Annotated in this window: 49 protein-coding genes and 1 pseudogene (2 of these 50 only partly in view); 20 read left to right on the top strand and 30 right to left on the bottom strand. The window is 73.9% G+C overall.

The genetic code is table 11. The features are described from left to right. The 4 genes from GA0070213_RS19210 to GA0070213_RS19195 all read right to left on the bottom strand — a co-directional run. Positions 1-446, bottom strand: partial view of an ABC transporter permease gene (locus GA0070213_RS19210; RefSeq protein WP_091066079.1) — the 5' portion only. It extends 481 nt beyond the left edge of the window; the window shows 446 of its 927 coding nt (coding positions 1-446); it begins with the start codon at positions 444-446; its stop codon lies off the left edge, out of view. Positions 447-590: 144 nt separating this feature from the next. Further along, positions 591-2,234 (bottom strand): peptide ABC transporter substrate-binding protein, encoded by a 1,644-nt coding sequence (locus tag GA0070213_RS19205; RefSeq protein ID WP_091066076.1) that lies wholly within the window; start codon positions 2,232-2,234, stop codon positions 591-593. A 576-nt stretch (positions 2,235-2,810) separates the two neighbouring features. Then, positions 2,811-3,488, bottom strand: coding sequence for a response regulator (locus GA0070213_RS19200; RefSeq protein WP_091066167.1), 678 nt, complete (start codon positions 3,486-3,488; stop codon positions 2,811-2,813). 2 nt (positions 3,489-3,490) lie between these two features. Beyond that, a complete protein-coding gene (locus GA0070213_RS19195) occupies positions 3,491-4,741 on the bottom strand; it encodes an ATP-binding protein (protein ID WP_091066072.1) in 1,251 nt (416 codons plus the stop codon). Between the two features lie 178 nt (positions 4,742-4,919). Here GA0070213_RS19195 and GA0070213_RS19190 point away from each other — a divergent pair, with 178 nt between their 5' ends. From GA0070213_RS19190 to GA0070213_RS19180, 3 genes are all read left to right on the top strand, one after another. Next, positions 4,920-6,740, top strand: a complete 1,821-nt coding sequence (locus GA0070213_RS19190) for a PspC domain-containing protein (RefSeq protein ID WP_091066069.1) — start codon at positions 4,920-4,922, stop codon at positions 6,738-6,740. Then, a complete protein-coding gene (locus GA0070213_RS19185) occupies positions 6,737-7,315 on the top strand; it encodes a hypothetical protein (RefSeq protein WP_091066066.1) in 579 nt (192 codons plus the stop codon). Before GA0070213_RS19190 ends, GA0070213_RS19185 begins: the two co-directional genes overlap by 4 nt. Positions 7,316-7,497: 182 nt before the next feature. Next, positions 7,498-8,745 (top strand): phosphatidylserine decarboxylase, encoded by a 1,248-nt coding sequence (locus GA0070213_RS19180; RefSeq protein ID WP_091066062.1) that lies wholly within the window; start codon positions 7,498-7,500, stop codon positions 8,743-8,745. A gap of 67 nt (positions 8,746-8,812) precedes the next feature. On the opposite strand, the gene GA0070213_RS19175 is transcribed toward GA0070213_RS19180, so the two are convergent. The 3 genes from GA0070213_RS19175 to GA0070213_RS19165 form a co-directional block, all read right to left on the bottom strand. Then, a complete protein-coding gene (locus GA0070213_RS19175; RefSeq protein WP_091066057.1) occupies positions 8,813-9,724 on the bottom strand; it encodes a CDP-alcohol phosphatidyltransferase family protein in 912 nt (303 codons plus the stop codon). Positions 9,725-10,070: 346 nt separating this feature from the next. After that, complete coding sequence (locus GA0070213_RS19170) at positions 10,071-11,015, bottom strand: NUDIX hydrolase (RefSeq protein ID WP_425412843.1); 945 nt, start codon at positions 11,013-11,015, stop codon at positions 10,071-10,073. Positions 11,016-11,088: 73 nt separating this feature from the next. Continuing rightward, positions 11,089-12,036, bottom strand: a complete 948-nt coding sequence (locus GA0070213_RS19165) for an NUDIX hydrolase (RefSeq protein WP_091066054.1) — start codon at positions 12,034-12,036, stop codon at positions 11,089-11,091. Positions 12,037-12,180: 144 nt separating this feature from the next. On the opposite strand from GA0070213_RS19165, the gene GA0070213_RS19160 reads away from it, so the two are divergent. Then, positions 12,181-12,498 (top strand): PspC domain-containing protein, encoded by a 318-nt coding sequence (locus GA0070213_RS19160; RefSeq protein WP_091066049.1) that lies wholly within the window; start codon positions 12,181-12,183, stop codon positions 12,496-12,498. Positions 12,499-12,505: 7 nt separating this feature from the next. Here GA0070213_RS19160 and guaA read toward each other — a convergent pair whose 3' ends face one another. Together guaA and GA0070213_RS19150 are read right to left on the bottom strand one after the other, a co-directional pair. Continuing rightward, positions 12,506-14,062: a glutamine-hydrolyzing GMP synthase gene (gene guaA / locus GA0070213_RS19155; RefSeq protein WP_091066045.1), complete on the bottom strand. Its 1,557-nt coding sequence runs from the start codon at positions 14,060-14,062 to the stop codon at positions 12,506-12,508. 119 nt (positions 14,063-14,181) lie between these two features. Then, entirely contained in the window at positions 14,182-15,864 is a 1,683-nt protein-coding gene (locus GA0070213_RS19150) for an FAD-dependent oxidoreductase (RefSeq protein WP_091066041.1), read from the bottom strand. Between the two features lie 132 nt (positions 15,865-15,996). On the opposite strand from GA0070213_RS19150, the gene GA0070213_RS19145 reads away from it, so the two are divergent. Further along, positions 15,997-17,097 carry an LCP family protein gene (locus GA0070213_RS19145; RefSeq protein ID WP_091066038.1) on the top strand — a complete coding sequence of 367 codons (1,101 nt, stop codon included), beginning with the start codon at positions 15,997-15,999 and terminating at the stop codon, positions 17,095-17,097. Positions 17,098-17,117: 20 nt separating this feature from the next. On the opposite strand, the gene GA0070213_RS19140 is transcribed toward GA0070213_RS19145, so the two are convergent. From GA0070213_RS19140 to guaB, 4 genes are all read right to left on the bottom strand, one after another. Further along, complete coding sequence (locus GA0070213_RS19140; protein WP_091066034.1) at positions 17,118-18,578, bottom strand: M1 family metallopeptidase; 1,461 nt, start codon at positions 18,576-18,578, stop codon at positions 17,118-17,120. 89 nt (positions 18,579-18,667) lie between these two features. After that, positions 18,668-20,065 (bottom strand): M1 family metallopeptidase, encoded by a 1,398-nt coding sequence (locus tag GA0070213_RS19135; RefSeq protein WP_091066030.1) that lies wholly within the window; start codon positions 20,063-20,065, stop codon positions 18,668-18,670. Positions 20,066-20,125: 60 nt separating this feature from the next. Beyond that, positions 20,126-21,247: a GuaB3 family IMP dehydrogenase-related protein gene (locus GA0070213_RS19130; RefSeq protein WP_091066027.1), complete on the bottom strand. Its 1,122-nt coding sequence runs from the start codon at positions 21,245-21,247 to the stop codon at positions 20,126-20,128. Between the two features lie 36 nt (positions 21,248-21,283). Beyond that, complete coding sequence (guaB, locus tag GA0070213_RS19125; RefSeq protein ID WP_091066024.1) at positions 21,284-22,846, bottom strand: IMP dehydrogenase; 1,563 nt, start codon at positions 22,844-22,846, stop codon at positions 21,284-21,286. Between the two features lie 197 nt (positions 22,847-23,043). Between guaB and GA0070213_RS19120 the strand changes: the two genes are divergently transcribed. Next, positions 23,044-23,448, top strand: coding sequence for a DUF5319 domain-containing protein (locus GA0070213_RS19120; RefSeq protein WP_091066020.1), 405 nt, complete (start codon positions 23,044-23,046; stop codon positions 23,446-23,448). A gap of 12 nt (positions 23,449-23,460) precedes the next feature. On the opposite strand, the gene GA0070213_RS19115 is transcribed toward GA0070213_RS19120, so the two are convergent. Next, a complete protein-coding gene (locus tag GA0070213_RS19115) occupies positions 23,461-24,276 on the bottom strand; it encodes a response regulator transcription factor (RefSeq protein ID WP_091066017.1) in 816 nt (271 codons plus the stop codon). Between the two features lie 252 nt (positions 24,277-24,528). Here GA0070213_RS19115 and GA0070213_RS19110 point away from each other — a divergent pair, with 252 nt between their 5' ends. Further along, on the top strand, positions 24,529-24,909 hold the full coding sequence (locus GA0070213_RS19110; protein WP_091066160.1) for a WhiB family transcriptional regulator: 381 nt from the start codon (positions 24,529-24,531) through the stop codon (positions 24,907-24,909). A gap of 235 nt (positions 24,910-25,144) precedes the next feature. On the opposite strand, the gene GA0070213_RS19105 is transcribed toward GA0070213_RS19110, so the two are convergent. The 3 genes from GA0070213_RS19105 to groES all read right to left on the bottom strand — a co-directional run bounded on the left by GA0070213_RS19105 (position 25,145) and on the right by groES (position 28,950). Next, complete coding sequence (locus tag GA0070213_RS19105; protein ID WP_175441404.1) at positions 25,145-26,794, bottom strand: sulfite oxidase; 1,650 nt, start codon at positions 26,792-26,794, stop codon at positions 25,145-25,147. Positions 26,795-26,918: 124 nt separating this feature from the next. Next, positions 26,919-28,565, bottom strand: coding sequence for a chaperonin GroEL (gene groL / locus GA0070213_RS19100; RefSeq protein ID WP_091066010.1), 1,647 nt, complete (start codon positions 28,563-28,565; stop codon positions 26,919-26,921). Between the two features lie 70 nt (positions 28,566-28,635). Further along, on the bottom strand, positions 28,636-28,950 hold the full coding sequence (gene groES, locus GA0070213_RS19095; protein ID WP_088998427.1) for a co-chaperone GroES: 315 nt from the start codon (positions 28,948-28,950) through the stop codon (positions 28,636-28,638). A 256-nt stretch (positions 28,951-29,206) separates the two neighbouring features. Here groES and GA0070213_RS19090 point away from each other — a divergent pair, with 256 nt between their 5' ends. The 7 genes from GA0070213_RS19090 (at position 29,207) to GA0070213_RS19060 (ending at position 36,507) form a co-directional block, all read left to right on the top strand. Then, complete coding sequence (locus GA0070213_RS19090; RefSeq protein ID WP_091066007.1) at positions 29,207-30,439, top strand: THUMP-like domain-containing protein; 1,233 nt, start codon at positions 29,207-29,209, stop codon at positions 30,437-30,439. Between the two features lie 72 nt (positions 30,440-30,511). Continuing rightward, on the top strand, positions 30,512-30,991 hold the full coding sequence (gene ybaK / locus GA0070213_RS19085; RefSeq protein WP_091066003.1) for a Cys-tRNA(Pro) deacylase: 480 nt from the start codon (positions 30,512-30,514) through the stop codon (positions 30,989-30,991). Positions 30,992-31,179: 188 nt separating this feature from the next. Further along, on the top strand, positions 31,180-32,283 hold the full coding sequence (locus GA0070213_RS19080; protein WP_091066000.1) for a sugar ABC transporter substrate-binding protein: 1,104 nt from the start codon (positions 31,180-31,182) through the stop codon (positions 32,281-32,283). 107 nt (positions 32,284-32,390) lie between these two features. Next, positions 32,391-33,209 carry an ATP-binding cassette domain-containing protein gene (locus GA0070213_RS19075; protein WP_091065994.1) on the top strand — a complete coding sequence of 273 codons (819 nt, stop codon included), beginning with the start codon at positions 32,391-32,393 and terminating at the stop codon, positions 33,207-33,209. Then, positions 33,206-34,465 carry a sugar ABC transporter permease gene (locus tag GA0070213_RS19070; RefSeq protein ID WP_091065990.1) on the top strand — a complete coding sequence of 420 codons (1,260 nt, stop codon included), beginning with the start codon at positions 33,206-33,208 and terminating at the stop codon, positions 34,463-34,465. The genes GA0070213_RS19075 and GA0070213_RS19070 overlap by 4 nt, the downstream gene beginning before the upstream one ends. A gap of 32 nt (positions 34,466-34,497) precedes the next feature. Next, positions 34,498-35,673: an ROK family protein gene (locus tag GA0070213_RS19065; protein ID WP_091065987.1), complete on the top strand. Its 1,176-nt coding sequence runs from the start codon at positions 34,498-34,500 to the stop codon at positions 35,671-35,673. 96 nt (positions 35,674-35,769) lie between these two features. Further along, positions 35,770-36,507 (top strand): DUF4142 domain-containing protein, encoded by a 738-nt coding sequence (locus GA0070213_RS19060; protein WP_091065984.1) that lies wholly within the window; start codon positions 35,770-35,772, stop codon positions 36,505-36,507. 62 nt (positions 36,508-36,569) lie between these two features. Here GA0070213_RS19060 and GA0070213_RS19055 read toward each other — a convergent pair whose 3' ends face one another. The 6 genes and pseudogenes from GA0070213_RS19055 to tsaB form a co-directional block, all read right to left on the bottom strand. Then, positions 36,570-38,318 (bottom strand): ABC transporter ATP-binding protein, encoded by a 1,749-nt coding sequence (locus tag GA0070213_RS19055; protein WP_091065980.1) that lies wholly within the window; start codon positions 38,316-38,318, stop codon positions 36,570-36,572. Continuing rightward, positions 38,315-40,024, bottom strand: coding sequence for an ABC transporter ATP-binding protein (locus tag GA0070213_RS19050; protein ID WP_091065977.1), 1,710 nt, complete (start codon positions 40,022-40,024; stop codon positions 38,315-38,317). Before GA0070213_RS19050 ends, GA0070213_RS19055 begins: the two co-directional genes overlap by 4 nt. A gap of 48 nt (positions 40,025-40,072) precedes the next feature. After that, positions 40,073-40,327 (bottom strand): hypothetical protein, encoded by a 255-nt coding sequence (locus tag GA0070213_RS19045; protein WP_091065973.1) that lies wholly within the window; start codon positions 40,325-40,327, stop codon positions 40,073-40,075. Continuing rightward, positions 40,328-41,391, bottom strand: a pseudogene (gene tsaD, locus GA0070213_RS19040) (tRNA (adenosine(37)-N6)-threonylcarbamoyltransferase complex transferase subunit TsaD); the annotation flags it as partial. It abuts the gene before it with no gap. A gap of 5 nt (positions 41,392-41,396) precedes the next feature. Further along, complete coding sequence (gene rimI, locus GA0070213_RS19035; RefSeq protein WP_091065966.1) at positions 41,397-41,840, bottom strand: ribosomal protein S18-alanine N-acetyltransferase; 444 nt, start codon at positions 41,838-41,840, stop codon at positions 41,397-41,399. Then, positions 41,837-42,673: a tRNA (adenosine(37)-N6)-threonylcarbamoyltransferase complex dimerization subunit type 1 TsaB gene (gene tsaB / locus GA0070213_RS19030; protein WP_425412842.1), complete on the bottom strand. Its 837-nt coding sequence runs from the start codon at positions 42,671-42,673 to the stop codon at positions 41,837-41,839. Before tsaB ends, rimI begins: the two co-directional genes overlap by 4 nt. Before the next feature lie 110 nt (positions 42,674-42,783). Here tsaB and GA0070213_RS19025 point away from each other — a divergent pair, with 110 nt between their 5' ends. Beyond that, on the top strand, positions 42,784-43,500 hold the full coding sequence (locus GA0070213_RS19025; RefSeq protein ID WP_091065959.1) for a helix-turn-helix domain-containing protein: 717 nt from the start codon (positions 42,784-42,786) through the stop codon (positions 43,498-43,500). Here GA0070213_RS19025 and ung read toward each other — a convergent pair. The 5 genes from ung to GA0070213_RS19000 all read right to left on the bottom strand — a co-directional run bounded on the left by ung (position 43,489) and on the right by GA0070213_RS19000 (position 48,460). Then, positions 43,489-44,190 (bottom strand): uracil-DNA glycosylase, encoded by a 702-nt coding sequence (ung, locus tag GA0070213_RS19020; protein WP_091065956.1) that lies wholly within the window; start codon positions 44,188-44,190, stop codon positions 43,489-43,491. The two genes, GA0070213_RS19025 and ung, sit on opposite strands and share 12 nt — an antisense overlap. A 53-nt stretch (positions 44,191-44,243) precedes the next feature. Beyond that, positions 44,244-44,726 (bottom strand): tRNA (adenosine(37)-N6)-threonylcarbamoyltransferase complex ATPase subunit type 1 TsaE, encoded by a 483-nt coding sequence (tsaE, locus tag GA0070213_RS19015; RefSeq protein ID WP_091065954.1) that lies wholly within the window; start codon positions 44,724-44,726, stop codon positions 44,244-44,246. Continuing rightward, positions 44,723-45,802, bottom strand: coding sequence for an alpha/beta fold hydrolase (locus GA0070213_RS19010; protein WP_091065951.1), 1,080 nt, complete (start codon positions 45,800-45,802; stop codon positions 44,723-44,725). Before GA0070213_RS19010 ends, tsaE begins: the two co-directional genes overlap by 4 nt. Continuing rightward, entirely contained in the window at positions 45,799-46,917 is a 1,119-nt protein-coding gene (alr, locus tag GA0070213_RS19005; protein WP_091065947.1) for an alanine racemase, read from the bottom strand. Before alr ends, GA0070213_RS19010 begins: the two co-directional genes overlap by 4 nt. A gap of 73 nt (positions 46,918-46,990) precedes the next feature. Continuing rightward, a complete protein-coding gene (locus GA0070213_RS19000; RefSeq protein ID WP_091065943.1) occupies positions 46,991-48,460 on the bottom strand; it encodes an NAD(P)H-hydrate dehydratase in 1,470 nt (489 codons plus the stop codon). A 207-nt stretch (positions 48,461-48,667) separates the two neighbouring features. Between GA0070213_RS19000 and GA0070213_RS18995 the strand changes: the two genes are divergently transcribed. Both GA0070213_RS18995 and GA0070213_RS32545 read left to right on the top strand, forming a co-directional pair. After that, on the top strand, positions 48,668-48,967 hold the full coding sequence (locus tag GA0070213_RS18995; protein WP_091065938.1) for a hypothetical protein: 300 nt from the start codon (positions 48,668-48,670) through the stop codon (positions 48,965-48,967). Next, entirely contained in the window at positions 48,964-50,766 is a 1,803-nt protein-coding gene (locus GA0070213_RS32545; RefSeq protein WP_281182306.1) for an alpha/beta hydrolase, read from the top strand. The genes GA0070213_RS18995 and GA0070213_RS32545 overlap by 4 nt, the downstream gene beginning before the upstream one ends. A 64-nt stretch (positions 50,767-50,830) precedes the next feature. Here GA0070213_RS32545 and glmS read toward each other — a convergent pair whose 3' ends face one another. Continuing rightward, on the bottom strand, positions 50,831-52,744 hold the full coding sequence (gene glmS, locus GA0070213_RS18985; protein WP_091065935.1) for a glutamine--fructose-6-phosphate transaminase (isomerizing): 1,914 nt from the start codon (positions 52,742-52,744) through the stop codon (positions 50,831-50,833). Positions 52,745-53,049: 305 nt separating this feature from the next. Here glmS and GA0070213_RS32540 point away from each other — a divergent pair, with 305 nt between their 5' ends. Genes GA0070213_RS32540 through GA0070213_RS18970 form a run of 3 tightly spaced genes read left to right on the top strand, consistent with a single transcriptional unit; the run spans position 53,050 to position 56,376 of the window. Then, positions 53,050-54,054, top strand: a complete 1,005-nt coding sequence (locus GA0070213_RS32540; protein WP_091065933.1) for an MmpS family transport accessory protein — start codon at positions 53,050-53,052, stop codon at positions 54,052-54,054. A gap of 31 nt (positions 54,055-54,085) precedes the next feature. Continuing rightward, positions 54,086-55,273, top strand: a complete 1,188-nt coding sequence (locus GA0070213_RS18975; RefSeq protein WP_091065930.1) for a pyridoxal phosphate-dependent aminotransferase — start codon at positions 54,086-54,088, stop codon at positions 55,271-55,273. Then, positions 55,270-56,376, top strand: coding sequence for a threonine aldolase family protein (locus GA0070213_RS18970; RefSeq protein ID WP_091065925.1), 1,107 nt, complete (start codon positions 55,270-55,272; stop codon positions 56,374-56,376). Before GA0070213_RS18975 ends, GA0070213_RS18970 begins: the two co-directional genes overlap by 4 nt. Before the next feature lie 33 nt (positions 56,377-56,409). Here GA0070213_RS18970 and glmM read toward each other — a convergent pair whose 3' ends face one another. Next, on the bottom strand, positions 56,410-56,539 hold the final stretch of the coding sequence (gene glmM / locus GA0070213_RS18965) for a phosphoglucosamine mutase (RefSeq protein WP_091065922.1). The gene runs 1,226 nt beyond the window's last position; the window shows 130 of its 1,356 coding nt (coding positions 1,227-1,356); its start codon lies beyond the right edge, outside the window; its stop codon occupies positions 56,410-56,412.

Below are 56,539 nucleotides of genomic sequence, written 5' to 3'. Positions count from 1 at the left end.
AAGCCGATGACGAAGACCGGCAGGGCGATCAGGAAGAGGGTGGAGACCAGGACCAGGTTGTCCAGGAAGCCGTTGCGTCGCAGACCGGTCAGGATGCCCGCGCCGAGACCGATCACGGCCTCGATGGCGAGGGCGACCACCGCCAGCTTCAGGGTGTTCGGGTACGACGTGGCGATGATGTCGCTGATCTCGCGACCGCCGAACGTGATACCGAAGTCACCCTGGAAAAGGTTCTTCATGTAGCTGGCGTACTGCACCCAGATCGAGTCGTCGAGATGATATTTCTCGGTCATCTGCGCCCGGAAGTTCGGCGGGCAGCCACGGTCGCCGCACTTGCCGGCGAAGGGGTCACCGGGCACCGACCAGACGAGCCAGTAGATCAGGAACGTCGTGCCGATGAACACCGGCACGAGTTGCAGCAGCCGTCTCAAGAGATAACGGCCCATGGGGTGGTCCTCCAGACAGGGAGCGCCGGGCACCCGACGCGGTGACGACAACGTGCGAGGGGTTTGTTGTACACCCCCTCGCGGAACGGCCCCGGGCCGGGCTCACCGGTGAGGCGAGCCCGACCCGGGGTCAGACCGTTCGGATCAGAGCTCGACCGAGGTGATGTCGAGCTCGCCGACGTTGGTCAGCTCCAGCTTCTTGATCTTCTCCGAGTGGCCGGACTGCTCGCCGCTGAAGTAGATCGGGATCGCCGGGACGTCCTGGTCGATCAGCTTGGTGGCCTCGGCGAACTTCTTGTGCGCCTCCTCGATGCTGGGGGCCGCGGAGGCCTCCTTGGCGAGGGCGTCCACCTGCGGGTTGCTGTACTTGCCGTCGTTCGAGGAACCACCGGTGACGTAGAGCGGGTTGATCCAGTTCTCGACGTCCGGGTAGTCCTGCTGCCAACCGGCGCGGTACATGCCGGTCATCTTGTAGTTGTTGATGTTGGCGCGGAAGACCGCGAAGGTCGGCACGCCGACCGCGACCGCGTCGATGCCCAGGTTGGTCTTGATCTGCTGCGCGACGGCCTCCATCCACTCCTTGTGGCTGGCGTCCGCGTTGTACGACAGGGTCAGCTTGCCCTGGAAGCCACCGGCCTCCTGGAGGAGCTGCTTGGCCTGGGCCGGGTCGAACTTGCAGGCGGTGCAGTCGCCCGGCGTGGCACCCGGGGTCAGCGGGTTGGCCCAGCTGTCGGCCGGCTTGCGGTTACCGAAGAAGATCTTGTCGGTGACGGCCTGCCGGTCGATGGAGAGCGAGATCGCCTTGCGCAGCTTCGCGTTGGTGAAGCGCTTGTCGTAGATCGGGAAGGCGATGATGCCGTTCGACGGGACGGTCGTCTGGATCGCCCGCTCGCCCAGGTCGGTCTTCCACTTGTCGCCGGCCAGCGACGAGACCGGGACCTGCTGCTGGAAGTCCAGGCTGCCGGAGAGCAGGTCGTTGTAGGCCGCCGTGTCGTCCTGGTAGATCTTGACGGTGACGTCCTTGATCTTCATCTTGTCGCGCAGGCTGTAGTCGTCGAAGCGGGTGAGCTTCAGCTCGACGTCGTCCTGCCAGGCGGTCAGCTTGGCCGGGCCGTTACCGATCGGCTTCTTGCCGAACTCCGCCGGGGTGGAGGAGAAGAACGCGTCCGGCAGCGGCATGAAGGCGCTGTAGCCGAGCTTGGTCGGGAACACGGCGGTCGGCGCGGCGAGGGTGACCTCGAAGTTCCAGTCGTCGACGACCTTGAGGCCGGACATCTCCTTGGCCTTCGGCTCCGGAGCCTTCTTCGGGCCGTCCGGGCCGTCCGGGTCCTCGGTGTAGACGTCGCCGAAGCCCTGGATGTCGGAGAAGAAGGAGGCGTTCTGCGCGCCGTTCGGCCCGTAGGCCGCCCAGTTCCAGGCCTTGACGAAGCTCTCGGCCTTGACGGTGGTGCCGTCGTGGAACTTGGTGTTCTGCTTGATCTTGATCTTGAAGACCTTCGAGTCGCTCGTGTCGATCGACTCGGCGAGCAGGTTCTGCGGCGCCCCACCGTTGTTGGGGTACTCGACCAGGCCGCTCCACACCCAGTCGATGATCTTTCCGCCACCGGTCTCGGTGGTGTTCGCCGGAATCAGGGGGTTCTCCGGCTGGGTGCCGTCGATGACGATGGCGCCGTCCGCGCTGGCGCCGGTGTCGCCACCGTCGTCGTTCCCGCTGGAGCAGCCGGATGCGATGAGCGCGAACGCCGCGCCCACCGCGAGCGCGCCGCTCGCCCGCTTCGAGACTCTCATTCCGAGGGGCCTCCTCTTTCTTAACCTGGTTCCGTCGTGGGTTTCACGCACGTGGGGGGTGACACCGCCGACGACCCGAACCACAGGACGCCGGTTTACCGCAGAGGAAATCGGGACACCCCAGGGGTACCGATCCGCCGGGCGCCACACCCTTCGACGAGGACACCGCGCAGGGTCGACGGCCACGAGGCGACGTGGGTAACGGCGTCACGTGATCGGCGGGCCCGACGAGATGCCTCACACCGGGGGGTGAGGTGCTGCCACTGTGACACCCACCGGCCCTTTCCGTGAAGGTGCCGTTATCAAGCCGTTAGTTGCTCGCCACGTTGCCGATACTTGAGAAAAGATCACAAACAGCGTGGATCGTACGGCTCTGAACAGGTAAGACGTGCCCACACCGATCGACACCGCCCAGCACCCCCGCCCCGGGGAGCGTGCCCAGGCCGGCGACGACACCGGCCGGGCGAGGACCCGACACGCATAGTTTTGTCCGTCCGGCCGATGGCACCTTCGGCTGTGCGGACATGGGTGCCGCCCGGGTGGACGAGGGGGTCGAGGACGCCGCGGCTCGTGGGCCTAGACCAGCCGGCGGTCGGCGGCCCACCGGGACAGCTCGTACCGGTTCGACATCTGGAGCTTGCGCAGCACGTTGGAGACGTGCGTCTCGACCGTCTTGATCGAGATGAACAGCTCCTTGGCGATCTCCTTGTACGCGTATCCCCGGGCGAGCAGCCGGAGCACCTCGCGCTCCCGGTTGGTGAGCTGGTCCAGCTCGGGGTCGGCGACCGGCGCATCGGGCCGGGACGCGAACGCGTCCAGCACGAACCCGGCCAGCCGCGGGCTGAACACGGCGTCGCCGTCGGCCACCCGCCGGATCGCGTCGGTCAGCTCCTCCGGCGAGATGGTCTTGGTGACGTAACCCCGGGCACCCGCCCGGATCAGACCGATCACGTCCTCGGCCGCGTCGGACACGCTCAGCGCCAGGAACTTCACCTGCGGGTGGGTCCGCCGCATCGCCTCCAGCACGGCGCGACCGCCACCGTCGGGCATGTGCACGTCGAGCAGCACCACGTCCGGCTGGACGGCGGCGATCCGGGTCACCGCCTCGGCCACCGAGCTCGCCTCGCCCACGACCTCGACCCGGGTGCCCAGCTCGGCGCGGACGCCGGCCCGGAACATGGCGTGGTCGTCGACGAGGAACACCCGCAGCGGCCCGCGCGGCGCCGCGCCCTCGACCGGTTCCTGCTCGGACATGGTCATCTGTCCCTTTCCGCCGTGGAGCCGGAGCCGCTGATCGGCAGGATCAGCCGGACCTCGGTCCCCTCTCCCGGCTCGGACCGGATCTCCGCCCGGCCGCCGTGTCGTTTCATCCGTCCGATGATCGAGCCCCGGACGCCGTGCCGGTGATTCTCCACCGTATCGGGGTCGAAGCCCTTGCCCCGGTCCCGGACGAAGACGCTGACCTGCTCCGGTTCCACCTCCGCGTAGAGCGACACGGTCCGCACCCCGGCGTGCCGGGCCGCGTTGACCAGCGCCTCGCGAGCGGCGGCGACCAGCGCGCCGACCCGCTCGTCGGTCTCCCGGTCGCCGACCACCACCGCCTCGACGGTGATCGCGAACGTGTCCTCCACCTCGGCGGCGGCCTGTTCGAGGGCGGCCGCGAAGCGCTCGGTCGGCGAGGCGGTCGGCTTGTAGAGCCAGTTGCGCAGCGAGCGCTCCTGGCCCCGGGCCAGCCGCTGCACCGTCTTGACGTCGCTGGCGTTGCGCTGGATCAGGGCGAGCGTGTGCAGCACCTGGTCGTGCACCATGGCGGCCAGCTCGGCCCGCTCCTGCTCGCGGATCCGCCCCTCCCGTTCCGAGCGGAGCTGATTCCAGGTGCGCCAGAGCACCGGGCCGGTCACCACGCCCACGCCGGCCAGCCCGACCAGCGCGAAGATGACGCCGTTGAGCACCGCGTCGAAGTTCTGCGCCGGCGAGTAGACAGCGGCCACGCCGATGATGCCGACCGCGACCAGCACCCCGCCGCCGATGAACCGGAGCACGAACGCCCGCCGGTCGCTCTCCTCCACCACCGCGCCCAACCAGGGCACCGCGGAGTCGCCCCACTGCCGGCGGCGCTCCGGCCCGGACTGGTGCCAGATCACGCCGGCGCCCACCGCGATGATCGCCACCAGCCACCCGGCGGTGCCGGCCGCGCCGACCGAGTCGAACGCGACCACCTGGAGCAGCAGCACGCCCAGCCCGATCGCCACGAACGGCAGCAGCTGGCTGAGGTCGCGGCGCGGCGGGGCGGCGGTGTCGCCGGGCCGGGGCGGGACCACCGCCCAGAAGGCGGCGTAGAGCAGCAGGCCGAGACCACTCAACCCGAGCAGCACCATGAACGCCACCCGGACCCGGAGCACCGGGATGCCCAGGTGCTCGGCGATGCCGGCGGCCACCCCGGCGCCCAACCGGTGCCCGGTGGCGCGGTAGAGACGCGGGGGATGCGGCGTGACGGTGCTGGTGATTTTCGGGCTCCCGGGTCGGCGCGGAGGTGCCGGCGACGGCCGACGACCCGATCGTCACACGGCGGGAGCGCCCCGGACCACGGGGACGCCCCGGACATTCACCATCGGCGGATCTCAGGGTGGGGTCAGGGTCGGTTCCTGAGGCCGTCCGGGCGGCCGGGGCAGCAGTATCGGAGGCATGACCGACGACGCTGCCCGTCCGCCCCGCCCCTGGGCGGCAGCACCTGACGACCCGCCACCGCCCCCGCCGGGGTCGGCATCCGCCGCCGACGAGAGGCCTCCGCCGCCTGGCGGCGCGCCGTTCGCCGATCCACCGCCCGGTGGGTACGCCCCACCGCCCGGCGCCGCCGGTTTCACCACCCGCTACGGGCTGGTCCGCCCGCGGGAGGGCCGCTACCTGGCCGGGGTGTGCGCGGCGGTCGGCCGGGCCACGAACACCGACCCGGTGCTCTGGCGCGTCCTGCTGGCCGTGCTCGGCTTCTTCGGCGGCATCGGGCTGCTGGTCTACCTCGCCGCGTGGCTGATCATCCCGGGCGAGGGGGACACCGCCTCGCCGGTGGAGTCGATGCTCGGGCGGGGCCGCTCCAGCATGTCCCCGATCACCGTCATCGTGCTCGGCATCGTGGTCGCGGTCGGTTTCGCGTACGTCGTCACCGACGGCTTCCGGGCCATCCTGCTGGGCGCGGTGATCCTGATCGGCGGCGCGCTGATGCTCAACCGCGAGCAGCGCGGCCTCGCGTCCCGGGCCGGGGCGGCACCGGGTCCGGTGCCGCCGGCCGCGCCCTGGGGCGGGCCGGCCGGCGCGTCCTGGCCCGGCGGGTACGCGACGGCGCCCGGAGCCGCCGCCTCCCCCCGTCCCGGCGAACCGGTCGAGGTCACACCGCCGGTGTGGCCCGCCGCCGCGCCCGGGGCGGGTTCACCGACCGACGTCCGGGGCGAGCCCGGCTACCCACCCGCGGCACCCACCCCGCACGAGCCCGGCTACCCGCCCATGCCACCCGGCACGACCGAGCCCGGCTACCCGCCCATGCCGTCCACCCTGCACGAGCCCGGCTATCCGGCGACGCCGCTGCCGGCCCCCGGCTGGCCCGCCGCAGCCGGTATCCGGCCGGTCCGGTCCGAGTCGGCGACCGGCGCGATGCCCGGGGTGACGTCGCCGGCCCGTGACACCGCCGCGTGGCCGACCTCCGGTCCCGCACCGGCCTGGCCCGCCGCGCCGACCACCGGCGCCCCGGTCGGCGAGCCGGCCGCCGTGCCGCCGCCCGCGCCGGTCGGCGCCCCGCTACCACCGGGCGGTTACCGTCCGCCGTTCGCCCCGCACGGCCCGTACGCCGGCCCGCCCCCGGCCCCGGCGCCCGCCCGGCCACCCCGTCCGCCGAAGCGACCGAAGGAGCGCTCCCCGCTCGGTGCGATCACCTTCTCGCTGATCTTCCTGGCGCTGGGCCTGGTGGCGATGCTCGACCTGCTGGACGTGTTCCCGGTCGGCGCCGCCGGCTACTTCGCCGCGGCGCTGGCCACCATCGGCCTCGGGCTGCTCGTGGGCACCTGGTTCGGCCGGGCGCGTTGGCTGATCGCTCTCGGTCTGGTGACCGCGGCGGCGCTCGGCGTCGCCACCGTCGCCGAGTCCTACGACCGGGTCCGGGGCATCGACGGCAACGTCACCTGGGCCCCGACCGACCGCCGCGACCTGGCCGACCGGTACGAGAACAACTTCGGTGACGCGGTGCTCGACCTACGCGGCATCGACTTCGACAAACAGGACATCCAGGTGACCGTCGACGTGAACCTCGGCAACGCGACAGTGGTCGTGCCGCCGAACGTGGACGTGACCACGGTGGCCGACGTCAACGCCGGCGAGGCGTCCGTCTTCGGCCGGCGCACCGGCGGGCTCAACGGCCGCCACTGGGAGAGCACCGATGCCGGCGCGGACGGCCCCGGCGGGGGCAGCCTGCGCCTCTACGTCCACCTGAACGCCGGAAATCTGGAGGTGACCCGGTGAAGGCCCACCGGACGGACATCGTGTCGTTCGCCTTCGGTCTCGTCTTCCTGGGGCTCGCGCTCTGGTGGCTGCTGGCCCGGATCCTCGGGCTGGCCGTGCCCCCGGTGGGCTGGTTCCTGGCCGGCGGGCTGGTCGTGATCGGCCTGCTCGGCCTGGTCGGCGCGCTGCGCTCGGTGCGCGGCCCGAACCAGCCCGCCCAGCCGGACGGGCCAGGCGAGCCGGGCCAGCCGGACCAGCCGGAGGCGACCGTGGCAGCGCCCTGGCGCGACGGCAGCCCGGCCGAGACCGCGACCCCCGTCGGGCCGGACGAGCCCCGGCGCGACGGCAGCCCTACCGGTGCCGCCACCCCCGTCGGGGCCGACGAGTGGCCCACCGACGCCATGGGCGACGTGTCCGTCCAGGCGCGCGAGGACGGGCCCGTCGACGGGCAACCGCGCTGGTCGCCGGCCGAGGAGCGACCGGTCCTCGAACCCGAGGACCGATCCGACCCGGTCACCCGCGAGCTGCCGCCGGTCGACGCGGAGACCGACGAACCACCCACCGGGCGGCGTACCTCCGGGGAGCCGCCGGTCTGACCGCGCCGGTGCGGCGGCTCAGCGACGCGGCCTATGCTGGTCGCGGGAGATCTCGCCGCTGCCGTCCGGTCCGTGCCACCCCGACCGGGCCCGGAGCTCCCGGTCCCGCCCTTTCCGGCCGGTCGGTCGCGACAGGCGGAGCGGTCCCCGTCCGTCTCTACCTCGTCAGGAGTTCATCCGACATGACCCAGTCCCCCGCCGTGCGCGTCACCGGTCCGTCCGGTGCGGTCCGCCTCGGCGAGCGCGCCGCCCGTACGCTCGTCGCCGAGTTCGCCCGGCGTAACGACTCGAAGGCCGGCCTGCTGGTCGGCGCGACGCCGGAGTCCGCGGTGCTGGCCGCCGCGATCGAGGCACTGCTCCCGGGCGACCGGCTGATCGTCGTGCCGGCGGAGGGAGCCGCCGCGGCGGCGCTACGCGAGCACGTGACCGCCCAGGGGCGCTGGGTCGCCGACCGGGTCCAGGTGATCGACACGCTCGCCGAGGCGGACGCCGCCGCGGTGGTGGTCGTCGCCGAGCCGTTCACCGGCACCGCCGACGAGGCCCGCGCCGCGGTGGAGGGGCTGTCCAAGTACCTCGCCGAGGGCGCGGTGCTGAGCGTCGCCGCGCCGCTGTTCCGCACCGAGGGGGCCGGCGCCGAGCTGGACCGGCAGGGCGTGCTGCACGGCGTCCGCACCGACGTGGTGCTGCGCAACTCCCCGCCGGTACGCGTGCACCACCTGCGCTTCACCCCGGCGCCCGCCGCGCTGGCCGCCTCGCTCTCGCCGGCGTACCGGCCGTCGAGCGTGCCGCTCAGCCGGCGGATGCACATCGACTCCAACGGGGTGGCCGCCGCCGGCATCACGCTCGGCCTGGCCGCGCTGGCCCGGGCCGCCCGGCCGAAGTCCAAGCTGTGGCTGCTGCCGGCGGTGGCGGCCGGCCCGGTGGCCGCGTTCTTCCGGGACCCGGAGCGGGACGTCCCGGAGGACCCGTCGGCAGTGGTCGCCTCGGCGGACGGCCAGGTGCTGTCCGTCCAGCGGCTGACCGACGAGCGCTTCGGCGACGGCGAGTGGCTGCGGATCGCGGTCTTCCTGTCGGTGCTGGACGTGCACGTCAACCGTGCGCCGGTGGCCGGCAAGGTGGTCGACTACTTCGTCGCCGACGGCGGGTTCGTCAACGCCATGAAGCCGGACGCCGAGCACAACGTGGCGGCGTACACGGTGCTGGACACCGACCGGGGCACGGTGGTCGTGGCCCAGCGCACCGGGCTGATCGCCCGCCGGATCGTGCAGCGCGCGCCGGTCGGCTCGCTGCTGGCGAAGGGCGAGCGGTTCGGTCTGATCCGGTTCGGCTCGCGCACCGACGTCTACCTGCCGGCCGACACCGCGGATCCGCTGGTCGGCCCCGGCGACAAGGTGGTCGGCGGGTCCACCGTCATCGCCCGCTGGCGCTGACGCCGGAGGCACACGACGAAGGGCGCCGCTCGCGAGCGGCGCCCTTCGTGTCGTACGTGTCGTCGGCTCAGGCGGCGCGACGCTGGTGCAGCCAGAGCAGCGGGCCGCTGACCAGGTAGCCCACCACCACGAGGGCGAAGGTGAGCCGGATGTCGACGAGCGCGCCGACCACCGGGACGAACCAGAGCCACGGCGGCAGCTTCAGCAGCCGGGCGAGCTTGGCGTAGGGGAAGCTCGACACCATGGCGAAGGCGAGCAGCGCCACGCCGGCGACCATGACCAGGCCGGGGACCGGCACGCCGATCGCCACGGTCAGGGCGAGCACCATGGCCGCCATGGTGGTGGGCACGCCGCAGAAGAAGCGGCCGTCCTTCGGCGAGACGTTGAACCGGGCGAGCCGGATGGCCGCGCACGCCGCGACCAGCGCGCAGGCGACCGCGGCGGCCGCCGGCGGCACCGAACCGGCCAGGGAGGCGTAGACCACCACCGGCGCGGCGAGGCCGAACGAGCACATGTCGGCGAGCGAGTCCATCTGCGCGCCGAACGGGCTGGCCACGCCGAGCTTGCGGGCAAGCGCGCCGTCGAGGCCGTCGAACGCGACGCACGCGATCAGGCAGACCGCGGCCAGCCGCACCTCGCCCTGCATGGCCAGGAAGATGGCCAGCATGCCGAGCATGAGGCTGCTCAGGGTGCACGCGTTGACCAGCGCGAACTTGGCGCGCCGGGCGGCGGTGCGCTCACCCGGCAGGAGCGGGATCGACATCGCCGGGGACTCGTCGACCGGCGCGGTCATGGGGAGCGCCGGGCTGATCGGGCGCACGGCTTCCACGTCGGCGTCGAAGCGGCCGTAGCGGATGCGCTGGCGGTCGGCGTAGCCCTGGCCGGGGGTGACCAGGTCGGACCCGGAACCGGCCAGGCCGTCGCGGCGGCCCACCCGGACCAGAAGCACCTGGCGGGCGAACGTGCTGCTGCGGCGCAACCGGCCCGCCCAGCGACGCCCTGCGGGGCGCGGACTGTCAGTCGTACGACGCCGGCGCCATGGGGCTCTCGGCACGTTTCCTCCATCACCGGATCGACTGGCCGCCCACGTCGGGGCGGGTGTCCGGCTGTCTCGTGCCGGACCTTTCGGGCCCGGCAGCCCATTTGCGGAGTACACCATTGCACAGGGGACAAGGGCTTGGGTATAGCTGCCGGCGGTACTTATAACTCCCTTAACCGCGCGAACCGCTCAATCATTCCCATCTCGGGCCTGAACGCCCACTTTCATCGGCCTGTCCCAACTCCTGACTGTACCGGAGGTGGCCCAGGGCGGCTCGGCGAGCGGTTCAGCTCACCCGCCGCCGGGTGGCCCGGACGGCCACGTCGGTCATCGACAGGCCGGCCACCTGGTCCCGGGTGAACCAGCCGGCCCGGGCGGTGGAGCCACCGGCCAGCTCGGTCACCACCGCCTCGGTCGGCACGTCCACCCGCACCCGGTAGATCACCCGGATGCCGTGCCAGTCCAGCGGTCGACCCTCCGGACCGAGCGCGGCCGGCGTGTGTCGGCTGTCCACGGCCAGCAGATCCACCACCCGACCCAGTTGACCGGCCTCCTCGACCAGCTCGCGGAGCAGCCCGGCGGCCGGCTGCTCGCCGTGGTCGGTCCCGCCTCCCGGCAGGTGCCAGCGGCCCGCGCCCGGATAGCCGTCGGCGATCATCGTGAGCAGCACCCGGTCGTCCGGATCGGTGACCAGCCCGTACGCGGCGAAGCGCACGCGGCGGTCGGCGGGCGGGCCGGCCGGGGCCGAGGGCAGGGGCCGGGGCAGGTCGGCCGGCAGCGGCGACACCGGCAGGCCGAGCAGTTCGGCGGTGAACGGCATCAGCGGGCGGGCCGCGGCCTCCTCGGCGCTGAACCAGCCGACCTCGTCGCTGCCGCCGGCCTCCTCGGGCCGCAGCCGCCCGCCCCGGGCCTCGACCTCGAAGATCAGCCGGTCGGTGTGCACCGCCACGCCGTCGGGCGGATGGACGGACACGTCGGCGACCGCGTCGGCGAGCCTGCCGACCGCCACCGTCAGCCCGGTCTCCTCGGCGAACTCGCGTACCACCGCGTCGGCCGGGTGCTCGGCGTGCTCGACCCCGCCCCCCGGAAGCTGCCACACCCCCGGATAGGGGCACCTAGGCCCGCCCCGCGCCAGCAGCACCCGCCCCTGCCCGTCGCGCAGAACCCCGAACGCCCCCACCCGCCGCCACTGCTCCACCCGCGCCTCCCCGCCCGTCGCTGCGTCGATCATGAGGTTAGCGGCCCCGGGGCGGACATCTCGTCCCGTCAACCTCATGATCACCGGGGAAGGGCCGGGCGGACGGTCAGAGCAGGTGGGCGGCCTGGACGGCCTCGGCGGTCACCTCGGTGAGGCGGTCGGTGGGGAGGGCGCCGAGTTCCTCGCGGCGGAACCAGCGGGCCTCGCAGGTGGAGCCGCCGACGTCCGCCACCGTGCACGGGGCGGGCTGGTCGACGACCACCCGGTAGAAGGCGCGCACGCCGTGCCAGTCGATCGGGTAGCCCTCCGGGCCGAGCGAGGCGGCGTCGCGGTGGCTCGCCACCCCGAGCAGCTCGACCAGACGGCCGGTCTGCCCGGTCTCCTCGACCAGTTCCCGGATCAGCGCCGCGGCGGGCTGCTCACCGTAGTCGGTGCCGCCGCCGGGCAGGTGCCAGCAACCGGCGCCCGGGTAGCCGTCGGAGACGCGGGTCAGCAGCACCCGCTCCTCCGGGTCGGTCACCACCGCGTAGGCGGCGAAGCGCTGCGCCCGGTGCAGCCCGTCCGGGCCGGGGACCGCGTAGAACGACGGGAACTCGGGGACCTCTTCCGGCACGACGTCGTCGGTCGAGGTGGGCAGGCCCAGGGCACGTGCGGTGAACGACCGCAGCGGCAGCTCCCGGGCCTCGTCGAGGGTGAACCAGCGGGCCAGGTCGGTGGGGCGGTCGACCCGTTCGGTGAGCGTCCCACCGCGCACCGACACGGTGTAGAGCAGGCGATCGGTGTGGATCGTGATGCGTCGCTCGGGCAGCGCCCGCATGTCGGCGAGCACGTCCTGCAGGCCGGCGACGGCGACCGAGAGCCCGGTCTCGGCCGCGGTCTCCCGGACGACGGTGTGCTTGGGGTCCTCACCATGGTCGACCGCCCCTCCCGGGAGGGACCAGGTGCCGGGGGTGCCGGAGCGCTCCGATGCGCGGACCAGCAACACTCGGCCGTTTGAATCAGCACAAACTGCGTATGCCGCGATCCTGCGCAGCGGCTCCAGCGAGGTGGTCACGGGAGCAAATTCTCCCCGGGCCGGGTTACCTCCATCGAAAAGAGTCAGATTCCTGACTCTTCGCTGGCGCCTCAGGGATGGATCAGGGTAGGCGTCCGGGCGGTCACCGAGGTCGCCCGGCGGACGGCGCGGGACCGTGGACACATGACCTCCACGAACCCCTCCCAGGCCCCGTACAAGCAGCTCCGCCGCCCGGTCAGCGACCGCATGATCGCCGGGGTGGCCAGCGGGCTCGGACGCTACTTCGCCCTCGACCCCACGCTGGTCCGGGTGGTCTTCGCGACCGCCACCGTGCTCACCGGCGGGCTGGCCGCGCTCGCGTACCCGATCATGTGGTTCCTGATGCCCGAGGAGCCGGCCGGCGCACCCGCCTGGCCGCACCCGCCGGGCACCGCGCCCGGGTGGCCGCCGGTCCCGCCGGCCGGGCCCGGCACTCAGGCCGGGCCGCCGCCGGCCGCGTGACCCGGCGTCACTCCCACTCGATGGTGCCCGGCGGCTTGCTGGTCACGTCCAGGACCACCCGGTTGACCTCGGCGACCTCGTTGGTGATCCGGGTGGAGATCCGGGCCACCACGTCGTAGGGCAGCCGGGACCAGTCGGCGGTCATCGCGTCCTCGCTGGAGACCGGGCGCAACACCACCGGGTGGCCGTAGGTGCGCCCGTCGCCCTGCACGCCGACGCTGCGGACATCGGCCAGCAGCACCACCGGGAACTGCCAGACCCCCCGGTCCAGGCCCGCCGCGGTCAGCTCCTCCCGGGCGATCAGGTCGGCCTTGCGGAGCACGGCGAGGCGCTCCTCGTCGACCGCGCCGATGATCCGGATGGCCAGGCCCGGGCCGGGGAACGGGTGCCGCCACACCATCGCCTCGGGCAGCCCCAGCTCCAGACCGATCGTGCGGACCTCGTCCTTGAACAGCGTGCGCAGCGGCTCGACCAGGGAGAACTTCAGATCCTCGGGCAGACCGCCGACATTGTGGTGGCTCTTGATGTTGGCGGTGCCGGTGCCGCCACCGGACTCCACCACGTCCGGGTAGAGCGTGCCCTGCACCAGGAACTCGACGTCGCCGTGCGCGGCGATCTCCCGGGCGGCGGCCTCGAAGACCCGGATGAACTCCCGCCCGATGATCTTGCGCTTCTGTTCCGGATCGGTCACCCCGGCGAGCGCGCCGAGGAACCGCTCCCGGGCGTCGACCACCTTGAGCGTGATGCCGGTCGCCGCCACGTAGTCCTTCTCCACCTGCTCGGCCTCGCCGGCCCGCAGCAGACCGTGGTCGACGAAGACGCAGGTGAGCTGGTCGCCCACCGCCCGGTGCACCAACGCCGCCGCGACCGCCGAGTCGACGCCGCCGGAGAGGCCGCAGATGACCTCCTTGTCGCCGACCTGCTCACGGATCCTGGCGACCTGCTCGTCGATGATGCCCTCGGGCGTCCAGGTCGGCGCGACGCCCGCGATGTCGTAGAGGAAGCGGGTCAGCATCTCCTGCCCGTGCGCGGTGTGCCCCACCTCCGGGTGGAACTGCACGCCGGCCCGCCGGCCGGCCAGGTCCTCGAACGCGGCCACCGGAGCGCCCGCCGACTCGGCGGTCACCGTGAAGCCGGCCGGCGCCTCGGTCACGCAGTCGCCGTGGCTCATCCAGACCGGCAGGTCGGCCGGCAGGTCGCGGAGCAGCACGCCGGGCTCGGTCAGGCGCGGACGCAGCGGGGTGCCGCCGTACTCGCGGTTGCCGGTGCGCGACACCGTGCCGCCGAGCGCCTGGGCCATCGCCTGGAAGCCGTAGCAGATGCCGAAGACCGGCACGTCGGCGTCGAACACGCCGGCGTCGATCTGCGGCGCCTCCGGGGCGTAGACGCTGGCCGGACCGCCGGACAGGATGATCGCGGCCGGGTTCTTCGCCAGCATCTCGGACACCGGCATGGAATGCGGGACGATCTCCGAGTAGACCTTGGCCTCGCGGACGCGGCGCGCGATGAGCTGGGCGTACTGGGCTCCGAAGTCCACCACGAGGACGGGGCGAGGCGTGCTCATGTGCGCAAAGCCTACCGACAGTCACCGGCCGCGCGGACGCGCCCCGGCGGTGTCGTGGCTCGAATGTGTTAACAAGGGGCCCCGCCTCTACCGGAGGCGTTAAGAAGGGCCCCTTCCTTTCACCTCAGCGCGGCGGGGGCGTGCGGGGGGACGGCGGGATTGCGCGGCGGCACCGGCGCCACCCGGGTGTACGGGGAGCCGGGCGCCGGGCGTGGGTCGGCCTCGCCCCTGTTGGGCCAGAACGACATGGCGCGCTCGGCCTGCGCGGTGATCGTCAGCGACGGGTTGACGCCCAGGTTCGCCGAGACCGCCGCGCCGTCCACCACGTGCAGCCCCGGGTGGCCGTACACCCGGTGCCACGGGTCGACCACGCCGTCGGCGGGGGTGGCGCCGATCACCGCCCCGCCGAGGATGTGCGCGGTCATCGGGATGTTGAACGGCTCGGTCACGGCGCCACCAGGGGTGCCGTCGATCTCCTCGGCGAGCAGCCGGACCGCCTCGTTGCCGGCCGGGATCCAGGTCGGGTTGGGCGCGCCGTGACCGGGGCCGGAGACCAGGCGACGACCCCGCCAGCGGGTGGTCAGCGAGTTGTCGACCGACTGCATGACCAGCGCGATGACGGTGCGCTCGGACCAGCCGCGCACGGACAGCATCCGCGCGGCCAGCCCCGGCTGCCGGACGATGCTGCCCAGCCAGCGCCGGACCCGGTGCGGCCCGCCGTCGACGAGCAGCGACTGGAGCAGGCCCATCGCGTTGGAGCCCTTGCCGTAGCGGACCGGCTCGATGTGGGTCTGCGGGTCGGGATGGAACGAGCTGGTGATCGCCACCCCCTCGGAGAAGTCCAGGCCACGCCGCCGGGCCGCCCCGGATCCCACCGACGCGCCGAGGATCGCCTCCGAGTTGGTCCGGGTCAGCTCGCCCAGCTTCGGCGAGAGCGCCGGCAGCGCGCCGGTCGCCTTCATCTCGTGCAGCAGCCGCTGGGTGCCGAGCGCGCCGGCCGCGAAGACCACCTGGTCGGCGTGGATCACCGCGCGGCGCTTGCGCAGCCACGCCCCGGTGCGCTCGGTGTGCACCGCGTAGCCGCCGGCCTCCGCCGGCCGCACGGCGGTGACGGTGGTCAGCGGGTGCACCTGCGCGCCGAGCCGCTCGGCGAGCCAGAGGTAGTTCTTGACCAGCGTGTTCTTGGCGCCGTGCCGGCAGCCGGTCATGCACGAGCCGCAGTGGCTGCACCCGGTGCGGTCGGGCCCGACGCCGCCGAAGTAGGGGTCCGCCACCCGCTGCCCGGGCCGGCCGATGTGCACGCCGACCGGGGTCGGGTGGAAGGTGTGCGCCACCCCCATCCGCTCGGCCACCGCCCGCATCGCCCGGTCCGCGCCGGTGTCGATCGGGTACGTGGTGACGCCGAGCATCCGCTTCGCCTGGTCGTAGTGGCGGGCCAGCTCGTCGCGCCAGTCGGTGATGTCCCGCCACTGCGGGTCGGCGTAGAACGCGTCCAGCGGCTCGTAGAGCGTGTTCGCGTAGACCAGCGACCCGCCGCCGACCCCGGCGCCGGAGAGCACCATCACCCCGCCGCCGGCCTTCCGGTCGGCGGAGCGGAGCAGGGTGATCCGTTGCAGCCCGAAGCAGCCGAGCTTCGGCGCCCAGAGGAACCGCCGCGCCTGCCAGGACGTCTTCGGGAACTCGTCGTCGGCGAAGCGCCGGCCGGCCTCCAGGACGCCCACCGAGTAGCCCTTCTCGGCCAGCCGGAGCGCGGTGACGCTGCCGCCGAAGCCCGAACCGATGACGACCACGTCGTAGCGCATGAACGCATCATTACCGACGGGTAGCTATGGCGCCAGCACGACTTTTTCGCAGATCATGCAGAGCGCTCCGACCGCCGGTGCAACCTTCGGCGGCACCGGACGCGTCGAATCCCACGGGAGAGGAAAGAACGCGTGACGAGACGACGCCTGCTCGGCCTGGCCGCCCTGGTGGCGGCGCTGCTGGTCGCCGGCGGCACGGTGGTGACCACCCGACTGGTCGGCCACCACGCGCCGACCCGGGCCGCCGCGCCGGCCACCTCGTCACCCGGCTCCCCCACGCCGGCGCCGACCACGGCCAGCCCGACGCCGCCGCCCGGCGCCGACCTGACCGGCCCGCTCAACCTGATGCTCGTCGGCGTCGACACCCGGGTCAGCATCCCCGGGTGGGAGCCGCACGCCGACGCCGTGCTGGTGCTGCACGTCCCCGCCGGGCTGGACCGGGCGTACCTGTTCTCCCTCCCCCGCGACCTGGTGGTCGACATCCCGGCCTTCCCGAAGGCCCGCTACCCCGGCGGGAAGACGAAACTCACCCACGCGATGAGCTACGGCAGCCGGGTGCCGGGCGACAAGGCCCACCCCAGCGCCGCCCAGGGCTACGAGCTGCTGCGCACCACCGTCTCCCGCTACACCGGGCTGCGCATCGACGCCGGCGCGGTGATCACCTTCGGCGGCTTCGACAAGCTCGTGGACACGCTCGGCGGCGTCGACCTCTACGTCGACCAGAAGGTCGCCTCCAAGCACCGCCGGCCGGACGGGAAGATGCGCCCGCTGGGCGGGGGCGGCTACACCGGGCCGCAGATGGTCTACCAGAAGGGCGACCGGCACCTGGTCGGCTGGCAGGCGCTGGACTACGCCCGGCAGCGCTACACCGCCGGCGGCGACTACACCCGGCAGCGGCACCAGCAGCAACTGCTCCGCGCGCTCGCCCGCAAGCTGCTCGACCAGGGCGCGCCCCGCGACCCGCAGCGGGTCGAGCAGGTGGTCGCCGCGCTCGGCAAGACCCTGGTGTACGTCGGCGGCGGGCGGAAGCTCGTCGACTTCGGGTACGCCCTGGGTGGCCTGCCGGCGGACCGGATCACCCTGGTCGGGCTGCCCGGCACCGGGGTGGGCAGCGGTGGGGCGTACCGGGGCGAGCAGCTCCAGAAGCCGGGCCGCGACTTCCTCACCGCGCTGCGCGGCGGCAAGGCCGACGCGTTCCTGGCCGCCCACCCGTCCCTGCGCGTGAAGACCTGAGGTGTCGAGCGGGGCCCGCCCTACTTCACTTTCGGTGCGGGGGGTCGTTCGGTGCCGAACAGCCAGGCGTCGAAGAGCTTGTCCAGCTTCTTGCCGGACACCCGCTCCGCCACCGCCACGAAGTCCGCGGTGGTGGCGTTGCCGTTCTTCCGCTCCGCCGCCCAGGTCTTCAGGACGGTGAAGAACGCGGTGTCGCCCACCGCCAGCCGCAACGCGTGCACGGTCATCGCACCGCGCTCGTAGACGGACCGGCCGAACAGGTTCTCCACCCCCGGCTTGCCCGGCGGCGTCCGCCACACCAGGCCCGACGCCGCGGCGTACGTCTGCTCGAACGTACGCTGGACGGTCGACGACCCGCTGTGCTCGGCCCACAGCCACTCCGCGTACGTGGCCAGCCCTTCGTTGAGCCAGATGTCCTGCCAGCGCTGGATCGAGACGCTGTCGCCGTACCACTGGTGGGCCAGCTCGTGCGCCACCACGTCGGTGTTGTCGCCCCGCCGGAAGAAGCTGGCGGCGTAGACCGGCCGGGCCTGCGTCTCCAGCGCGTACCGGATCCGGTCGTCGGCCACCACCACGCCGCCGTACGCGTCGAACGGGTACGGCCCGAAGATGCTCTCCAGGTAGTCGGCGACCTCGACGGTGCGGGCGATCGAACGGTCCGGCGCGCCGCCCTCGGGCAGCTGCGCGGCGACCGCGCTGAAGACCGGCCGTCCCTTGTGCTCGGCGGTGGTGACCCGGAACTTGCCGATCGCCACCATGCTCAGGTAGCTGGCCATCGGCGAGCCCTCCGCCCAGCGCCAGGTGGTCCAGTCACCGGCCGTCGACTTCCCCTTCGGCACCCCGTTGGAGACCGCCGTGAGCCCCTTCGGCACGGTGACCTCGACGTCGTAGGTGGCCTTGTCCGACGGGTGGTCGTTGACCGGGAACCAGGTGCTCGCCGACTCCGGCTGGCCGAGCGCGATCGCCCCGTCGGTGGTGTGCAGCCAGCCGCCCTCGCCGAGCGCCTCGGTGCGCAGGGCCGCCGGCCTGCCGTCGTACCGGATCTCGGTGACGAAGCCGTTGCCGGAGGTGAGGCCGGTGGCGGGCGTGACGACCAGCTCGTCGTCGGTGCGGGCGTGCCGGGCCGCGGCGCCGTCCACGGTGACCGAGCGGACCGTCAGCCCGGCCAGGTCCAGGTTGAAGGCGGACAGGTCGGCGGTCGCGGTGGCCCGTACCGTGGTGGTGCCGGTCAGCTTGTCGGTCTCCGGGTCGTAGCGCACCTTGATCGTGTAGTTCGCGACGTCGTAGCCGCCGTTGCCGTAGCTCGGGAAGTAGCTGTCGCCGACGCCGGCCGCCCCGGGCGCGAAGCTTCGGGTGGCGGTCGGGCCGGGCTCGGTGGGCGCCGCCGCGCTCCGGTCCGGCTCGGCCGATCCGCAGCCGGCCAGCAGCAGCGTCCCGCAGGCCAGCAGCCCGAGCCGTCGTCGTCCGCCGCGCCGCGCCATCGCCTCGATCCCTCCCGGGGCCCGAACGGCGGCCCTGCCCGCGGGCCGTTCCGCCCGCGGCAGCCTACCGAGTGTCGATCACGTCCGCGTCACGGCAGGCCCGGCGGCGTCGCCCCGATCAGCCAGGTGTCCAGGAGCGCGCGCAGCGGCCGGCCGGCGGCCCGTTCCGCGTACCCGATGAAGTCCGCGGTGGTGGCGTTGCCGTCGCGGCGCTGCGCCAGCCACCCACGCAGGACGCGGTAGAACGTCTCGTCGCCGAGCGCGCGGCGCAGCGCGTGCACCGCGAGCGCGCCCCGCTGGTAGACCGCGTCGCCGAACATCCCGGCCCGGCCCGGGTCGACCGACGGCTTCGACCAGTCGGTGGCGGCGTAGCGGTCGGCGACGGTCCGCGCCACGCTCCGCCCGCCGTCGTGTTCGGCCCAGAGCCATTCGGCGTACGTGGCGAAGCCCTCGTTGAGCCAGATGTCGCCCCACCGGGCCACCGACACGCTGTCGCCGAACCACTGGTGGGCCAGCTCGTGCGCGACCACCTCGGTGTTCGGCCGACCGCTGCGGAAGAAGCCCGGCCCGTAGACCGGGCGGGTCTGGGTCTCCAGCGCGTACCGGATCCGGTCGTCGGCGACCGCCACCCCGCCGTACGCGTCGAACGGGTACGGCCCGAAGCGGGCGGCCAGGAAGTCGGCGACCTCGCCGGTGCGGGCGATCGACGCGGCTGCCGGCCCGTCCGCGGGCAGCGCCGCGGCGACGGCGGTGACCAGCGGCTTGCCGGCGTGCGTGCCGGTGGCGACCCGGTAGTCGCCGATCACCAGCGTGGTCAGGTAGCTGGCCATCGGCGAGCGCTCGGACCAGCGCCAGGTGGTCCGGCCGCCAGCGCTCGACCGGCCCTTCGGTACCCCGTTGGAGAGCGCGGCGAGCCCGTCCGGCACGGTGACCGCGACGTCGTAGGTGGCCTTGTCCGACGGGTGGTCGTTGACCGGGAACCAGGTGCTGGCCGACTCCGGCTGGCCGAGCGCGATCGCCCCGTCCGGCGTGTGGTGGAACCCGCCGTCGCCCAGCTCGGCGGCGGGCAGCGGCCGGGGCACCCCGCCGTACGCCACCTCGACGGTGAACCGCTTCCCGGCCGGCAGCCCACGCGCCGGCGTCACGACCAGCTCCGCGCCGTCGTGCCGGTGCTTCGCCGGCTCACCGTCGACCCGGACCCGGTCCACGGTGAGGCCGGCCAGGTCGAGCTGGAACCGCGACAACGCCTGGGTGGCGGTGACGGTCAGCGTGGCCGTGCCGGTGAGCCGGTCGTCCGCCGGCTCGTAGCGGACGTCCAGCGCGTAGTGCCCGACGTCGTAGCCGCCGTTGCCGGCCCCCGGCACGTACGGGTCACCGGCGTCCGCGGCACCGGGCCGGAACCCGTCGCCGTCGTCGCCGCCCGTGCACCCGCCGACGGCGAGCGCCGCCGCCGCCACGACCGCCGTCCACACCCGCCTGTGCGCCATCCCCCGACCCTAGGTGACCGGCGGCGCCGGCCGGTGGAGTCGGGGTGAAGCGGCGGCGCGTCAGGGGCGGTCCAGGACCAGGCCGACCTTCTGGAACTCCTTGAGGTCGCGGTAGCCGCACTTGGCCATCGCCCGGCGCAGGCCGCCGAAGAGGTTGAGCTGGCCGTCCGGCTCGTCGGCGGGGCCGAACAGCAGCCGCTCCATCGAGCCGATCGGCTCGCCGGCCACCTCGAACGCGCCCCGGGGCAGCGACGGGTGGCTGGCGGCGGAGTGCCACCAGGCGCCGCCGGCCGGGGCCTCCTCGCAGAGCGAGAGCGGCTCGCCGAGCATCACCGCGTCCGCGCCGCAGCCGAGCGCCTTGGCGATGTCGCCGGAGGTCTGCATGTCGCCGTCGGCGATCAGGTGCACGTACCGGCCGCCGGTCTCGTCGAGGTAGTCGCGACGGGCCGCGGCGGCGTCGGCGATGGCGGTGGCCATCGGCACCCGGATGCCGAGCACCGACTCGGTGGTCGACCAGTCGTCGCCGCCGATGCCCACGATCACGCCGGCCGCGCCGGTGCGCATCAGGTGCAGCGCGGTCTTGTAGTCGGTGCAGCCGCCGACGATGACCGGCAGGTCGAGGTCGGCGATGAACTCCTTGAGGTTCAGCGGCTCGTCGGTGGTGGAGACGTGCTCGGCGGAGACGAGGGTGCCCTGGATGACCAGGATGTCCACGCCGGCGTCGAGGATCACCGGGGCCAGCGCCAGGGTGTGCTGCGGCGAGACCCGGACGGCCACCGTGCCGCCGCCGTCCCGCAGCTCACGGACCCGCTCGGCGATCAGGTCGGGGCGGATCGGCTCGGCGTAGACCTCCTGGAGGCGCTTGGTGGCCCGGGCGTCCTCGCCGAGGCCGGCCAGCTCCTCCAGGATCTTGGTGGGGTTCTCGTAGCGGGTCCAGAGGCCCTCGACGTTGAGCACGCCGAGGCCGCCCAGCTCACCCAGGCGCACCGCGGAGGCGGGGCTCATGGTCGCGTCCGAGGGGTGCGCGACGCAGGGGATGCCGAACGGGTAGGCGTCGAGCTGCCACGCGGTGGAGACGTCGTCGACGTCCCGGGTGCGGCGGCTCGGCACGATGGCGATGTCGTCCAGGTGGTAACCGCGCTGCGCGGTCTTGCCCAGCCCGATCTCGACCACGTCACGCATGGGGACTCCAGATGTGTTCGGGGGTGGAGGGAGAGGTCAGCGGGTGTGGTAGTTGGGCGCCTCGACGGTCATCTGGATGTCGTGCGGGTGGCTCTCCTTGAGCCCGGCCGCGGTGATCCGGATGAGCTGCCCACGCTCGTGCAGCTCGGCGATGCTCTCCGCGCCCGCGTAGCCCATCGCGAGTCGCAGACCGCCGGTGAGCTGGTGCGCGACCTGGGCGAGCGGGCCACGGTAGGGCACCTGACCCTCGACACCCTCGGGGACCAGCTTCTCGTCGTTGGTGACGTCCTGCTGGAAGTAGCGGTCCTTGGAGTAGGACTTGACCTGGCCGCGGGACTGCATCGCACCGAGCGAGCCCATCCCCCGGTACGCCTTGTACTGCTTGCCGTTGACGAAGATCAGCTCGCCGGGGCTCTCCTCGCAGCCGGCCAGCAGGCTGCCGAGCATCACCGTGTCGGCGCCGGCCACCAGCGCCTTGGCGATGTCGCCGGAGTATTGGATGCCGCCGTCACCGATCACCGGCACGCCGGCCGGGCGGGCGGCCCGGGCCGCCTCCATGATCGCGGTGATCTGCGGCACGCCCACCCCGGCCACGATCCGGGTGGTGCAGATGGCGCCGGGGCCGACGCCCACCTTGATGCCGTCGGCGCCCGCGTCGACCAGGGCCTTCGCGCCCGCGTAGGTGGCGATGTTGCCGCCCACGATGTCGATGGTCACGTCCCGCTTGAGCCGGGCGACCATCTCCAGCACGGCCCGCTGGTGACCGTGGGCGGTGTCCACGATCAGCACGTCGACGCCGGCGTCGACGAGCGTGCGCGCCCGCTTGTAGGAGTCCTCGCCGACGCCGATCGCGGCGGCGACCCGGAGCCGGCCCGCCTCGTCCTTGGTGGCGTCCGGGTACTGCTCGCTCTTGGTGAAGTCCTTGACCGTGATCAGGCCGCGCAGCTTGCCGGACTCGTCCACGATTGGCAGCTTCTCGACCTTGTGCCGGCGCAGCAGGGCGAGCGCGTCGTCCTTGCTCACCCCGACCGGCGCGGTGATCAGCGGGGTCCGGGTCATGATGTCGCGGACCGGCGTGGCCGGGTCGGAGACGAAGCGCATGTCGCGGTTGGTGACGATGCCGACCAACTGCCCCTGGCCGTCGACGAGCGGGACGCCGGAGATGCGGTAGCGGCCGCAGAGCGCGTCGACGTCGCGGAGCGTGTCGTCCGGGCTGGCCGTCACCGGGTTGGTGATCATGCCGGACTCGGAGCGCTTGACCAGGTCGACCTGGAGCGCCTGGTCGTCCACGGAGAGGTTGCGGTGCAGCACGCCGATGCCGCCCTGGCGGGCCATGGCGATCGCCATCCGCCCCTCGGTGACGGTGTCCATCGCGCTGGAGAGCAGCGGCACGGTCAGCTCGATGTTGCGGGTGAGCCGGGTGCGGGTGTTGACCCGGCTGGGCACGACGTCCGACTCGCCGGGCTGGAGGAGCACGTCGTCGAAGGTCAGCCCGAGCGGCACCACCCGGGCGGAGCCGGCCGGCAGCTCGGGCAGATGGCCGCCCAGCTCGCCGCCGTCGGGGCCGGTCGGGATCTCGGTGCTGGGCGAATTCTCCACGATTGCTCCCCTGAGCTGGTCGAACGGGCTGCAGCGAGGTGGCGCGCGCGGGCAGGGGCGCGCACCGGGGTGACGGCGCGTCGCCTCATCGTACCCACTGGCCCGGTCGGTCCCGGGCAGCGGCGGGCCCGGGGTAGGCCGGGCCACAGCGCGGCCGGGGGCGGGCTTTCCGGCGGCGCGGGGTCTACGGTGAGAGGGTGCACGACGAGCCCATCGACCCGTTCAACGGCGACCCGGCCGATCCGGCTGCCGGCCTGCACGACTCCGGCGAGGAGGAGACACTCGACCCGCTGACCGAGGTCGAGCGGCAGGACGTCCTGGAGGATCTCGCCGATCTGGAGATCTACCAGGCCCTGCTCCAGCCGATCGGGGTGCGCGGCCTGGTGATCGAGTGCGAGGACTGCCGCGAGCCGCACTACTTCGACTGGGACCTGCTCCGGGGCAACCTGCGTCACCTGCTCAACTCGGGGCGTCCCCGGGTGCACGAGCCGGCCTACGACCCCGATCCCGACCACTACGTCAGCTGGGACTACGCCCGCGGCTACGCGGACGGCGTGCACGACACGCTCACCGAGGGCACGGACGACACCGCCCCGGAGTGATCCGGCCGCCGCTCAGGCGACCAGACCGGCCCGGAAACCGGCGGCCACCGCGTGCGCGCGGTCCCGCGCGCCGAGCTTGCGGAACAGCCGCCGGGCGTGCGTCTTGACGGTGTCCTCGGAGACGAACAGCTCCCGCCCGATCTCCGCGTTGCTCTTGCCCTCCGCCATGCCGAGCAGCACCTGAAGCTCACGCTCGGTGAGCCCGATCGCGCTGCGCGGCGTCCGCGCCGGGCGCTGGCCCGGGCTCGGCTGGGGTGTCTCCGAACCCTCCGCCGCCGGGTCGGCGGCGTCCTCGCCCCGCTGCACCGGCACCATCGTGGGCAGGCCCGCGGCATCCACCGGCGCCGCCGCCGGCCAGCCCGGCCCGCCGGGGGTACGCCCCGGCGCGGTCGCCCGGGTCGGCCCGCCGACCGCCGCCGCGTCCCGGGCGGCGTCGGCCACCCGGTGCCGGTTGGCCCGCCCGGGGGCGGAGAGCAGCAGCAGCGCCTTGGCCACGGCGCTGGTCAGATCGTGGTCGGCGTTCTGGATCAGGCCGCGCGCGCCGGCGCTGATGGTGGCCGCCGCCGACTCCGACTCCTCGGCGCCGAGCAGCAGCACCGCGGCCTGCGGCGCGCGGGCGAGCACCCGGCGCACGAAGCCGGCGCTGTCCGGCCGGGTCAGGGCGGTGTCGGCGAGCACCACGTCGACCGGGCGCTCGGCCAGCCGCAACATCACCTCGGGATCGGAGACGGCCGTCCGGACGACGCCGGACAGCCCGAGCCGCGCCGCCGCGGAGGTCAGATGCTGGGCCGCCAATGGTGTCCGTACGCATACAAGAACGCTACGCACTGTGGTCTCCTCTCCGACTCAGAGCAGACCACGAGCGGGTGGGGTCGGGTGGGGGTTCCGAGCAATCATCCGAACTTTTCCGACAGATGGGGCATATGCCACGGAGTGTCCGAGGTTTTCGATCACAGATGTGTGAGGCGGGGACGGCTCGGGTACCGAGTCGTTCATCCGGAACCGGCATCCCGCGCGGACCGCCGCCCGGTAGCTGGCCACGAACATTCTCCGCGGTGCCGCGCGGGAGGAGGGGTGCTGATGTCGAACGTACGTAGGCTGCCTGGACCCATCGTCGACCTCTGGGACTGGCAGCGGCTCGGCGCTTGCCGGGGCCGCGACAGCGCCCAGTTCTTCCACCCGGACGGCGAGCGCGGCTCGTCCCGACTGCGCCGCGAGACCGGCGCGAAGACGGTCTGCGGCGCCTGCCCGGTGCGCGCCGAGTGCGCCGCCCACGCCCTCGCCGTCCGTGAGCCGTACGGCGTCTGGGGCGGGTTCAGCGAGTCCGAGCGGCTGCGGCTGCTCGCCCTCGGCTGGGAGGACGCCGCCGACCGCCGGCAGTCCCGGGTGGACGTCGCCCGGCTCGAGGCCCGCCTCGGCCGGTCGCACAAGACCGTTCCCGACCAGCGCAAGGTCGCCTGACCTCCGGCACGTCCCGACGCCGCGCCCCGGACTCCGGGGCGCGGCGTCGCGTCGTCCGCTTCCCGGCACGTTCATCGGGCTGCCCGGCCGGGGCAGGATCCCGGTGCGGCGCCTGCAAACGTGATGGCGGAAACGACTCAGGCGATGAGGACCGCCGGCGCCCCAGCCCGGTTCGACCAGCCCGCCGTCCGCCCCGGCACTGTCCGGCGGGGCAGCAGGCCAACGGCTCGGCGGGTCAGGCCACGGTCACCGTCACGGTGTGCCGACCGGTCGCGCCGTCCGGGGCCACCGGGCTGCGCCGCTCCGGCTGCGTCTCGCCGGCCGCGTCGGTGGCGCGTACCTGGAGGCGGTGCTCGCCGGGGGTGGCGTCCCAGCGCCACGACCACTGCACCCAGGTGTCCGACGACACCGCCGGGGCGAGCGTCGCCTCCCGCCACGGGCCGTCGTCGACGCGCACCTCGACGCGGCGGACGCCGAGGTGCTGCGCCCACGCCACCCCGGCGACCGTCACCGGGCCGGCGGACGGGCGGCTGCGGGCCCGGGGCGTGTCGATCCGGGACTGCGTCTTGATCGGGCCCTGGGCGGACCAGCCGCGGGGCACCCAGTACGCGTCGAAGTCGGCGAAGCTGGTCAGCTCCAGCTCGGTCAACCACTTGCACGCCGAGACGTACCCGTAGAGGCCGGGCACCACCATCCGCACCGGGAAGCCGTGCTCGACCGGCAGCGGCTCGCCGTTCATCCCCACCGCGAGCAGCGCGTCCCGCCCGTCACGCAGCACCGAGGTGGGCGTGCCGCAGGTCCAGCCGTCGGCCGACCGCCCGACCACCTGGTCCGCGCCCTCCTCCGGGCCGGCCTCGTCCAGCAGTTCCTTGATCGGCACGCCGAGCCAGCGAGCGTTGCCGATCAGGTCGCCGCCCACCTCGTTGGAGACGCAGGCCAGCGTCACGTAGCGCTCGACCATCGGCCGGGCCAGCAGCTCGTCGAAGCTCAGTTCGATCGGGTTGCGGACCCGGCCGTGGATGCGCAACGTCCAGGTGACCGGGTCCACCTGCGGCACCACCAGAGCGGTGTCGATCCGGTAGAACTCCCGGTTCGGGGTGACGTAGGGGGCGAGCCGGGGCAGGGACAGGTCCGCGCCGGCCGGCACCGGCGGGGCGGGCGCCGCCGGGGCGGGCAACGTCACCGCCTCCCGGGCCGCCGAGACGCCACGCCGACCGGCAAGCCAGTGCCCACCGAGGCCGGCGACCGCCGCCGCGCCGGTCAACAGGCCGGCGCCACGCAGGAACCGGCGCCGCGACTCCTGGTCACCGCCGCTCTCCGACGGCTCCCAACCATCCGGGTCCTCCCCCTCGCGGGCGAGCGCGGCGACCATCGGCGGCGGCGTCGGCCCGGGAGGCGCCACCGGCTCCGGGACGCCCGGGTGCGTCGCGGGCCCGGCCGGGCCACCGTCCGCACGCAGCGGACCGGCCGCGAACGCCCAGAGCGTCAGCCCGCCGAGACCGGCACCGACCAGCGAGGGCAGCGCGTCGAACCCGTCCGCGCCGGGCCGGGTCAGCGCGGCGGTCACGCCGAGCGCGGCGAACGCGGCGATGCCGGCCAGGCCGAACGCCAGCCGTCGGGCCGCGGCCAGGCCGAGCAGTGCCGCGAAACCGGCCAGCAGCAGCGCCGTGCCGACCAGCAGCGCGATCTTGTCGTACCTGCCGAAGACGTCGATGGCGAACTGCTTGAGCGGCTCGGGCACCAGGTCGACCACGAGGCCGCCGACGGCGATCAGGGGGGCGGACCGGGGACCGGTCAGGACGGCCACCGGCTCGGCGACACCGAGCGCCACCACGGCGGCGACGACACCGGACAGGGCCGCGTGGCGGCGGGAGATCGGGCTCACCCGGCCCAGTGTGGTCGACCGGTCGGGCCGGTTGCCAATCTCGTCAGCGTTCCGTAAGCGGATGGGCGTCGGGGCACACCGCCGGCTCGGCGATGTGCCCCGACGTCGGGCCGTACTCCTCGGGTCAGAAGCCCGGGCCGTGCTGGTGGCCGTGGCCGTGCGAGTGGCCGTGCCCGCCGGCGGCGGCCGGCTCCGCCTCGGCCGGCTTCTCCACCACGAGGCTCTCGGTGGTGAGCAGCAGGCCGGCGATCGAGGCGGCGTTGGAGACCGCGTTGCGGGTCACCTTCACCGGGTCGAGGATGCCGGCCTTGGCCAGGTCGACGTACTCGCCGGTGGCGGCGTCGAGGCCGGTGCCCCACTCCTGGCCGACGACCTTCTGCACCACCACGTAACCGTCGTGGCCGGCGTTCTGGGCGATCCAGCGCAGCGGCTCGACCAGCGCCTTGCGCACGATCGAGACACCCACCTTCTCGTCACCGGTGAAGCCCAGGTCGTCGTCGAGCACCGGCAGGATCTGGGCCAGGGCGGCGCCGCCGCCCGGGACCGTACCCTCCTCGACCGCGGCCTTGGTCGCGGCGATGGCGTCCTCGATGCGGTGCTTGCGCTCCTTCATCTCGACCTCGGTGGCCGCGCCGACCTTGATCACCGCGATGCCGCCGGAGAGCTTCGCCAGCCGCTCGGACAGCTTCTCCCGGTCCCACTCGGAGTCCGAGGCCTCGATCTCCTTGCGGATCTGGGCGACCCGGTCGGCGACCTCGGTGGACTGGCCGCCGCCGTCGACGACCGTGGTGTTCTCCTTGTCGACCACGACGCGACGGGCGGTGCCGAGCACCTCCAGGCCGACCTGGTCGAGCTTGTAGCCCAGCTCCGGGGCGACCAGCTCGGCGCCGGTCAGGACCGCCATGTCCTGCAGCATCGCCTTGCGGCGGTCGCCGAAGCCGGGCGCCTTCACCGCGCAGACCTTGACGGTCTTGCGGATGGCGTTGACCACCAGCGTGGACAGGGCCTGGCCCTCCACGTCCTCGGCGATGATGAGCAGCGGCTTGTTGTTCTGGAGGACCTTCTCCAGCAGCGGCAGCAGCTCCTCGATCGCCGAGATCTTCTGCGTGGTGATCAGGATGTACGGGTCCTCCAGGACCGACTCCTGCCCCTCCACGTCGGTGACGAAGTTCGGCGAGATGAAGCCCTTGTCGAACTGGAGACCCTCGGTCACGTCCAGCTCGGTGGTGAGCGCCGAGCCCTCCTCGACGGTGATCACACCGTCGCGGCCGACCCGCTCCATCGCCTCGGCGATCAGCTCGCCGATCGTGGCGTCCTGCGCGGAGACGGTCGCCACGTGCGCGATCGACTCCTTGCTGGCGACCTCGACGGCCTTGCCGAGCAGCGCCTCGGAGACCTTGGCGGCCGCCGCGTCGATGCCCCGCTTCAGGCCGGTCGGGTTGGTGCCGGCGGCCACGTTGCGCAGGCCCTCGCGGACCATGGCCTGGGCCAGCACGGTCGCGGTGGTGGTCCCGTCGCCGGCGACGTCGTTGGTCTTGGTCGCCACCTCCTTGACCAGCTGCGCGCCCAGGTTCTCGTACGGGTTGGTGAGCTCGATCTCCTTGGCGATCGTCACGCCGTCGTTGGTGATCGTGGGCACACCGAACTTCTTGTCCAGGACGACGTTGCGCCCGCGGGGGCCGAGGGTGACCTTGACCGCGTCCGCGAGGGCGTTGACACCGTGCTCGAGCAGGTGCCGGGCGTCATCCGAGAAGCTCAGGATCTTTGCCATCAGTATCCCTTCGAAGCGACGTTGCCCCGGCCCGGCGAGCCGGACCGGGGCAACGACACTGATCGGTTGCTTACTTCTCGATGACCGCGAGGACGTCGCGGGCGGAGAGCACCAGGTACTCCTCGCCGGCGTACTTGACCTCGGTGCCGCCGTACTTCGAGTAGAGAACGGTGTCGCCGACCTTCACGTCGACCGGCACGCGGTTGCCCTTGTCGTCGATCCGGCCCGGGCCGACAGCGAGGACGGTGCCCTCCTGCGGCTTCTCCTTGGCGGTGTCGGGGATCACGATGCCCGAGGCGGTGGTGGTCTCGGCCTCGTTCGCCTGCACCACGATGCGGTCCTCGAGCGGCTTGATCGCAACCTTGGTCGCGGTAGTCACGGGCATACCCTCCTGGGGTACTGGGTGTCGTTACCGGTCGGCGTGCCGACCAGCGTCAATCTGCCACATGCCACCGGGCGGGGCCGTCGTCGCGGGTGCCGGTCCGCCTGGCGTTCAACCGCCGGACACCAGGGCCCGGAGGTTGGCACCCTCAGGGTGAGAGTGCTAATCGCAGGTTATTCCTCGGCTAGCACTCCGTCAAGGAGAGTGCCAGCGTCACGCCCACCGTGTCGCCGCCGGACCGGGTCGGGAGAATGGTCGGGTGGATCTCGACCAGCTCACCGCGTTGCGTACCCCCGAGGGGTCGGCCGCGCTCGCCGCCGCGGCGGAGGTGGCCGGCGGCGACCCGCTGGCGGCGGCGGCCGCGCTGCGCTCGGCCGGGATCCCGGGTGGACTCGCGGCGGCGGCGCTGACCCAGGCGGAGCTGCGCCGCCGGGCCGCCGGCAAGTTCGGCGCGGCGGCGGCCGGGATGTTCCTCACCCGGGCCGGGCTGGAGCAGGCCACCCGTCGGGTGGTCGCCGACCGGCGGGCCGCCCGGTTGCGCGCCGCGGGCGTGACCAGCCTCGCGGACCTGGGCTGCGGGCTGGGCGCCGACGCGCTCGCCGCGGCCCGCGCCGGCATCCGGGTGTACGGGGTGGAGGCCGACCCGGTGACCGCCGCGATGGCGGCCGCGAACGCCGAGGCGGCCGGGCTGGCGGAGCTGGTCACGATCGAGTGCGGCGACGCCACCGCGTTCGACGTGCGCCGGGTCGACGGCGTGTTCTGCGACCCGGCGCGCCGGCGGGCCGGAACCGGCCGCCGCGTCTTCGACCCGAACGCCTACTCCCCGCCGTGGGACTTCGTCACCGGGCTGGCCGCGCGGGTGCCGCACACCGTGGTCAAGGTGGCGCCCGGGCTGGACCACGCGCTGATCCCGGCCGGCGCCGAGGCCGAGTGGGTGAGCGTCGACGGCGACCTGGTCGAGGCCGCGCTCTGGTGCGGCCCCCTCGCCGGCACCCCCCGCCGCGCCACAGTGCTCCGGTGCAAGGAGGGGCCCCCTGTTAACGCCTCCGGTAGAGAAGGGCCCCCCTCTCACCACCTGACGGGCACCGGCACGGCCGAGGCGGCGGTGGGCGCGGTACGGCGGTTCCTGTTCGACCCGGACCCGGCGGTGGTGCGCGCGCACCTGGTCGCGGAGTTGGCCGCCGACCTCGGCGCGACGCTCGCCGACCCGACGATCGCCTACCTGTACGCGGACGCGGCGCACGCCACCCCGTTCGCCCGCTGTCTGGAGATCACCGACGTGCTGCCGTTCTCGCTGAAGCGGCTGCGCGCCCTGCTGCGGGAGCGCCGGGTCGGCCGGGTGGAGATCCGCAAGCGGGGGTCGGCGCTGGAGCCGGAGAAGCTGCGTCGCGACCTGCGGTTGACCGGCGACGAGCCGGCCAGTCTGGTGCTGACCCGGGTGGCCGGCGCGCCCACCGTGCTGATCTGCCGCCCGGTGCCGACCGCCGGCTGACCGGCGGCGCCCGCCGCCGCGACACCGGCCGCCGAGTCGCCCCGACCCGGTGGCCGGGTTAGCTTGACGGTCATGGCGGGACAGGGCACTCCGGCGACCGCGCTGCTGACCAGGCGGAAGGTCGCGCACACCACGCACCCGTACGACGTGTCGCCGGACGCGCCGAACTACGGCGCGCTGGTCGCCGCCGCGCTCGGGGTGCCACCGGAGCGGGTGTTCAAGTCGCTTGTCACCGAGGTCGACGGTGGGCTGACCGTGGCGGTGGTGCCGGTGACCGGGGAACTGGACCTGAAGGCGCTGGCCGCGGCGGTCGGGGGTAAGCGGGCCGTGCTGGCCGACCGGGCGGTGGCCGAGCGGACGACCGGCTACGTGCGGGGCGGGATCAGCCCGCTCGGGCAGCGCAGGGCGCTGCCGACCGTGGTCGACGCGTCCGCACTGGATCACCCGACCGTCTATGTCTCGGCCGGCCGCCGGGGTCTCCAGGTGCAGCTCGCGCCGGCCGATCTGGTGACGCTGACCGGGGCCGTGAGCGCCCCGATCGCGGCCGGCTGAACCGGACGTCTGGGAGCGTTTCCGCAGCCGGTGTCGGTGCGGTGACAACCGCGTTGCTGAATTGTTACCGCCGCCAACAAACTTCTGACCTCGGCACTCTTGCGGAGCGCGGGAAGCGCGGAATACGTTGCCGGACACAACAAAACACCGAACGCAACTCCCCCCACCCCCCGAAAGGACCCGTGCACATGCGCAAGGGCTTCCTCACCTTCGCGGCCGTCGGTCTCCTCGCGACCGGCAGCATGGCCGCCTGTGGTGACAACGGCGGTTCTTCCGACCAGGCCGGCGGTTCGAACGACAAGAAGCCGAAGATCGGCGTGATCCTGCCGGACAGCAAGTCCTCCGCCCGCTGGGAGGGCGCGGACCGCAAGTTCCTCAAGGAGGCGTTCGACGCCGCCGGGGTCGAGTCCGACATCCAGAACGCGCAGAACGACAAGACCGCGTTCCAGACCATCGCCGACCAGATGATCACCAACGGCGTGAACGTGCTGATGATCGTCAACCTGGACTCCGGCACCGGCAAGGCCGTGCTCGACAAGGCCAAGTCGCAGGGCGTCGCCACCATCGACTACGACCGGCTGACCCTGGGCGGCTCCGCCCAGTACTACGTCAGCTTCGACAACGAGGCCGTCGGCAAGCTCCAGGGCGAGGGCCTGAGCAAGTGCCTGACGGACAAGGGCGTCAAGAACCCGGCGATCTCCTACCTGAACGGCTCGCCGACCGACAACAACGCCACCCTGTTCAAGAACGGGTACGACTCGGTGCTCAAGCCGAAGTTCGACTCGAAGGAATACACCAAGGTCGCCGACGACCCGGTGCCGGCGTGGGACAACGCGCAGGCCGCCACCATCTTCGAGCAGCAGCTGACCAAGGCCGGCGGCAAGATCGACGGCGTGCTGGCCGCCAACGACGGCCTCGGCAACGCGGCCATCTCGGTGCTGAAGAAGAACAAGCTCAACGGCAAGGTCCCGGTGACCGGGCAGGACGCCACCAAGGAGGGCCTGCAGAACATCCTCGCCGGTGACCAGTGCATGACCGTCTACAAGGCGGTCAAGAAGGAGGCGGACGCCGCCTCCGAGCTGGCCATCGCGCTCGCCAAGGGCGAGAAGAAGGACACCGGCCAGACCGTCAAGGACCCGGAGGGCAACCGGGACGTGCCGGCCGTGCTGCTGGAGCCGAAGGCCATCTACAAGGACAACGTCAAGGACGTCGTGGCCGACGGTTACGTCACCAAGGAAGAGCTCTGCACCGGCGCGTTCGCCAAGCTCTGCACCGACGCCGGCGTGAGCTGAACCACCCCGCCTCAGGCGGCGCCGCCCGGCACGGGGACCACTCCCGTGCCGGGCGGCGCCCACGCCGGACGGGATCCGAGACCTCCCTCCGCCCAAAGGAGACCCCCGTGTCCGCAACCCCCCTGCTGGAGCTACGCGGGATCGACAAGAGCTTCGGTCCCGTCCAGGTGCTGCGTGACGTCGCCTTCGCCGCGCACCCCGGCGAGGTGACCGCGCTTGTCGGCGACAACGGCGCCGGCAAGTCGACCCTGGTCAAGTGCATCAGCGGCATCTACCCCACCGAGGCCGGCGAGTTCATCTTCGACGGCCGGCCGGTGAGCATCAACAGCCCCCGGGACGCCGCCGCGCTCGGGATCGAGGTCGTCTACCAGGACCTGGCGCTCTGCGACAACCTCGACATCGTGCAGAACATGTTCCTCGGCCGGGAGAAGCGCAGCGGCCTCGTGCTCGACGAGCCGACCATGGAGCAGATGGCCGCCGAGACCCTGGCCGGCCTGAGCGTGCGCACCGTGAAGTCGTTGCGCCAGCACGTCTCCAGCCTCTCCGGCGGGCAGCGGCAGACGGTGGCCATCGCCAAGGCGGTGCTCTGGAACAGCAAGCTGGTCATCCTGGACGAGCCGACCGCCGCGCTCGGTGTCGCGCAGACCGCCCAGGTGCTGGAGCTGGTCCGCCGGCTCGCGGACAAGGGTCTGGCCGTGGTGCTCATCTCACACAACATGAACGACGTCTTCGCCGTCTCCGACCGGATCGCCGCGCTCTACCTCGGCCAGATGGTCGCCCAGGTGAAGACCACCGACATCACCCACTCGCAGGTGGTCGAGCTGATCACCGCCGGTCGCTCCGGCGACCTCGGCCTCACCGGCGAGCCGGGCAGCAACGGCACCGGCGCCGCGCCCGCCGACATCACCCCAGGAGCCGTCCGATGACCGCGACCGCCGTCAAGAAGGAAGGCCCGGCCAGCGTCACGCCGGCGCCGACCGTGGGCAGCCACGTGAGCAACTACTGGCGCCGGGTACGCGGTGGCGACATCGGCGCCCTGCCCGCCGTGATCATGCTGCTCGTGCTCGCGGTGGGCTTCTCGATCGCCCGCCCGTCGTTCTTCACCGCCGGCAACCTGGCGAACCTGTTCACCCAGGGCGCGGCGGTCACGCTGATCGCGATGGGCCTGGTCTTCGTCCTGCTGCTCGGCGAGATCGACCTCTCCGCCGGCTTCGCCAGCGGCGTCTGCGCGGCGATCCTGGCCAACGTGGTCACCGTGCTCGGCTACCCCTGGTACGTCGCGGTGCTCGCCGCCGTCGTCACCGGCGTGGTGATCGGCACCGTGCTCGGCCTGCTGGTCGCGAAGGTCGGCATCCCCTCCTTCGTGGTGACGCTCGCCGGCTTCCTCGCCTTCCAGGGCGTGGTGCTGACGCTGATGGACGAGGGCGCCAACATCGCGGTCCGGGACGACGTGCTGGTCGCGATCGCCAACCGCAACCTCTCCCCCGTGCTGGGCTGGACGCTCGCCGCGCTCGCCGTCGGCGGGTACGCGGCCGTGCAGCTGCTGCGCCACCGCAACCGGTCCGCGCGCGGCCTGCTCACCGACCCGATCGCGGTGGTCGCCGCGCGGATCGGCGGGCTCGCCGTGATCCTCGGCGTCGCGGTCTACGTGCTCAACCTGGAGCGCAGCCGCAACGTCCTGGTGGTCTCGCTCAAGGGCGTGCCGATCGTGGTGCCGATCATCGCGCTGCTGCTGGTCGTCTGGACGTTCGTGCTCCAGCGCACCAGCTACGGCCGGCACATCTACGCGGTCGGCGGCAACGCCGAGGCGGCCCGCCGGGCCGGCATCAACGTCGACAAGATCCGTATCTCGGTCTTCGTCATCTGCTCCGGGATGGCCGCCATCGGCGGCATCGTGGCGGCCAGCCGGGCCAACTCGGTCGACCCCAACACCGGTGGCAGTAACGTGCTGCTCTACGCCGTCGGCGCGGCGGTGATCGGCGGCACCAGCCTCTTCGGCGGCAAGGGCCGGGTCCTCGACGCCGTGCTCGGTGGCGCGGTGATCGCGGTGATCGACAACGGTATGGGACTGATGGGATACAGCTCGGGCGTCAAGTACGTGGTCACCGGCGTGGTGCTGCTCGCCGCCGCCACCATCGACGCGCTGTCGCGGCGGCGCGCCGCCGCCACCGGCGTGCGCTGACCCCGAGGTACGGACACACCATGGCAGTGGCAATGCGCGCGGGTCCCAGCCAGGACGAGATCCGACGGCAGAACCTGGGCGCATTGCTCCGCTACGTGCACGTGCACGGGGCCACCAGCCGCGCGGAGCTGACCACCGCGCTCGGGCTCAACCGCAGCACCATCGGCGCGCTGACCGCCGACCTGGCCGGCGCCGGTCTGGTCAGCGAGGGGACGCCGAAGGAGACCGGCCGGGCCGGACGACCGTCACTGGTCGTCCGGCCCGAGTCGGGACGGGTCTACGCGTACGCGTACAGCGTCGAGGTGGACCGGCTGCGGGCCGCGCGGGTCGGGCTCGGCGGCGAGGTGCTCGACCGCCGGGAACTGGACCGGCCGCGCAACCTGGTCGCCGGGGAGGCCGCCCCGCTGCTGGCCGGCGCGGTCAAGGAGATGCACCAGACGGTGCCGCCGGAGTCGTTCTGCGTCGGCGCCGGGGTCGCGGTCTGCGGCATGGTCCGCCGCGACGACGGGCTGGTGCGGCTCAGCCCCACCACCGGGTGGGTGGACGAGCCGATCGGCGCGGCGCTCGCCGACGAACTCGGCATCGACGTGCCGATCACGGTGGGCAACGTGGCCGACGTGGCGGCCTTCGCCGAACACGCCCGCGGCGCGGCCACCGGCTGCGACAACGTCATCTATCTGTACGGGGACGTCGGCGTCGGCGCCGGCATCATCGCCGGCGGGCGACGGCTGACCGGGCACGGCGGCTACGGCGGCGAGGTCGGCCACATGGTGGTGGTCCGCGACGGCGCGCGCTGCGACTGCGGGCGGCGCGGCTGCTGGGAGACCGAGATCGGCGAGTACGGGCTGCTGCGCGCCGCCGGTCACGCCGAGGCGCGCGGCCGGGACGCCCTGCTGGGCGTCTTCGACGCCGCCGACCGCGGGGACGCCCGGGCGCAGAGCGCGGTCCGGCAGGCCGGCGACTGGCTCGGCTTCGGCGTGGCCAACCTGGTCAACATCTTCAACCCGGAGATGGTCATCTTCGGCGGCACCATGCGCGACCTCTACCTGGCCGCCGCCGCCCAGGTGCGCAGCCGGCTCAACCGCAACGGGCTGCCCGCCTGCCTGGAGCACGTGCGGCTGCGTACCCCGGAACTCGGCGACGACGCGGCGCTGATCGGCGCCGCCGAGCTGGCCTTCGAACGTCTCCTGGCCGACCCGCTGAACTGATCGGCCCGGTGATCCGTACCAAGGTGCGGATGGCCGGTCGGCTCGGCCGTCCGCGTGACCCCGCGTAGCGGTCCGGACCGAGGAGGCAACCCAACCATGGCATCGCTGGAATCCGCACGTCGCCGGCTGGCGCACCGGGTGACCCTGCTGCTCGTCGTGATCGGCGCGGGGATCGGCGTCCTTCCGGGCGCGGCGCTTGCCGCGCCCAATCCCGGCGTGCAGATGAACGCCGCCGACATGACGCTGCTCAACGGCGTCCGGCTGGCCGGGCTCTGGGAGATGCCGGCCGGGACGATGGCCGCCGAGAAGGGCCAGTCCCCGCGGGTACGGGAGGTCGGCGCGGAGATCGCCCGCCAGCACGGCGTGCTGGACCAGTTGGTGGTCGAGGCGGCCAACAAGCTGGGCGCGGTGCTGCCGGCGGAGCCGACCACCCAGCAGAAGGGGTGGCTGACCGAGATGCAGAACGCCAACGGCGCCCAGTTCGACCAGATCTTCGTCACCCGGCTCCGGGTCGCCCACGGCAACATCTTCCCGGTGATCGGGGCGGTCCGGGCCAGCACCAAGGACCCGGTCGTGCGCAAGCTCGCCGAGGACGCCAACAAGTTCGTCAACGACCACATGACCATGCTGGAGAGCACCGGACTGGTCCGCTGGCAGCAGCTGCCGCCGCCCGCGATCCCGGCGGCGCAGAGCGACTCGCTGGTCGCCGCCGCCCAGGCCAACGCGGCCAGCGGCGGCGGGATCCAGGTGGGCACCGGGATCGTGTGGGCGGTGTTCCTGATCGCGCTGGGCACCGGCGGGTACACCACCTGGCGGTTGATGCGCCGCTCCTGACGGGTGTCAAGCGGGGCCCCTTCCTATACGCCAGGCGTTAGGAAGGGGCCCCTCCTTACACCTCAGCCGTGCCAGGAGCGCCAGAGGGCCGCGTACGAGCCGTTGGCGGCGACCAGCTCGTCGTGCGAGCCCAGCTCGACGATCCGGCCGTCGGCGACCACCGCCACCCGGTCCGCGTCGTGCGCGGAGAAGAGCCGGTGCGCGATCGCGATGACGGTCCGCCCGTGCAGCACCGCCGCCAGCGAGCGCTCCAGGGCCCGGGCGGCCCGCGGGTCGATCAGCGAGGTGGCCTCGTCCAGGACCAGCGTGTGCGGGTCGGCCAGCACCAGCCGGGCCAGCGCGAGCTGCTGCGCCTGCGCCGGCGTCAGCGGGTGCCCGCCCGCGCCGACGACCGTGCCCAGCCCGTCCGGAAGCGCCCGCGCCCAGTCCAGCGCGTCGACGGCCGACAACGCGGCCCGCACCTCGGTCGGATCGGCGGCCGGGCGGACCATCGCCACGTTGTCGGCGAGCGTGCCGATGAACACGTGGTGTTCCTGGCTGACCAGCGCGACGTGGGTGCGCAGCTCGTCCAGGGGCAGGTCGGTGAGGGGTCGACCGTCGACGGTGACCGCCCCGGCGCTCGGGGTGTGCACGCCGGCCAGCAGCCGGCCCAGCGTCGACTTGCCGGCGCCGGACGGACCCACCATGGCCAGCCGCTCCCCCGGCCGGGGCACCAGCGTCACCCCGTGCAGCACGTCGTGGCCGGGGCGGTACGCGTACCGGACGTCGTGCGCGGCCAGCCGGCCGTCGCCGTCGCGCCGGTGAGAACCGGCCGGCGAAGCGGGTCGGTCGTCCTCCTCGACGGCCACGCCGAGCAGCCGGGCCAGCGAGGCGCCGCCCACCTGGAACTCGTCCAGCCAGCCGAGCAGCCGCTCGATCGGGTCGGTGAGCTGCTGGGCGTAGAGCGTGGCGGCGGTGACCTGGCCGAGGCTGGCCCAGCCCTTCAGGTGGAACCAGCCGCCGATGAGCAGGGTGGCCACCATCGGCACCAGGTAGCCGAACTCGGCCACCGGCCAGAACACGGTGCGCAGGTGGAGCGTGTAGCGCTCGGCCGCGTACGACCGCTCGATGTCGGCGTCGCCGCGGGCCCGGCGGCGGGCCGCCTGGCGCAGCGCCTCGGTGGTCCGCGCCCCCTCGACCGTCTCGCTGATCCCGTCGGTGATGTCCGAGTAGGCGGCGTTCTCCCGCAGGTAGCCCTGCGGCGCGCGGCGCAGGTACCACCGGGTGCCGGCAACGAGCACCGGCACCGCGAGCAGGCTGGGCAGCACCAGCAGCGGCCCGGTCAGCACCAGCGCGCCGAGGATCAGCAGCACGGTCAGCGCCGCGATCAGCGTCTCCGGCCCGGCGAAGCGGACCGTCCGGGACAGCGCGGAGACGTCCCGCGAGGTGCGGGTGAGCAGGTCACCGGTGCCGGCGCGTTCCACGGTGGACAGCGGCAGCGCGAGCACCCGGTCGACGAACTCCTCGCGCAGCTCGGCCAGGATCCGCTCGCCGAGCCGGGCCGAGGCCAGGTGCGCGAAGCGGACCAGCACCGACTGCACCACCACGAACGCGGCGATCGCCGCCACCACCCGGTCGACGGTCGTCGCGCCGACGCCTCGCGAGATGCCCTCGACCAGGTCGCCGAGGAGACGCGGGGTGACCAGCCCGGCCGCCGCGGCCAGCGCGTGCAGGCCGAGCACGGCGGCCAGGCCGCGCGGGTGCCGGCGGATCAGCTCCCGCACGTACCGGCGGACCCGCGCGCCGTCCGCGACGGGCAGCGCGTTGCTCATCGGTCCTCCTCCCGGCTCACCGTGGCCGCGTACCGGGGCTCGGCGGCGAGCAACTCCTCGTGCCGGCCCTCCGCGACGACCTTGCCGTCCTCCACGAAGACCACGTGCTCGGCCCGGCCGAGCATCAGCGGGCTGGTGGTGCAGACCAGCGTGGTGCGACCGGGCCGGGCCGCGCCCAGCCGCTCGGCGATCTGCGCCTCGGTGTGCGCGTCCACCGCGCTGGTCGGTTCCACCAGGATCAACGTCTCCGGGTCGGCGACCAGCGCGCGGGCCAGCCGCAGCCGCTGCCGCTGCCCGCCGGAGAACTCCCGGCCGCGCTCGGCGACCGCGCCGTCCAGGCCGCCGGGCAGCGCCTCGACGACGTCCGTCGCGCTCGCCGCCGCCAGCGCCGCCTCGACCGAGGTCCGGTCGGCCCGGTCGTGCGGGTCCAGCTCCGCGCGGAGCACGCCGCTGAACAGCTGCGCGTCGTTGTCGGCCACCAGGATCCGCTCCCGCACCGTCGCCAGCGCCACGTCCCGCAGCGGTACGCCGTGCAGCGTCACGTCCCCGTCGACGTACCGGCCGAGCCGGTCGGCGATCTCGGCGGCGTCCTGCGGCGCGGTGGCGGCCAGCGCGGTGAGCCGGCCCGGCCGCAGCACCAGCCCGGAGCGCACGTCCACCAGCTCCCCCGGCCCGTTCGGCACCGGCACCGGGCGGGCCGGGTCGGTGAACTCCGGCGCGAGCCGGAGCAGCCGGACCACCCGGCGGGCCGCGACGTGCCCCCGGGTCAGCTTGTCGGCCGCCTCGGTGAGGTTGCGCAGCGGGCTGACCAGGAACGCGGTGTAGCCGTAGAAGGAGACCAACTGGCCCGCGGTGATCTCGCCGCGCAGCGCGAACCGGGCGCCGAGCCAGGTCACCAGCACCACGAAGACGCCCGGCAGCAGGATCTGCGCGGCCTGGAGCAACGACTCCACCCGGGCCACCCGCAGGCCGTCGGCGCGCAGCGCCTGCGACCGTTCCCGGTAGCGGGCGGCCAGCATCGGCTCCCCGCCCACCCCGCGCAGGACCCGCAGGCCGGAGACGATGTCGGCGGCCCGGGCGGTGAGCCGGCCGGTGGACTCCCGGTAGGCCGCCTGCTGGTGGTGCAGCGGCCGGATCAGCAGCGCGACCAGCCCCATCAGCAGCGGCACGCCGAGCACCACCACGAGACCGAGCGGTCGGGAGGCGTCGAGCAGGATCACCGCGACCGTGACGATGCCGACCACCGCCCCGGCGCCCCGGGCGGTGATGTCCACCGCGCCGCCGATGTGCTCGATGTCCGAGGTGCCGATGCTCACCACCTCGCCGGCCGCGACCCGGCGGGGCAGCGCCGCGCCGAGCCGGTTGGTGGCATCCACGGTGACCTGGACCGTGCGGTAGGCGGCGCCGAGCCAGTTGTGCACCGCGCAGCGGTGCCGCAGGATGCCGGCACCGGCCTGGACCAGGCCCAGCCCGAGCAGCGCGAGGGCCCAGCGCAGCAGCGCGTCCGGATCGCGGTTGGCCAGCCCGGCCTCCACCGCCCGCCCGATCGCGGCCGGCACCAGCGCCTGGGCCAGCATCCAGATCACGCCCAGCGTGATACCGCCGCCGAAGTAGACGGGATGTCGCCCGGCGAGCCACACCAGGTAACGGGTGGCCGACCGCGCGTCGGGGGTGCCGGGATCGCCGGCCGGTGAGAAGCGCCGCACCCACCGACGCTAGGTGCCGGAGCCGAACGGACGCCAACCAATTCCGGGCTAGCGGTCCACCTCGGTGAAGTCCCAGCTGTGCGGCGGGCGGGCAACCAGCCGCATGGGCGGCTCGGGGAGGTCGCGCGGGTTGTTCCGCCACTTGGAGATGACCACCAGCCGGTGGTCGGTGGAGGAGAACACCTCGCTGGCCACGTGCATCGGGTCGTGCTCGAACTCGGGCAGCGCGGTGTCGCAGACCCAGGTGATCAGGTCGGCGAAGCCGTACGGCTCGGCCTTCGCCTCCCACATCCGGACGATCATGTCGGTTTCCTCCCCGGTCAGACGCTGACCACGGTCAGCGGCATCGCGGAGTCGGCCGGCAGGTCCAGCCGGCTCGGGGCGACGCCCGCGGCGACCAGGTGCGAACCGAGCGCCGCCACCATCGCGCCGTTGTCCGTGCAGAGCTTCGGCCGGGGCGTACGCACCCGGACGCCGTGCTTCTCGGCCCGCTGCTCGGCCATCGCCCGCAGCCGGGAGTTGGCCGCGACCCCGCCGCCGATCACCAGCGTGTCGATCCCGCTGCTGCGGCAGGCGTCCAGCGCCTTGCCGACCAGCACGTCACAGACCGCCTCCTGGAAGGACGCCGCCACGTCGGCCACCGGCACCGGCTCGCCGGCCCGCTGCCGGGCCTCGACCCAGCGGGCCACCGCCGTCTTCAGGCCGGAGAAGGAGAAGTCGTAGCGGTGCGCGGCCAGGTCCTTCGCGGCGGTCAGCCCGCGCGGGAAAGCGATCGAGACCGGGTCGCCGGCCCGGGCCTCCCGGTCGATGTACGGCCCGCCGGGGAACGGCAGCCCGAGCAGCCGGGCCACCTTGTCGAACGCCTCCCCGGCCGCGTCGTCGATGGTGGCGCCGAGCGGGACGACGCCCCGGGCCAGGTCGTCGACGCGCAGCAGCGAGGAGTGCCCGCCGGAGACCAGCAGCGCGATCGCCGGCTCGGGCAGCGGGCCGTGCTCCAGCGTGTCCACGGCGACGTGCGCGGCGAGGTGGTTCACCCCGTACACCGGCTTCTCCGCGGCCACCGCGTACCCCTTGGCGGCGGCGACGCCGACGAGCAGCGCGCCGGCCAGGCCCGGCCCGGAGGTCACCGCGATGGCGTCGACGTCGGCGATGGTGACGCCGGCCTCGCGCAACGCCCGGTCCATGGTCGGCACGATCGCCTCCAGGTGGGCGCGGCTCGCCACCTCGGGCACCACGCCACCGAACCGGGCGTGTTCCTCGACGCTGGAGGCCAGCGCGTCGGCGAGCAGCGTGTGCCCGCGCACGATGCCCACCCCGGTCTCGTCGCAGGAGGTCTCGATGCCGAGGACCAGTGGTTCGTCAGCCATGCCCGTCAGTCCTCGTTGCGCTGCATGACCAGCGCGTCGGTGTTGCTCGGTTGGTAGTAGCCACGCCGCACGCCGATCGGCTCGAAGCCGTAGGTGGCGTAGAGCCGCTGCGCCGGGGCGTTGTCCGCGGCGACCTCCAGCAGCGTGCTGCGGACGCCCCGCCGGGCCGCCTCGGCGAGCAGCGCCTCCAGCAGCAGCCGGCCGGCACCTCGGCGCTGCGCGTCCCGGCGGACCGCGATGTTCTGCACCCACGCCTCGTCGGGCGGGGACACGGCCAGCCCGGCGTAGCCCGCCACGCTGCCGTCGTCGTCGGTGGCGACCAGGTAGAAGTGCCCGTTGGCGAGTTCGTTCCAGAACATCCCCGGGGTCCACTGCTCGGCGCCGAACAGGTCCGCCTCGATGGGCAGCACCTCGTCCACGTGCCACCAGCGGAACCGGCCCAGCCTCATCGCAGGACCGGCTTGTGGCCGGTGGCCGCCACCGCGTCCGGCCGGCGCAGGTAGAGCGGGGTGAGCGGTTCACCCGGCTCGCCCGCGCGGATCCGCGCCGCGGCGAGGCCGGCCAGCGCCAGCGGGTCCGGGTAGCGCGGCTCGTCCCGCACCGGCAGCCCGAGCACGTCGGCGTACCGGTGCGCGCCGTCGCCCACCGCCACGGTGACCGCCAGGTCGCGGGCGCGCTCGGCGGCGACCGCCGGGGCGGTCACGTCCGGCCCGGCCACGCGCCGGCCGGCGCCGTCGTAGACGGCCCAGTAGACCTCGCGCCGCCGCGCGTCGCTCGCCACCAGCACCGTCCCGTCCTCGCCCGACGGCCCGCCCGGCGCCGACAGCCGGCCCGCAACCGACGGCTGGCCCGCAACCGACGGCTGGCCCGCAGCCGGCGGCTGGCCCGCAGCCGGCGGCTGGCCCGCAGCCGGCGGCTGGGCGAGGCCGTCCAGGGAGCAGACGCCGTAGGTGGGGATGCCGAGCACCTGGCCCATGGTCGCGGCGGTGACCAGGCCGACCCGCAGCCCGGTGAACGGGCCGGGGCCGAGCCCGGTGACGATCGCGGCCAGGTCCGCGGGGCGCGCGCCGACGTCGGCGAGCACGGCGTCGACCTGCGGCGCGAGCAGCTCGCCGTGGGCCCGCGCGTCGACCGTGCACCGGGACGCGCGGAGCGCGACGCCGTCCGCCGAGACGTCGACGAGCGCCGCGGTCACCGCGGGCGTCGAGGAGTCCACCACCAGTACGAGCACGGTGAACCAGCCTAGCCGTCTCCTGACGGGCCCCGCCCATCCCCATGCCATCGCCCTGCGTAGCGCCCGGACGGAAGACACTACTTTTCCACGGTATACCTGTGAGTCATAAATATTCCCCAGAGGTATACCGCTCGACAGGGGACTGCCATCCTGTGGGCATGACGGAGAGTCGCCTGGTCCGGGAGATCGCCCACGCCCTGCGCCACGAACGCGAACGGGCCGGGCTCACCCAGCAGGCGTTGGCCGCCCGCGCCGGGCTGAGCCAGGCGGCCATCGCCCGGATCGAACGAGGCGACCGGCTGCCCAGCCTGACCACCGCGGAGCGCCTGCTCACCGCGCTCGACCGCCAGTTGCGGATCGAGGTCGAGCCGCTGGACAGCCACCTGGACGCGGCGCTCGACGAGATGTCCGGAGCCGACCTGGTCCAGCGGCTGGCGGATCTCGGGCTGGACCGGCTGGTCGCCGCGCTCGGCGACCTGCCGTACGTGCTGGCCGGCAGCACGGCGGCGGTGCTGCAGGGCGCGCCGATACCGGTGGACGCCGTCGAGATCGCGGTGCGGTGGCGTGATTCCCCCGCGTTCACCGCGTTCCTGGAGCGGGCCTACGCACAGCGTTGGAACGCCCGCTGGGAGGAGTGGGGCGGAGTGCGCCACGAACCCGAGGAGCCGGGCGAGCACCACTGGCGAACCCGCCACGGCGAGCTGCGGGCCCGGATGGTCGACGAGCTGCCCGAGCCGATCGAGGTGCGGTTCGGCGAGCGGACCTATCCGGTCGAGCCGCTGGTGCAGGTGGAGGTGACCGACCGGCGCGCGGCCGACCTGCTGCGCCGGCACCGGCAACGCCTGACGGCCGAGGCCGGCGGGTCAGCCGGCTGAGCGGGCCCAGTCGACGGTGGGCAGGCCGGCGTCGGCCAGTGCCTTGTCGGCCGCGCTGAACGGCCGGCTGCCGAGGAAGCCCTTCGGGTTCATCGGGCTGGGATGACCGGCCTCCAACACCACGTGCCGCGGGTTGGTGACCAGCGCCGCCTTCTTGCGTGCGTAGCCGCCCCAGAGCAGGAAGACCACCCGCTGGTCGAGCGCGTCGAGCGCCCGGATGGTGGCGTCGGTGAACTCCTCCCAGCCCCGGTTGGCGTGCGAGCCGGGGCTGGCCTGCCGGACCGTGAGCACCGAGTTGAGCAGCAGCACGCCCTGGGCCGCCCAGCCGTCCAAGTTGCCGCTGCGTGGCTTCGGCACACCCAGATCCGCCTCCAACTCCTTGAAGACGTTGCGCAGCGACGGTGGCACCGGCACGCCCTCGCGCACGCTGAAGCTCAGGCCGTGCGCCTGCCCGGCCTTGTGATAGGGGTCCTGGCCGAGGATGAGCACCCGGGTCTCGTCCGGGCCGCACAGCCGGTAGGCGGAGAACAGGTCCTCCGGCGGCGGGAAGACCGTGGCGGTCGCATATTCCCCGGCGACGAACTCGGCCAGCGCCGCGGTGCGGGCCGGGTCGAGGTGCGGGGTGAGCGCCGCACGCCACGGCTCGGGCAGGAGCGCCAACAGGTCGAGGGCGGGGGCGTCGTCGGGCATCGGCAACCTTTCGCAGTCGTCCCCGGGACTCTAGGCAGCGGGTACGACAGCGCTCAGTCGAGGGTGGCCAGCCGGGCCGCCCAGTCACCGCCGACCGGCTCCAGCGTGACCACCCGGGTGTCGTCGTCGCGCCGGTCGATGCGGACCCGCAGGTGCGCGTCGACCAACTGCTCGACCATCCCCTCGCCCCACTCCACCAAGGTCACCGCGTCGTCCACCGAGGCGTCCAGGTCGAGGTCGTCGATCTCGGCCCGCGGGTCGGCGGCCTCACCCAGGCGGTACGCGTCGGCGTGCACCAACGTCACCCGGCCGCCCCGCGCCGGGTCCGGCCGGTGCACCCGGGCGATGACGAAGGTCGGCGAGGTGATGTCGCCGCGTACGCCGAGACCGGCGCCGACGCCCTGGGTCAGCGCGGTCTTGCCGGCCCCCAGCGGCCCGCTGAGCAGCAGCAGGTCCCCGGCGCGCAGCACCCCGGCCAGCCGCCGGCCGAACTCGTGGGTGTCGTCGACGGTCTTCAGCTCCACCAGCACGCTCACAGCGACTCCAGGAACCTCTCCACGGCCGCGTTGACCTCGTCGGCGTGCTCCAGCATCACCACGTGCCCACTGTCGTGGATCTTCACGAACTCGGCGTCCGGCAGCCGCCGGACGATCTCCTCCGAGTGGGTCACCGGTGTGATCATGTCCTTGTCCCCCACGATCACCAGCACCGGCGTGCCGGCCAGCGCGGCCAGCGCCGGGAACCGCGAGTGGGTGGCCAGCGTCCGCAGATAGCGGGTGACCGTGTCGGCCGAGGTGCGGGAGTTCATCGTCTCCACGTACGACACCAGGGTCGGGCTGGGCTTCGGGGTGCCGAAGCCGTACCTGCGGGTGAGCAGCCAGGCCACGTTCGAGGTCGACCTGCGGGCCTTGTCGATCACGGTGCCGCCGTACCGGGTGGCGTTGCTCATCATGTAGAGCACCGGCGCGCCGACGCGGCCCAGCAGCGCCGGGGCCACCAGCTTGGTCTCCGCGGCCAGGCCGCCCGAGGTGGCCATCAGCACGGTGCCGACCACCCGGTCGCCGAACAGCTCCGGGTAGAGCTCGGCCAACGCCATGATCGTCATGCCGCCCATGGAGTGCCCGACCAGCACCAGCGGGCCGTCCGGGGCCACCTCGTCGAGCACCCGGCGCAACGTGCGGCCCAGCGCGGTCAGGTCGTACTCGCCGGTCTCCAGCCGCCCGGACCGGCCGTGCCCGGGCTGGTCGTACGCCACCACGCGGTAGTCGCCCCGTTCGGCGAGCATCGCGCGCTGGAAGTGGAACGTCCCCATGTCCAGGCAGAAGCCGTGCACCAGCACGACGGTCGGGTGCCCGGCCACCGGCCGGGTCGGCTCGACCACCTCCACGTGGATGTCGGTGCCGTCCGGCATCTCCAGCCGGTACGCCTCGTCGTAGCGCTGCTGGCCGAAGACCTCGTGGGCGTACCGGTCGGCGGGGTCCTTCTTCAGCCGGCGGACCAGCACCCGCTCGCTGACCACGCCCGCCGCGAGCCCGGCGGCGGCCACCCCGACGGCGGCGCCGACCAGCCCGGCGACCTTGCCGGCGGCGCCGCGCGGACGTGGCACCCTCACGGCTTCTCGCCGTCGTAGACCCGGGGCACCCGCACGCCGCCGAACCGGGTGACGATCTCGTAGTTGATGGTGCCGACCGCCTCGGCCCAGTCGTCCGCGGTGGGTTCGCCGTCCGCGCCGCTGCCGAACAGCGTCACCACGTCACCGGCGGCCACCTCGTCGTCGCCGCAGTCGACCACAAACTGGTCCATGCAGACCCGGCCGGAGATGGTCCGCCGCTCGCCGCCGAGCAGCACCGGCCCGGTGTTCGAGGCGTGCCGGGGCACCCCGTCGGCGTAGCCGAGCGGCACCACCGCCAGGTTGCTCTCGGCGTCGGTGAGGTAGGTGTGGCCGTAGGAGACCCCGGTGCCGGCCGGGACCCGCTTGGTCAGCATCACCCGGGCCCGGGCCGTCATCGCCGGGCGCAGCCCGAACCGCTCACCCGCGATCGGCGACAGGCCGTAGACGGCGATGCCGGGCCGAACCAGGTCGAAGTGGGTGTCCGGCCGGGTCAGGGTGGCCGCCGAGTTGGCCAGGTGCCGGTAGCGGGGCCGCAGGCCGGCCCGCGTCACCATCTCCAGCCCCTCGTGGAAGACCGCGAGCTGACGGTCCGTCGTGGGGTGGCCGGGCAGGTCCGCGTACACGAAGTGGCTCCACACACCGACCACCTCGACCACGCCGTCGGCCTGGGCCTTCGCGGCGGCCTCCAGCAACGCCGGCCAGTCGGCGACGGTGGCGCCGCCCCGGGACAACCCAGTGTCGATCTTCAGGTGGAGCCGGGCCGGACGGCCCGCCCGGCGGCTCGCCTCGATCATCTCGTCGAGCTGGGTCAGGCTGGCGCAGCCGAGGTCGACCCCGACCGCGACGCCGTCGTGCAGCGGCAGGCCCGGGTCGAGCAGCCAGGCCAGCACCGGCGCGGTGATCCCCTCCTGACGCAGCCGGAGCGCCTCGTCGAGGGTGCAGACACCGAGCTGGTCCGCGCCGGCGTCCAGCGCCGCGCGGGCCGCCGGCACCATGCCGTGCCCGTAACCGTCGGCCTTCACCACCGCCATCAGCTCGGCGCTGGTGCCGGCCTTGAGCCGGGCCACGTTCTCCCGGATCGCGTCGAGATCGACGCGCACCTCCGACTGCCACATACCCCCAGCCTACTTCCGCCGGTGATCATCGTGGCCGTGAGCCGCCCGGCCGGCGCTCCCGGCCGGCCCCGGATCAGCCCAGACGGGCCAGCACCGGACGCAACGCGGCGGCCACGTCGGGCGCGGTCACCGGACCGCCGCGCGCCGCCTCCCGGCCGGCCAGCCCGTGCAGGTACGCCGCCGCGGCGGCGGCCCGCTCGGGCGCCAGCCCGGCGGCGAGCAGCGAGCCGAGCAGCCCGGCCAGCACGTCGCCGGTGCCACCGGTGGCCAGCGCCGGGGTGCCGGTCGGGTTGACGTACGCCCGCCCGTCGGGCGTGCCGACGATCGTCCGATCGCCCTTGAGCAGCACCACCGCGTTCATCCAGGCGGCCAGCCGCAGCGCCGAGGCGACCCGGTCCTCGCCCGGCATCTCGCCGCAGAGACGGGCGAACTCCCGGTCGTGCGGGGTCACCACGATCGGGGCGTCCCGCCCGCGCAGCCGGTCGGCGAGCTTGCAGTCGACCAGCAGGGTCAGCGCGTCGGCGTCCAGCACCACCGGCACCGGCGCGGCCAGCACGGCGCGCAGCTCGGCGGCGGACTCCTCCCCGGTGCCGAGCCCCGAGCCGCAGACCCAGGCCTGCACCCGGCCGGCCTCCGCGACCCGGGCGGTGGCGATCACCGACGGGTGCTGGTGCACCACCTCGGCCCGGGCGCCGCCGGCGTAGCGAACCAGGCCGGTGGGACCGGCCAACGCGCCGCCGACGGAGAGCACCGCCGCGCCCGGGTAGGTGGCCGAGCCGGTGGCCACCCCGACCACGCCCCGCGAGTATTTCTCCGACGAGGCGCCGAGCGCCGGCCACCAGTCGACCAGGTCGGACCACTCGGTCACGCGCAGCGCCGGCGCGCCGCGCAGCCACGGCGTGAGCCCGATGTCGACCAGGTCGACCTGCCCGGCCAACTCGGCGGCCGGACCGACGACCAGGGCCGGCTTGAGTGCGCCGAAGGCCACTGTCACGTCGGCCCGCACCGCGCAGGGCCGCCCGTCGTCGGTCAGCGGGACGTGGCCGGTGTCGACCGCGACGCCGCTCGGCACGTCCACCGCGACCACCGTGGCCCGGGCGTCGTCGCGGCCGAGACGCCCGGTCAGGCCGGCGGCGAGCTGGTCGGCGGTCTCCCGCAGGCCGCCCGCGCCACCGATGCCCACGATGCCGTCGAGCACCAGGTCGACCACGTCGGCCGGCCGGTCGACCACCCGCCCACCGGCGGCGCGCAGCGCGCCCAGGCCCTCGGCGTGCGCCCGGCCGGGGGTGAGCAGCAGGGCGTCGACAGCCGCGCCCCGGGCGGCCAGGCGAGCCCCCGCGTAGAGGGCGTCGCCGCCGTTGTCGCCGGAGCCGACCAGCACCAGCACCCGGGCGCCGTAGACCCCGCCCCGCTCGGCCAGCAGCAGCGCGCAGCGGCGGGCCAGCCCGGCCGCGGCCCGTTGCATCAACGCCCCGGCCGGAAGGGTGGCCATCAGCCCCGCCTCCGCCGCCCGAACGTCCGCGACCCGCCACACCGGTCTCATGCCATCGCCCCGTTCGTTCCGCCGGCCGGATCGGCCACGATCAGGACCCTCACCCTACCGGCGCCCCGGTTCCGGGGCCGGTTCGCCGGAAGGGCCTGTGGAAAACCCGGAGCCGTGTCCACAGGGCCGACGCGGGCGGTCCCGCTGCCCCTAGCGTTCCCGCTGTCCGGGACCGGCCGGTGGGGCCGGCGGGGTGGGGAGGTCGTCGTGGTCGAGGAGCCGTTCGCCGTCGATCCGGAGCTGCTGCGCGTGGTGGCCCGGGGGTTGGCCGACGACGCGTACCGGCTGGCCCACGGGCCGGGCGGGATCCCGGGTCCGGTCCCGCCGCCGCCGGACGGATGGCGGGCCGACGCGGCCCTCGACGAGCTGGACACCGCGGTGCGGCGCTGGTCCGGCATGCTCGCGGCCCGGGTGGCCGGCACCGCCGAGGCGTTGCGCGGCGGCGCGGACGGCTACGAGGCGGCGGACGACCGGGCCGCCCACCGCCTCACCGGGACCACGCGATGAGCGGCCACGACGCGCGCACCGTGGCCACCGGTCCGACGGCGGGCGGACACGCCGCCCGGGTCGGTCCGACCACTCCGGTTCCGACCGGCGGCGCGCGGTCCCGCACTCCGGATCCGGACGGCGGCGCACGGTCCCGGCCGGCCACCGAAGTCGGGCCGACCACTCCGGACCCGGCCGGCGACGCCCGGTCCCGGGCGACCACCGCGGGAACCGTCGGCTACGCGCAGCTCTGGCGGGCCGATCCGGGGGCCTGGCTGGCCGCCGGCGCGGCCTGGCGCGGGCTCGCCGGCCCGGTGCGCGGGCGGGCCGCCGGGCTGGCCGCCCACGCCGGCGTGCTCCGGCCGGGCTGGGCCGGTAGCGCCTCGGCCGCCGCCCAGCGGCGGATCGGTGAGCTGCGCACCACGCTCACCGATGTGTTGCCCGTCCTGTTCGAGGTCGACCAGGCGTTGGCCGAGTTCGCCGCCCGGATGAGCGTGGCGAAGGCCCGGCTCGGTGCCGAGGTGGCCCGGGCCGAGAGCGGCGGCCTGGCGGTGGACCGCACCGGCGCGGTCCGGGCCGACCCCACCCGCCCGTCCGACCGGGTCGGCCCGGCGGTGGTCGGGGCCCGGGCCGGGATCCACGGCGCGCTGGCGCTGGCGGGCGCGGCGGACCGCGAGGCGGCCGGTCGGCTGGACGCGCTCGCCACGGCGGCGGTGACCGGGTGGGTCAGTGTGCCGCCCGCCCGGCGGCCGGGGCCGGGGGCCGGGCCGGCCGAGGTGAGCCGCTGGTGGGCCGGGCTGAGCCCGGCGGAGCGGCGGTGGCTGGTCGGGCGCGAGCCGGGCCGGATCGGCCGGCTCGACGGGGTGCCGGCGGGCGCCCGCGACCAGGCCAACCGGGTGCTGCTCACCGACCGGCGGGAGGAGTTCCTCGCCCGCCGCCGCGCGCTGCTGCGCCCGCTGCCGGCCGGCCCGCTCGAGGTGACCCGGCGCGCCCGGTTGGCCAGGGTGGAGGCGGCGCTGGGCGGCCTGGACGGGCTCGGCGAGCGGCTGGCGACGCCGGGCGCGCCGCGGGCGTACCTGCTGGGGTTCGACCCGGCCGGGGACGGGCGGGCGGTGCTGGCGCTGGGCAACCCGGACCGGGCCGGCGCGGTGCTGACGTACGTTCCCGGCATGACCACGGATCTCGCCGACGCGCCGGCCGAGCTGGGTCGGGCCGCCCGGGTGCTGGAGCGGTGCGCGGCGGTCGGGCCGGGCGAGGAGACGGCCGCGGTGCTCTGGCTCGACTACGACGCGCCGGACTTCCTGCCCGAGGCGTCCTCCGCCCGGCAGGCCGAGGATGCCGGGCCGGCCCTGCACCGGTTCCAGGAAGGGCTGCGGGCCACGCACGAGGGGCCGCCGGCCCGGCAGACGGTGCTCGGGCACAGCTACGGCTCGCTGGTGGTGGGCGCCGCCGCCCGCGACCACGGGCTGGCCGCCGACGCGCTGGTCTTCGTCGGCTCGCCCGGGGTCGGCGTCGACCACGCCGCCGAGCTGCGGATGCCGGCCGGGCGGGTCTGGGCGTCGACCGCGCCGGACGACGTGATCCGGTTGGTCCGCGAGCCCGACGAGCTGGCCCGCCGCGCCGTGCTGGCCGGTACGCCGCTCGGCCCGGTGCTGGCCGTGCTGGACCCGCACGCCGAACGGCTCTGGTTCGGCGCCGACCCGAGCGCGCCGGGCTTCGGCGGCCGGCGCTTCCCGAGCGCGCGGCACGGCCACACCGGTTACTGGGATCCCGACAATCCGGCGCTGGACGGAATGGCCCGGATCGTGCTGGGCCGGTGAGCGGTCGGAGGACGGCACCGGCCCCCTCCGCCGTGGGCTGAGGGGGCCGGCGCGTCGGTCCGGGCTACTCGACCGTGACCGACTTGGCGAGGTTCCGCGGCTGGTCGACGTCGTGCCCCCGGGCGGCGGCGATCTCGGCGGCGAGCACCTGGAGCGGCACGGTGGTCATCAACGGCGCCAGCAGCGTCGGCGTACGCGGCACGTAGATCAGGTGGTCGGCGTAGCGGACCACCGCCTCGTCGCCCTCCTCCGCGATCACGATGGTGCGGGCGCCCCGGGCGCGCACCTCCTGGATGTTGGAGACGACCTTGTCGTGCAGCATGCCCCGGCCGATCGGCGACGGCACGATGCAGATCACCGGCGTGCCCTTGTCGATCAGCGCGATCGGGCCGTGCTTCAGCTCGCCGGCGGCGAAGCCCTCGGCGTGCATGTACGCCAACTCCTTGAGCTTCAGCGCGCCCTCCAGGGCGACCGGATAGCCCACGTGCCGGCCGATGAACAGCACGGTCGGCTCGGCCTTCAGCTCACGGGCCAGCTCGCGGACCGGCTCGATCCGGTCCAGCAGCTCGCGCAGCTTGGCCGGCATCTCCTGGAGCTGGGACACCACGGCGCCCACCTCGTCGGCGAACTTGATGCCGCGCACCTGGGCCAGGTGCAGGCCGATCAGATAGCAGGCGACGACCTGGGTGAGGAACGCCTTGGTCGAGGCGACAGCGATCTCCGGGCCGCCGTGGGTGTAGAGCACCGCGTCGGACTCGCGCGGGATGGTGGAGCCGTTGGTGTTGCAGACGGCCAGCACCCGGGCCTTCTGCTCCTTGGCGTGGCGCAGCGCCATCAGCGTGTCCATGGTCTCGCCGGACTGCGAGATCACCACGATCAGCGTGGAACGGTCGAGCACCGGGTCTCGGTAGCGGAACTCGCTGGCCAGCTCCACCTCGCAGGGGATCCGGGTCCAGTGCTCGATGGCGTACTTGGCGACCAGGCCGGCGTGGTAGGCGGTGCCGCAGGCGACGATGAAGATCTTGTCGACGTCGCGCAGGTCCTGCTCGCTGAGGCGGACCTCGTCGAGCGCGATCTCGCCGCTCTCGGTCAGCCGGCCGAGAAGCGTGTCCGCGATGGCCTGCGGCTGCTCCTCGATCTCCTTGAGCATGAACCAGTCGTAGCCACCCTTCTCGGCGGCGGACGAGTCCCAGTCGATGTGGAAGTCCTTGCCGGTGGCGGGCCGGCCGGCGAAGTCGGTGATCTCGATGCTGTCGCCGGTGATCAGGACGATCTGGTCCTGCCCCAGCTCGACCGCCTCCCGGGTGTGCTCGATGAACGCGGCCACGTCGCTGGCGAGGTAGTTCTCGCCGTCGCCCCGGCCCACCACGAGCGGCGAGTTGCGCCGGGCGCCGACCACCGCGCCGGGGATGGCGGCGTCCACGGCGAGCAGCGTGAACGCCCCTTCGAGCCGCTCGCAGACGACCCGCATGGCCGAGGCGAGCAACTGCGGGCCGTCGGCCTCGCCGGCGGCCCGCAGGTCGGCCAGCGCGCGGGCGATCAGGTGCGCGGCGCACTCGGTGTCGGTGTCGCTGGTGAACTCGACGCCCTCGTTCTCCAGCTCGGTGCGCAGCTTCGCGAAGTTCTCGATGATGCCGTTGTGGATCACCGCGACCCGGCCGTCCGGGGAGAGATGCGGGTGGGCGTTGCGGTCGGTCGGCCCGCCGTGCGTGGCCCACCGGGTGTGGCCGATGCCGGTGGTGCCGTCGCCGATGCCGATCGGGCTGGCGGCGCAGTCCTCGGGGTTGTCGGCGGCCCGCTCGGAGAGCACCTTCTCCAGGTTCGCCAGCTTGCCGGCCTTCTTCTCGGTCAGCAGCTCGTCGTCGCAGACGACGGCGACGCCGGCCGAGTCGTAGCCGCGGTATTCCAGCCGCCGAAGTCCGTCGAGCACGATGCCGAGCGCCGGGCGCGCACCGGCGTAACCCACGATTCCACACATGGTCCGCAGCCTAACCCAGTTTCGCTCACCACGCGTGCGCGGAAGGCGGGTTAACGATCACTGACCATGAGTGAACCGGTCAGCGAAGCGCATCCAGCGGACAAACCACGCATCCCCCGCGCACGACCTCCGCAGACCTTGGAAGATTTCGGTCCTCCTGGGGGCCGTTTCCTTCCAAGATCTCGGACGGACGGAGGAAGAGGAGCGAACGGCGGGACCGCGAGGATGGCCGGAACCCCCTACATTGAGGACCCGCTCCACCCCCCTCCGCGGTCGTCCGCGCCGTACCCCTGTGAGCTGAGCCGATGTCCGAGACGACCCCCTCCCCCGAGCCGACCTCCGGCCCGACGGACCCGACCGCGGCGCCGGCCGCCGGGGAGCCCGCCGCCTGGACACCCCCGGACCCGCTGGCCGCGCCGCAGCCCTGGACACCGCCCGCGCCCTGGTCGCCGTCGGAGCCGAGCCCCTGGGCACCACCCGGCAACGGCCCGAGCGACCGGCCCACCTCACCGGGAGCGGCGGACCCGGCCAGCACGGAGGCATCGGCGGACCCGGTCAGCTCGACAGCCCCGGCAACCACCCCCGCCGCGCCGGACGCGCCGGGCCGGCCGCCGGCCGCTGACCCGGCCGGACCGTACCCGCCCGCGTCGCAGCCGGCCGGCCCGTACCCGCCCGCGTCGCAGGCGGCCGGGTCGCACCTGGGCGGACCGTACCCGCCGGGGGCGTATCCGTCCGGGCCCTATCCGCCGGGGCAGTACCCACCCGGCCCGTACCCGGCCGGGTCCTATCCGCCCGGGCCGTACCCGCCGCCGTACGCGTATCCCGGCGGGGCGCCCCGCCGGTCAAGCGGGGGTTGGGTGATCGGGCTGGTGATCACCGTCGTCGTCGCGGTGGTGCTGGCCTTCTGCGGCTGCGTCGGGCTGGGTGCGCTCGGCGGCTTCGCCGACTCGATGACCTCGTCCGACGGTTCCTACGACGAGCCCTACATCTACGGGCCCGACGAGCCGGCCCCGGCTCCGACCGAGCCGGTGACCACCCCGTCCGGCGGGCCCGGCCGGTTCACCGTCGTCTACGAGGTGACCGGAGCCGACCAGGTCTACCTGCAGTTCTACGACGCGGACGCCAACTTCCTCCAGATCGAGGACGTGGACGCACCGTGGCGACTGCGGTTCACCGCGAACGACCGCGAGCGGGTGCAGATCATCGCGAGCCCGTCCGGGTCGGGGGAGGTGACCTGCCGGATCACCATCGACGGCAAGGTCGTCTCGCGGGACTCGGGGGAATACGGCGCGACCTGCTTCGGCTGGTGACGGCCCGAAGGTGGGCCGTAGGCTGGCCGCCGTGACGACGACCGATCCGCTGGTGGCCCGGATGCGGCCGTTCGGCACCACCATCTTCGCCGAGATGTCGGCGCTGGCCGTGCGCACCGGCGCGGTCAACCTGGGGCAGGGCTTCCCGGACACGGACGGCCCGCCGGAGATGCTGGCCGCCGCCGCCGAGGCGCTGCGCACCGGCCACAACCAGTACCCGCCGGGTCCGGGAATCCCCGCGTTGCGCGCGGCCGTGGCGGCCCACCAGCGCCGGTTCTGGGATCTGGAGTACGACCCGGACGGCGAGATCGTGGTGACCGCCGGCGCCACCGAGGCGGTGGCGGCCAGCATCCTCGCGCTCTGCGAGCCGGGTGACGAGGTGGTCTGCTTCGAGCCGTACTACGACTCGTACGCCGCCTCGATCGCGTTGGCCGGCGCGGTGCGCCGCCCGGTGACGCTGCGCCCCGGCGGCGACGGCCGGTACGCCTTCGACCCGGCCGAGCTGCGTGCGGCGTTCGGGCCGCGGACCCGGCTGGTGCTGCTGAACTCGCCGCACAATCCGACCGGGAAGGTGTTCACCGCCGCCGAGCTGGCGCTGGTCGCCGAGTTGTGCGACGAGTACGGCGCGTACGCGGTCACCGACGAGGTCTACGAGCACCTGGTCTTCACCGACGCCGCCGCGCCGCACGTGCCGCTGGCCACCCTGCCCGGCATGCGGGAGCGGACGCTACGCGTCTCCTCGGCCGGCAAGACGTTCTCCTGCACCGGCTGGAAGGTCGGCTGGGTGAGCGGCCCGGCGCCCCTGGTCGCCGCCGTGCTGCGGGTGAAGCAGTTCCTGACGTTCGTCAACGCGGGCCCGCTGCAACCGGCGGTGGCGGTGGCGCTCGCGCTGCCGGACGCGTACTTCACCGGTTTCGCCGACGACCTGCAACGCCGGCGGGACCAGTTGGTGGCCGGGCTCGCCGACGCCGGGTTCGGCGTGCTCGTGCCGGAGGGGACCTACTTCGTCACCGCCGACATCTCCCCGCTCGGCGGCCGGGACGGGGTGGAGTTCTGCCGGGCCCTGCCGGAGCGGTGCGGGGTGGTGGCGGTGCCGACGCAGGTCTTCTACGACGACGTGGCGGCCGGCCGCCGGCTGGTCCGGTTCGCGTTCTGCAAGCGGCCGGAGGTGCTCGCCGAGGCGGTGGCCCGGCTGGGCCGGCTCCGGGAGGACGGATGAGCGACGGGTACGCCGAGCGGCTGCGCCGGCTCGCCGCCCAGCGCGGCTGCGACACGATGCTCTCCGGCGTACGCCCGGCCACGGCGCGGGAGCAGTTGGCCGCGCTCGACGCGATGGCCGGCGACGACCTGCCGGACTTCTACGGTGAGGGCGGCGCGGTGGCGGAGCTGGAGGCCCGGGTCGCCGAGCTGCTCGGCGCGGAGGCGGCCGCGCTGTTCCCCTCCGGCACCATGGCCCAGCAGGTCGCGGTGCGCTACGGCGCGGAGCTGACCGGCCGGCCCGGCGTCGGCCTGCACCCGCTCAGCCACCCGCTGCTGCACGAACGCGACGCGTACACCCTGCTCGCCGGCGTGCGGGCGGTGCGCACCACGACCGCGCCGCGTAATCCGACGGCCGACGAGGTGGCCGCGCTCGACGAGCCGGTCGGCACGCTCTGCCTGGAGCTTCCGCTGCGCGACGCCGGCTTCGTGCTGCCGACCTGGGACGAGCTGGTCGCGGTCGTCGCGGCGGCGCGGTCCCGGGGTGCCCGGGTGCACTTCGACGGCGCCCGGCTCTGGGAGTCGACCGTCCACCTCGGCTTCTCGACGGCCGAGATCGCGGCGTTGGCCGACAGCACGTACGTCTCGCTCTACAAGTCCCTCGGCGGCCACTCCGGTGCGGTGCTGGTCGGCGACGCGGAGCTGGTCCGGTACGCCCGCGCCTGGCGGCACCGGTACGGCGGCACGCTGTTCCAGCAGTGGCCGGTGGCGCTCGCCGCGCTGGCCGGGCTGGAGCGGGAGCTGCCCCGGCTGGCCGGCTACGTGGGGCACGCGAAGGTGGTGGCCGAGGCGCTGGCGGGCCTGCCCGGCGCCCGGGTCCACCCGACGCCGCCGCACACCCACCAGTTCCGGTTCTGGCTGCCGTACCCGGCGGCGGTGCTCGACGCGGCGAACGTCGCGCTCGCCGAGCAGGAGCGGGCCTGGTTCGTCGGCGGCTGGCGGGACAGCGAGGTGCCGGGGCTGGCGCTGGCCGAGGTGACGATCGCCGGGCCGGCCCTGGAGCTGGACGCCGACGCGGTCACCGACCTGGCCGCCCGCTTCCTGCGCCGCCTCCCGACGAACTGACCGGCAGGTGGCGGGAGCGGGCGGCCGGACCGGTCAGGCGACCGGGCTGGCGGTGCGCACGTGCCCGGCGATGCGCTCGGCGACCTCGCGCGCGGTGGCCTCGGTGGCGGCCTCGACCATGACCCGCACCAGCGGCTCGGTGCCGGACGGGCGCAGCAGCACC

It is taken from the genome of Micromonospora humi (assembly GCF_900090105.1).
GTDB classification, from domain to species: domain Bacteria; phylum Actinomycetota; class Actinomycetes; order Mycobacteriales; family Micromonosporaceae; genus Micromonospora; species Micromonospora humi.
The sequence above is the reverse complement of the archived record's forward strand: the minus strand, read 5'-3'. Positions and strand labels throughout refer to the sequence as shown.

Excerpts from the sequence above, each read along its gene's own strand:
- GA0070213_RS19130 (WP_091066027.1), bottom strand. The coding sequence starts at position 21,247 with ATGCGTGACGTGGTCGAGATCGGGCTGGGCAAGACCGCGCAGCGCGGT.
- GA0070213_RS19180 (WP_091066062.1), top strand. The coding sequence starts at position 7,498 with ATGACCCAGTCCCCCGCCGTGCGCGTCACCGGTCCGTCCGGTGCGGTC.
- guaA (WP_091066045.1), bottom strand. The coding sequence starts at position 14,062 with ATGAGCACGCCTCGCCCCGTCCTCGTGGTGGACTTCGGAGCCCAGTAC.
- GA0070213_RS19140 (WP_091066034.1), bottom strand. The coding sequence starts at position 18,578 with ATGGCGCGGCGCGGCGGACGACGACGGCTCGGGCTGCTGGCCTGCGGG.
- GA0070213_RS18970 (WP_091065925.1), top strand. The coding sequence starts at position 55,270 with ATGAGCGACGGGTACGCCGAGCGGCTGCGCCGGCTCGCCGCCCAGCGC.
- GA0070213_RS19160 (WP_091066049.1), top strand. The coding sequence starts at position 12,181 with ATGACCTCCACGAACCCCTCCCAGGCCCCGTACAAGCAGCTCCGCCGC.
- groL (WP_091066010.1), bottom strand. The coding sequence starts at position 28,565 with ATGGCAAAGATCCTGAGCTTCTCGGATGACGCCCGGCACCTGCTCGAG.
- GA0070213_RS19205 (WP_091066076.1), bottom strand. The coding sequence starts at position 2,234 with ATGAGAGTCTCGAAGCGGGCGAGCGGCGCGCTCGCGGTGGGCGCGGCG.
- rimI (WP_091065966.1), bottom strand. The coding sequence starts at position 41,840 with ATGAGGCTGGGCCGGTTCCGCTGGTGGCACGTGGACGAGGTGCTGCCC.
- GA0070213_RS19000 (WP_091065943.1), bottom strand. The coding sequence starts at position 48,460 with ATGAGACCGGTGTGGCGGGTCGCGGACGTTCGGGCGGCGGAGGCGGGG.
- tsaB (WP_425412842.1), bottom strand. The coding sequence starts at position 42,673 with ATGGCATGGGGATGGGCGGGGCCCGTCAGGAGACGGCTAGGCTGGTTC.
- GA0070213_RS19025 (WP_091065959.1), top strand. The coding sequence starts at position 42,784 with ATGACGGAGAGTCGCCTGGTCCGGGAGATCGCCCACGCCCTGCGCCAC.
- GA0070213_RS19060 (WP_091065984.1), top strand. The coding sequence starts at position 35,770 with ATGGCATCGCTGGAATCCGCACGTCGCCGGCTGGCGCACCGGGTGACC.
- GA0070213_RS19065 (WP_091065987.1), top strand. The coding sequence starts at position 34,498 with ATGCGCGCGGGTCCCAGCCAGGACGAGATCCGACGGCAGAACCTGGGC.
- GA0070213_RS19080 (WP_091066000.1), top strand. The coding sequence starts at position 31,180 with ATGCGCAAGGGCTTCCTCACCTTCGCGGCCGTCGGTCTCCTCGCGACC.
- GA0070213_RS32540 (WP_091065933.1), top strand. The coding sequence starts at position 53,050 with ATGTCCGAGACGACCCCCTCCCCCGAGCCGACCTCCGGCCCGACGGAC.
- alr (WP_091065947.1), bottom strand. The coding sequence starts at position 46,917 with ATGTGGCAGTCGGAGGTGCGCGTCGATCTCGACGCGATCCGGGAGAAC.
- GA0070213_RS19170 (WP_425412843.1), bottom strand. The coding sequence starts at position 11,015 with ATGATCGACGCAGCGACGGGCGGGGAGGCGCGGGTGGAGCAGTGGCGG.
- ung (WP_091065956.1), bottom strand. The coding sequence starts at position 44,190 with ATGCCCGACGACGCCCCCGCCCTCGACCTGTTGGCGCTCCTGCCCGAG.
- GA0070213_RS19135 (WP_091066030.1), bottom strand. The coding sequence starts at position 20,065 with ATGGCGCACAGGCGGGTGTGGACGGCGGTCGTGGCGGCGGCGGCGCTC.
- GA0070213_RS19070 (WP_091065990.1), top strand. The coding sequence starts at position 33,206 with ATGACCGCGACCGCCGTCAAGAAGGAAGGCCCGGCCAGCGTCACGCCG.
- GA0070213_RS19150 (WP_091066041.1), bottom strand. The coding sequence starts at position 15,864 with ATGCGCTACGACGTGGTCGTCATCGGTTCGGGCTTCGGCGGCAGCGTC.
- GA0070213_RS32545 (WP_281182306.1), top strand. The coding sequence starts at position 48,964 with ATGAGCGGCCACGACGCGCGCACCGTGGCCACCGGTCCGACGGCGGGC.
- groES (WP_088998427.1), bottom strand. The coding sequence starts at position 28,950 with ATGCCCGTGACTACCGCGACCAAGGTTGCGATCAAGCCGCTCGAGGAC.
- ybaK (WP_091066003.1), top strand. The coding sequence starts at position 30,512 with ATGGCGGGACAGGGCACTCCGGCGACCGCGCTGCTGACCAGGCGGAAG.
- glmS (WP_091065935.1), bottom strand. The coding sequence starts at position 52,744 with ATGTGTGGAATCGTGGGTTACGCCGGTGCGCGCCCGGCGCTCGGCATC.
- GA0070213_RS19200 (WP_091066167.1), bottom strand. The coding sequence starts at position 3,488 with ATGTCCGAGCAGGAACCGGTCGAGGGCGCGGCGCCGCGCGGGCCGCTG.
- GA0070213_RS19045 (WP_091065973.1), bottom strand. The coding sequence starts at position 40,327 with ATGATCGTCCGGATGTGGGAGGCGAAGGCCGAGCCGTACGGCTTCGCC.
- GA0070213_RS19110 (WP_091066160.1), top strand. The coding sequence starts at position 24,529 with ATGTCGAACGTACGTAGGCTGCCTGGACCCATCGTCGACCTCTGGGAC.
- GA0070213_RS19190 (WP_091066069.1), top strand. The coding sequence starts at position 4,920 with ATGACCGACGACGCTGCCCGTCCGCCCCGCCCCTGGGCGGCAGCACCT.
- GA0070213_RS19055 (WP_091065980.1), bottom strand. The coding sequence starts at position 38,318 with ATGAGCAACGCGCTGCCCGTCGCGGACGGCGCGCGGGTCCGCCGGTAC.